Here is a 57,276-nt window from a genome sequence, read left to right as displayed (position 1 = left end):
GCTGACTGGTGATCAACTACCCTCATTCAGACCTCACAAAAATCAGCGCGATTATTCCGACTGCCTGTTAATAGTGATGATAAATCCAGTATTAACAGATTAGTGGACAGTCACAACTATTTTTATCATAGGAATTTGTGATTACCTAGATTAAAAGAATTCTAATGTTGCTTATCATAATAAAACGATCTTGCTGACGAAATTAATGCAATGCCATGATACAGGCGGCCAGTGCGTTATTTTTTCAGTCATGTTCAGGACAGAGGCTTATGACGATGGTTCAGACGATGCCAGTGCAACAGCCCGCCTTATTGTCAGTTCGTCATTTAACGGTTTCATTACCCGCAGGGATGGATCGTGCGCTGGCGGTTGACGACCTCTCTTTCGAGCTGCTGGCCGGTGAGATCCTGTGTATCATTGGCGAATCCGGCTCCGGGAAATCGGTGACGGCGCATGCAGCGATGGGATTACTTCCCCAGGCCCTGACAGTGACCCGTGGCGAGATACTGCTTAATGGCCAGAATTTGCTTGGCGTCACGCCAGAAGCGCTGCGTAGTCTGCAGGGTAAGTCCATCGCCATTATTTTCCAGGATCCGCTGTCCGCGCTGAACCCGATTATGACCATTGGCAAGCAGATTGCGGAAGTGATGGAGGCGCATCAGGCTGGTTCATCTGCAACACGTAAAGAAAAAGTGTTGTCGCTGTTAAAGGAAGTCGGGCTACCTGAACCGGAGAGCGTTCAGCATCAATATCCGTTTAACCTTTCTGGTGGTCAGCGGCAGCGGGTGATGATTGCCATGGCGCTGGCGCTCGATCCGGATGTCCTGATTGCCGACGAGCCGACGACGGCACTGGATGTGACCACCCAGGCGCAAATTCTCCAGTTAATCCGCGTGTTACAGAATCGCAAAAAAATGGGCGTGATGTTTATTACCCATGATTTTGGCGTGGTGGAAGAGATAGCCGATCGGGTGGTGGTGATGCGCGGTGGGCAGATGGTCGAACAGGGGCCCGCCCGGCGGATATTATCCGCGCCGTCACATCCTTATACCCAGCAGTTAATTGCGGCGGTGCCTCATCTGCGGCAGGTAGAAAAGGAGCGGACAGCCCGCCAACCGGTGGTGTTACAAGCTATCGACCTGTGTAAAACGTATCAAAAATCATCCGGTTTTCTTCGGCGGGGACGGCAGGTCAGGGCGCTGAATAACGTCAGCTTCACTCTGCGCAAAGGCGAAACGCTGGGCGTCGTCGGGGAATCGGGGTCGGGAAAATCCTCACTCGGGCGAGTGTTGGTGAAACTGCTGGCGGCAGACTCGGGAAAGATAATGTTTGATGGGCGAGACATTGTTCCCATCCATGAGAATGAATTTCGGCCGCTGCGGCCCCTGATCCAGATGATATTTCAGGATCCGTTCGCTTCACTTAACCCCCGTCATACGATTGGCACCATCCTGTCTGTCGGGCCGCTGACGCATGGCGGCATGACCGCCAGTGAAGTGCGTAAAAAAGCGTTGCGGCTGCTGTCGCTGGTGGGGCTTGAATCCAGTGCTTATGATCGCTATCCCCATGAATTTTCAGGAGGGCAGCGGCAGCGCATCGGCATTGCGCGGGCGTTGATGTTTGATCCACTGCTGCTGGTGGCGGATGAATCGGTGTCCGCGTTGGATGTCTCCGTGCAGGCGCAGGTTCTGGCATTACTGGCCGAGGTACAACAGAAAACGCAAATTGCGATTCTTTTTATTACCCACGACCTGCGTGTCGCCAGCCAGATTTGTGATGAAATTCTTGTCTTGTATAAAGGTGAGGTGGTGGAAACAGGGACGCCGCAGCAGGTATTTACTGCGCCACGGCACCGTTATACGAAAACCCTGGTCAATGCTATTCCTGGGCAAGAATAGTAAAAATCCCCGCAGGCTTACAGGGATTTTTAATGAGAATGTTTTCGTTGGAAAATATCTCTCTACTATTATCTTCGATAATTAGTTTTTTAAAAATGATGTGTGGCAATGCGTCAGTTTTAGAAATTCATACCGGCGCCAATAAATGGTCCATCAATCAGTGTATGGCTTGGGCGACCGTTTTTACCATCAACGCTGGCGTGACGATAGCCGGCTTTTACCGTCAGCGGTGCAACAGGTGACCAGCTCACGCCGCCATCGGCTTCAACATAGTTTTTCACACTGTTATTTAAGCCGCGTGGTGCTGAATAGCCTTCACCATAGATGGCGAAATCTGCAGGCAGCGCAATACGTACGCCACCGCCGATAGGGAATGCCACCCCGTTGTCACCTTTTTTCGGGCCAATATAAGCGGCTTTCATACCCGCGCTGAGCATGACAGGCCCCAGATCCAGATTATAACCGGTACCCACTGATCCAACCTGAACGCCATCGTCGGTGTTTTTAACCCAGTTTCCATCCAGGAATAAACCGCCAGAATCTTTACCCATTTCTGCGTTCAGATTAGTAAAGTTTTTGCCTTGCTCCAGACTGACTCCCATCGCCATGGCGGAGGTGGAAGTAATGACCAGTGCCGAGATTGCCACTAAAGCTAATTTTTTCATTTTTTATTTCCTTACTCTGTTATCAGATGACGATTATTTTATCCCTGTTTATTAAACCATTCGTAAACCATAGGGTAATAAATAATAACTTTCCTTATTTTTATACGTAACAAATTAAATTATTAAGGAGATATTATTTTCCTGATGTCAGGGGGAATAGTGATGGCATAGTCGAATTTTTCTTTTTTAGCTGAAAATCAGGGACTGGAATAATAGTGTTGAAGAGAATGCAAAAGTAAACGGCAGGTTAATGGCCATCAGATATGACCGTTTTGCAAAGCCCACACGGCGGCTTCAACGCGGGATTTCAGTTTCATCTTCTTCAGTAAATGTTTGACGTGAACTTTGACGGTGCTTTCGGTTATTGACAGCTTACGGGCAATGGCTTTATTGGTCATACCCAGGGTGATTAATTTTAGAATATCGCGCTCGCGTCGGGTCAGTTGTTGGATGTCGCGCTCTTCTGCCGGGCGATTTTCCCGCAGGCTGGCGACCAGTATATTGGTCAGCGTTTCACTCAGTACCATCTGACCGGCGGCAGCCTGATGCAGGGATTGCAGCAGTTCCTCCGGTTCCATATCCTTCAGCAAATAACCGTCGGCACCGCGTTTAAGTGCGTTCACCACGTCATTTTCATCATTCGACACGCTGAATACCACGATGCGTCCCGACAGATCGATAGTACGAAGCTGAACCAGCGTATCCAGCCCGTTCATGCCCGGCATATTCAGATCAAGCAGGATTAAATCCGGATCGTGCTGTTCGGCCAGCTCCACACCCTGCCTCCCGTTACTGGCCTCGGCAATGACCTGGAGATCCTCATCCAGTTCAATCAATTGTTTCACCCCGTTACGCAGCATCGGATGATCGTCTATCAGTAATATAGTGGCGGCTTCTTTTTTCACTGCGCGGGTCCTTTTTGATGGGTGATAGCACGATAAGCAGTTAGTTTTGTGTCATTTTACTGATTGCCCGGGGTATAACCCTATACCACCAATGGAGTACCTCTTAATTTCTTGTGGCTGTGGTTCATCAAGTATAGTGGGAGATATTGACGATAAACCCTATGATTAACAAGGTTAAATTTAACTTGGTTTCGATACTCATTTGGGAGCGAGGCACTGACACGAGGAAAAACAACCTCACTTCAGGTTGATTTACGTCAACCTGGTCGTTGGGGTGGGGCAGCAGGATAAGGCGATAATCCTTCTTTAATGAGAAAATTATGTCGCAATCTACTCCAGGATGTTCTAAAAAAAGTGCGTCGGTGATTGAGGACTGGCAACCAGAAGACGCTGATTTTTGGCAACAGTGCGGTAAACGCGTTGCTAACCGCAATTTATGGATTTCAGTATTTGCTCTGTTGCTCGCCTTTTGTGTCTGGCAACTGTTCAGCGCCGTTGCCGTTAACCTGAATAAAGTCGGTTTCAATTTTAGCACTGACCAGCTGTTTCTTCTGACCGCATTACCGGCTGTTTCGGGCGCCTTGCTGCGTGTGCCCTATTCCTTTGTTATTCCTGTTTTTGGTGGTCGCCGCTGGACCGCCTTCAGTACCGGCATTCTGATGATCCCCTGCCTGTGGCTGGGTTTCGCGGTGCAGGATAGCAGTACGTCTTTCTCAACCTTTGTGATAATCGCGTTACTGTGTGGCTTTGCTGGCGCTAACTTCGCGTCCAGCATGGGCAATATCAGCTTCTTTTTTCCGAAAGCCCAACAGGGTGGTGCGTTAGGCATCAACGGCGGGTTGGGTAACCTCGGCGTCAGTGTGATGCAGTTTGTCGCCCCGCTGGCCGTTTCAATCGGTATCTTCAGTTTCTTCGGCGGTGAGGCGCAGGGCAATGGTAATGCTATCTGGCTGGAAAACGCCGCATGGATTTGGTTGCCGTTGCTGGTGATAGCGACTTTTGCCGCCTGGTTTGGCATGAATGACCTGTCAGCGGCGAAATCATCTCTGCGTGAGCAATTACCGGTGCTGAAACGGGCCCATTTATGGATCATGGCCGTGTTGTATCTGGCGACTTTTGGTTCATTTATCGGTTTTTCCGCCGGGTTTGCCATGCTGTCAAAAACGCAGTTTCCTGATGTGGTGATCCTGCATTATGCCTTCTTTGGGCCTTTCCTGGGGGCGCTGGCGCGTTCTGCTGGCGGTATCATTTCCGACCGTTTAGGCGGTGTCCGCGTCACGTTAATCAATTTTATCGCCATGGCGGTGTTCTCCGCATTGCTGTTCCTGACCCTGCCTGGCGAAGGTCAGAGTGGTTCATTTATTGCCTTCTTCTGTGTGTTTATGGGGCTGTTCCTCACTGCAGGTTTGGGGAGCGGTTCAACCTATCAGATGATTGCGGTGATGTTTCGCAAGCTGACCTTTGAGCGCGTCAAGGCAGAGGGCGGTTCGGACGCGCTGGCACAGCACGAGGCGAAAACGGAAACATCGGCCGCGTTGGGTTTCATCTCCGCCATCGGGGCGTTGGGCGGTTTCTTTATTCCGCAAACTTTTGGGATGTCTTTGTCGATGAGCGGCTCGCCAGCCGGAGCCATGAAAGTGTTCCTGGCGCTTTACGTTATGTGCCTCCTGATCACCTGGCTGGTTTACAGCCGTAAAAAAACACAATGAAAACGTTTCATCGGCCCGGATTGAACACGGGTCGCGAGTTCTTTTATCTGCCTCGCGCTCAGGTGCGTCGCAGGATTAGCAATGTCACTTAATACCCAACAGAGCCTTCAGGAGCACTCCGGATGAGCAAATTTCTTGACAGGTTGCGCTACTTCAAACAGCTGGCGGAACCGTTCTCTGGTGATCACGGCCAGACACTCAACACTAATCGCGACTGGGAAGAGGGTTATCGCAGTCGCTGGCAACACGACAAAATCGTGCGTTCGACCCACGGGGTCAATTGTACCGGTTCATGCAGTTGGAAGATTTATGTGAAAAATGGTCTGGTCACCTGGGAGACCCAGCAGACCGACTATCCTCGCACGCGTCCAGACTTGCCAAACCATGAGCCACGCGGTTGTCCGCGCGGCGCCAGTTATTCCTGGTATCTCTACAGCGCGAATCGTCTGAAATATCCGCTGATGCGCAAAACGTTGATCAAGCTGTGGCGTGAGGCGAAAGTACAGCACCACGATCCTGTCGAGGCCTGGGCGTCCATCGTCAGCGATACAGAAAAAGCCAAAAGCTACAAAGTGGCCCGTGGTCGCGGTGGTTTCGTGCGCTCCAGCTGGCAGGAGGTCAATGAACTGATCGCCGCCGCCAACATTTATACCGCCAAAACCTTCGGTCCGGATCGCATTATCGGCTTCTCGCCGATCCCGGCGATGTCGATGGTTTCCTATGCGGCTGGTGCCCGTTACCTGTCGCTGATTGGTGGCGTCTGCCTGAGCTTCTACGACTGGTATTGTGACCTGCCGCCAGCCTCGCCGATGACCTGGGGCGAGCAGACCGATGTGCCGGAATCGGCTGACTGGTATAACGCCTCTTACATTATGGCCTGGGGCTCCAACGTGCCGCAAACCCGGACCCCGGATGCCCATTTCTTTACTGAAGTACGCTACAAAGGCACTAAAACGGTGGCGGTGACGCCGGATTATGCCGAAGTGGCCAAGTTATGCGACCAGTGGCTGAACCCGAAACAAGGCACTGATAGTGCGATGGCGCTGGCAATGGGCCATGTCATGCTAAAAGAGTTCCACCTTGACCGTGAGGTGCCTTACTTCAGCGATTATGTTCGTCGTTATACCGACATGCCGATGCTGGTACTGCTGGAAGAGCGCGACGGCGGCTACTATGCCGCCGGTCGTCAACTGCGGGCCAGTGATTTGGTGGATAATCTCGGCCAGGACAATAACCCGCAATGGAAAACTATCGCCATCGACCAGACCAGCGGCGAGCTGGTGGCGCCGCAGGGATCGATTGGTTATCGCTGGGGGGAAAAGGGGAAATGGAATCTACAGCAGCGTGAAGGCAAGTCGCAGCGGGAAGTGGAGCTGCAACTCAGTCTGCTGGGTAGCCACGACGAGGTGGTCGAGGTGGGATTCCCGTATTTCGGTGGTTTAAGCAGTGATCATGTTAACAGTGTGGCGCTGGACGAGATCCTGTTGCACAAGCTGCCGGTGAAACGCCTGCAACTGGCGGATGGCCGCACAGCGCGGGTCGCCAGTGTGTACGATCTGATGCTGGCAAACTATGGCCTTGATCGTGGTCTGGGCGATACCCACTGTGCGCAGAATTACGACGAGGTGAAAGCCTACAGTCCGGCCTGGGCTGAGCAGATAACGGGCGTCTCACGTCAGAATATCATCCGTATCGCCCGTGAATTTGCGGAGAATGCGGAGAAAACGCGCGGTCGTTCAATGATAATTGTCGGTGCCGGGATGAACCACTGGTACCACATGGACATGAACTATCGCGGCTTGATGAACATGCTGATTTTTTGTGGCTGTGTCGGCCAGAGCGGCGGTGGCTGGGCGCACTATGTCGGCCAGGAAAAATTGCGTCCACAAACCGGCTGGACGCCGTTGGCTTTCGCGCTGGACTGGCAGCGTCCGCCACGCCATATGAACAGTACTTCGTTTTTCTATAATCACTCCAGCCAGTGGCGCTACGAGACGATTTCCCCTCGCGAGTTGCTCTCGCCGCTGGCGGATAAAACCCGCTACAGCGGCAGTCTGATTGACTTTAATGTGCGTTCAGAACGTATGGGGTGGCTGCCATCCGCGCCGCAGTTGGGGACGAACCCGCTGCACATTGCCGCACAGGCCAACGCGGCAGGTCAGTCGCCGGTTGACTTCACGGTTGAGCGGTTGAAAAACGGTTCGCTGCGCTTTGCCTCTGAGCAGCCTGATAACCCGCAGAACTTTCCGCGTAATCTGTTTGTCTGGCGTTCCAATTTGCTCGGTTCCTCCGGTAAAGGTCATGAGTATCTGCTGAAGTACCTGCTGGGAACGGAAAACGGTATCCAGGGCCAGGACCTCGGCGTACAGGGCGGCGTCAAGCCGGAGGAAGTGGAATGGCAGGATCAGGGCGGCGAAGGCAAGCTGGATCTGGTGGTGACGCTGGATTTTCGCATGTCCAGCACCTGTCTGTATTCCGACATTGTATTGCCTACCGCTACCTGGTACGAAAAAGACGATATGAATACCTCGGATATGCATCCGTTTATTCATCCGTTATCTGCTGCCGTGGACCCGGCCTGGGAATCCAAAAGCGACTGGGAAATTTATAAAGGAATCGCCAGGGCCTTTTCCGATTTGTGTCCCGGCCATCTGGGGGTGGAAAGCGATGTGGTGACATTGCCTGTACAGCATGATTCCCCGGCAGAGTTAGCGCAGCCGTTAGAAGTGAAAGACTGGAAAAAAGGCGAATGCGAGCTGATCCCCGGCAAAACCGCACCGCATATTATGGTGGTGGAACGTGACTACCCGGCGACCTGGGAGCGTTTCACTTCGCTTGGGCCGTTGCTCGATAAGCTGGGGAATGGCGGCAAGGGCATCAGTTGGAATACCCAGACTGAAGTCAATTTTCTCAAACAGTTGAACGACACTAAAGCCAGCGGCCCGGCCACCGGACGACCCAAAATCGACAGCGCCATCGATGCGGCTGAGGTGATCCTCTCACTGGCGCCGGAGACTAACGGTCAGGTGGCGGTAAAAGCCTGGCGTGCGCTGGGTGACATCACCGGGCTGGACCATACGCATCTGGCATTGAATAAAGAAGACGAGAAGATCCGCTTTCGTGATATTCAGGCTCAGCCGCGCAAAATTATCTCCAGCCCGACCTGGTCAGGTCTGGAGGATGAACATGTTTCCTATAGCGCCTGTTACACCAATGTGCATGAGCTGATCCCCTGGCGTACCCTCAGCGGTCGTCAGCAGCTTTATCAGGATCATGAATGGATGCGAGCCTTTGGTGAAAGTCTGCTGGTCTATCGTCCGCCGATTGATACCCGCGCAGCCAGCCCCTTGTTGAACCAAAAGCCGAACGGTAATCCGGAGATGGCGTTGAACTTTCTGACGCCGCACCAGAAGTGGGGGATCCACTCAACCTATAGTGACAACCTGCTAATGCTGACGTTGTCACGCGGTGGCCCTATTGTGTGGATCAGTGAGGATGACGCGAAAACGCTGGGCATCGTTGATAACGACTGGATTGAAGTGTTTAACGCCAACGGTGCGTTGACCGCCCGGGCGGTGGTCAGCCAGCGTATTCCAGCCGGGATGACCATGATGTATCACGCCCAGGAGCGCATCGTGAATATTCCGGGATCGGAAATCACCAGCCAGCGCGGCGGTATCCATAACTCGGTGACCCGAACCTGTCCGAAACCGACCCATATGATCGGCGGTTACGCGCAATTGTCTTACGGTTTCAACTATTACGGCACGGTCGGTTCCAATCGCGATGAGTTTGTGGTGGTGCGTAAAATGAACCATATCAATTGGTTAGATGGTGAAGGCAATGATGACTGCCAGGGGTGTCAGCAGGAGAATAAATCATGAAAATTCGTTCACAAGTCGGCATGGTGCTGAACCTGGACAAATGTATTGGCTGCCACACTTGCTCTGTGACGTGTAAAAATGTCTGGACCAGCCGCGAAGGGATGGAATATGCCTGGTTCAATAATGTCGAAAGTAAACCGGGCGTTGGTTATCCCACCGCCTGGGAAGACCAACAGAAGTGGAAGGGCGGTTGGATCCGTAAGATTAACGGCAAACTGGTACCGCGTATGGGCAACCGTGTCGGTGTGTTATCAAAGATCTTCGCTAACCCGAATGTCCCCGCACTGGATGATTATTACGAGCCGTTTGATTACGACTATCAGAACTTGCATACCGCGCCGGCGGGTAAACATCAGCCGATTGCCCGACCTCGTTCACTGATAACCGGTCAGCGGATGAAGAAGATCGAAAATGGGCCAAACTGGGAAGAGATCCTCGGCGGCGAATTTGCCAGGCGTTCGCAGGACAAAAATTTCGATAATATTCAGAAAGAGATCTACGGTCAGTTCGAACACACTTTTATGATGTATCTGCCGCGTTTGTGCGAGCACTGCCTGAACCCTGCCTGTGTGGCGACTTGTCCGAGTGGGGCGATTTACAAACGCGGCGAAGATGGCATTGTGCTGATCGATCAGGATAAATGTCGTGGCTGGCGTATGTGCCTGACTGGCTGCCCATACAAAAAAATCTACTTTAACTGGAAGAGCGGCAAATCGGAAAAATGTATTTTCTGCTATCCACGTATCGAAGGCGGGCAACCCACGGTCTGTTCTGAAACCTGTGTCGGGCGTATTCGTTATCTCGGCGTATTGTTGTATGACGCCGACCGTATTGAGCAGGCGGCGTCGGCAGAGCAAGAAAACGCGCTCTACCACGACCAGATGGCGCTCTTCCTCGACCCACATGATCCCGCGGTGATAGCGCAGGCATTGCAGGACGGTATTCCACAGAGTGTGATTGAAGCGGCACAGCGTTCACCAGTATATAAAATGGCTATGGAGTGGAAGCTGGCGTTGCCACTGCATCCGGAATACCGCACGTTACCGATGGTCTGGTACATACCGCCGTTGTCACCGATACAAAGTGTCGCCGATACGGGGTCTCTGGCGCATAGCGGTGTGTTGCCGGATGTTGAGAGTTTGCGGATCCCCGTGCAATATCTTGCCAATTTGCTGACCGCTGGCGATACGGCACCGGTACTGTTGGCGCTGAAAAGAATGCTGGCGATGCGGCATTACAAACGCGCGGAAACGGTGGATGGCATAGTGGATACCCGCGCGTTGGAGCAGGTCGGACTGAGCGAAGCACAGGCGCAGGAAATGTATCGCTATTTAGCGATTGCTAACTATGAAGACCGTTTTGTGGTGCCTTCCAGCCATCGCGAACTGGCGCGTGAAGCTTTCCCGGAAAGTAAAGGCTGCGGTTTTAGTTTCGGTGACGGCTGTCATGGCAGCGATTCCTCGTTCAACCTGTTCAACAGTCGCCGCATTGACGCCATTGATGTGACGAAAAAAACGACTCACCGGGAGGATGCCTCATGATCTCGGTGCGAGTGATTGGTCGTCTGCTGGATTACCCCGACAGCGAGTTGTTTCAACATCATCACGAGTTGATCACCGTGCTGGAAACCGCCAGCGAGCTGAACCTGCAACACAGTGCGCGGTTGGTACGGTTTATCAGCACGCTCTGCGCCCGACCGTTGTTGGACGTGCAGGCTGAATACGGCGAGCAGTTTGACCGTGGTCGCGCCACCTCATTGTTGCTGTTTGAGCATGTGCATGGCGAGTCTCGTGATCGCGGACAGGCGATGGTGGATTTGCTGGCGCAATACCGGGCCGAGGGTCTGGAGTTGGATGTGAAAGAGCTGCCGGATTTCCTGCCGCTGTACCTGGAATATCTTGCCAGCGGAACGGCAGAGCGCGTCCGTTGCGGCCTGCAAGATATTGTCCCCATTCTGGCGCTGCTGGCAGCCAGACTGCATCAACGCCAGAGCCAGTACGCGGTACTGTTTGATGCGTTGATTTTTCTGTCAGGGGCGCAAGTGGAATGTGATGCGCTGCAACCGCAGGTTGCGCAAGAAGCCCGCGACGATACCCCCGCGGCGCTGGATGCGGTGTGGGAAGAGGAGCAGATCACCTTTCTTGGCGAACAGGGCTGTGCTTCGGCGCAGCAGGCAGTGCACCAGCGCCGTTTTGCCGGCGCGGTTGCGCCGCAGTATCTGGATGTGGCGCAGGCCACTCAGCGTTACAAAGGAGCATAATTATGCATTATCTCACCCGATTTTTTTTCGATATCTATCCCTATCTGGCGGGTACGGTGTTTCTGGTCGGCAGTTGGTTACGTTACGACTACGGTCAGTACACTTGGCGGGCGGGCTCCAGCCAAATGCTGGATAAAAAAGGGATGCGCCTGGCGTCTAATTTGTTTCATATCGGCATTATCGGCATCTTCTTCGGCCATATTGTCGGCCTGCTGACACCGCACTGGGTGTATGAATCTTTCCTGCCGATTGAGGTGAAACAAAAGCTGGCAATGGTTGCCGGTGGTCTGTGTGGACTGATGACGCTGATCGGCGGCGGGCTGTTGTTGAAGCGCCGACTGACTAACCCACGAGTGCGGGCGACCAGCAGTGTCGGCGATATTCTGATCCTGACGCTGCTGGTGGTACAAGCCTGCCTTGGGTTGCTGACTATTCCCTTCTCGGCACAACATATGGACGGCAGCGAGATGATGAAGCTGGTGGCCTGGGCGCAGGCGGTGGTGACGTTTCAGGGGGGAGCATCGCAACATCTGGCTGGGGTGGCGTTCATTTACCGCCTGCACATGGTGTTGGGCATGACCTTGTTCCTGCTGTTTCCATTCTGTCGTCTGGTACATATCTGGAGCGCGCCGGTGGAATATCTCACCCGTCGCTATCAACTGGTGCGCAACCAGCGCTGAGCCGGTACGGTCAACAATGGCGGCACCCATTGCACGGCTATGATTAAACGGTACAACAGCGGCATCACTCCTGGTTAGGGAAGGGGATCCGGATGAAGCGGCCCGTTTCGCGCCATAGACGGGCGAAACGGGCTCCCATGGAGTGCGGATATTCCGCCAACAGGTACGGAGCTTCCCGCCGCTGCCGCCGTATTTTGAACAATACCGCCAGCGAGATTATTCATCCGTCAGTGACTTAAGCGTTGCCACTCCTCCAGTGATCAAAATAAATATGCTCAGCCTGGAAATCAGCGGTGTCGGTGTCACCGGTTAAACGCCACGCGAGTTGGAAGGCGAACTCAAAACTCTTACCCAGCCCCTTGCCGCTGATCAGGTTGCCGTCTTCTACCACGCTATCCGGGCAGTAGACGCCATCCGTCACGCTTTGATACAAATCTCCCGAACAGGTATAGCGTCGACCTTTCAGCAGGTGGTTACCGCCCAACACCCTTGCCGCGGCAGAACAGATAGGCGCTATCCATTTTCCCGCGTCGTCATGACGACGGATAAACGTTGTCACCTGTGGGTTCGCCGCCAGGTTCACCGTACCGTCCGGACCGCCAGGGATGACTACCGCATCAAACATCTGGTGCTGCAAATCACTTAGCAGGACATCGGTAAACACCGGTACGGCGTGATAGCTCGGTACTTCTCGTGCACTGTGGCAGGCAACGGTAGTCACTTTCACCTTTAGCCGGTTCAAGATATCAATAATAATAAAGGCTTCAGCTTCTTCAAAACCCGGTGCTAACAATATTGCGGCCTGTTTACTCATCATTCCTCCTGAATAATAAAATATATAATCAATATTATTGAAATATAGTTTTATTTTATCAATGTCAATCGTCACTGATACGGAATGCGCCGCATGGCAGAAAAAAGTAAACAAATGCCAACAAGAACGCATTTACATAACATCTGCTTTTCTTCGTGCCAGACAATGCTTTACCATGATGGCCTTTCTTGTCGCACTATGGATATGCAATGCGTTATCTGGTCAAACTTTTACCCGCGCTGGTTCTTCTTTCTGCTTGTAGTAGCAGTAAGCCACCACAACAGCAGGTGGCGCCGCATGGTAATCCCTTTAAAGGCAGCAGTAGCAGTAGCTTCCTGCTAGCCCCCTCAAACGATACAGCTATAGCTCCGTTGGGCGGCGATTTTGCCGATAGCCCGGCTGCCGCTGCTTTTATCGATAAAATGGTGCGAGAGCATAATTTTGACCGTCAGCAACTGCATGATGTGCTGGCACAAACCAGGCGACTGGATTGGGTCGTGCGGCTGATGGATCGCCAGGCGCCGTCTTATCAAGCGCCGTCAGGTCCGAATGGTGCGTGGATCCGTTACCGTAACAAATTTATCACGCCAGATAACATCCAGAATGGCGTACAGTTCTGGAACCAGTATCAGGATGCGCTGAATCGCGCCTGGCAGGTGTATGGTGTTCCCCCGGAAATTATCGTCGGTATTATCGGGGTGGAAACTCGCTGGGGCAGAGTGATGGGTAAAACCCGCATTATTGATGCGTTGGCGACGCTGTCCTTTGCCTATCCACGCCGGGCGGAGTACTTCAGCAACGAGCTGGAAACCTTCCTGCTGATGGCCAGAGAAGAGAATGATGATCCGCTTGAGCTGCGCGGGTCGTTCGCCGGGGCGATGGGTTACGGCCAGTTTATGCCTTCTTCCTTTAAAAAATACGCGGTGGACTTTAACGGTGACGGGCACATCAACTTGTGGGATCCGGTTGATGCCATAGGCAGCGTCGCGCACTACTTCAATGCTCACGGCTGGCAAAAAGGGGAAGCCATAGCCATACCCGCCAGTGGCCAGGCGACGATGCTGGCGACGGGGTTTGATACCCGCTACCCGCTCAGTCAGCTCGCGGCTGCCGGGCTGTCACCGCAGGTAGCGATAAACGGGTATCAACAGGTCAGTCTGCTGCGTTTTGATATGGGCAAATATTATCAATACTGGTACGGTCTGCCGAACTTCTACGTGATAACCCGTTACAACCATAGCAATCACTACGCTATGGCGGTGTGGCAATTGGGTGAAGCGGTACGCGACGCCCGTTAAACCGCTGAACGTGTCGCGCGGGTAAGCGCTGCAAAACTCCGCAGCGCTTCTTTCGTGGTGATGGTGGTACGGGCAGTGTGCTTTAATAGTTACGCTGAAAATGGCTGCTGACGAAGGCGCGGCAGCGATCCGAATGGGGATCGGCAAAGACCTGAGCCGGCGGACCCTCTTCTTCAATCATCCCCTGATGCAGAAAAACAGCTTTATTCGATACTTCGCGAGCAAAACCCATTTCGTGCGTAACAATGATCATCGTCCGGCCTTCCTCAGCCAACCCACGGATCACTTTTAATACTTCTCCCACCAGTTCGGGATCCAGCGCTGAAGTGGGTTCATCAAACAGAATCGCCTGCGGATGTTGGGCCAGCGCCCGTGCGATGGCGATGCGTTGCTGTTGTCCACCGGACAGATGAGCAGGCCAGGCATCCTTTTTACTGTACAAGCCAACCTTATCCAGCAGCGCTTCCGCCTCTTCAATGCATTCTTTGCGGTTACGTTTTTGCACGTGGATCGGTGCTTCAATGATGTTTTGCAGCACGGTGCGGTGCGGCCATAGATTAAAACTCTGAAACACAAAGCCCAGTTGTTTGCGGATATTTTTAATGACGGTCTGCTGCGCGTGGTTGAGCGAGCCATTGCTGCCGTTCAGGTCAATTTTTTCATGGCCTAACTGGATCTCTCCGCCCTGGGCCACTTCCAGGAACGGAATACAGCGCAACAGGGTACTTTTGCCTGAACCACTGGCACCAATCAGCGAGATAACATCACCGTCGTTGGCTGTCAGGCTGATATCGTGCAGCACCTCATGCTGACCGAAACTCTTTTTGATATTACGCAGCGCCAGGGTCGGTGTGCTCATGCTCTTGCTCCGGACTTTTCAGGTGAAAGAAACTGTTCAACGCGGGCGAGGAGGTGGGTAACCAGCAGTGAAATGACCAGATAGATAACCGCCGCACTGATAAACACTTCCAGCGCCCGATAAGTAGATGAAACTTCGGCGTTGGCGATACCGGTCACGTCCATCAGGCTGATGGTGCTGACCAGCGACGTCGACTTCGCCATGGAGATCACTTCGTTGCTCCACGCCGGTAATGCCTGACGAATAGCTATAGGCAGGATAATACGGCGCAGAATGGTGAACGCCGACATACCGCAGACACGCGCCGCTTCGATCGAACCTTTGGGGACGGCACGAATGCCGCCGCGCAGGATTTCTGAGGTGTAAGCCGCATCATTGAGGATCAATGCCAGCAATCCGCACCAGTAGGGATCGCGCAGGAAAGGCCACAAAACGCTGTGGCGGATAAAACTGATGTTACCCAGGCCGTAATAGATCATAAAAATCTGGATCAACAGTGGCGTGCCGCGAAACAGAAACACATAGCCTTTGGCCACATAGCTGCCTGGCCCGCTGGCCCGGAGCAGGTTGAGCAACAGAGCCAAAATACCGCCGCCCAGCAATGCCAGCACGGTCAGATTGAGCGTCAGCGGCAATCCGGTCAGCAGTTTTATAAAAGTCTGTTGTATAAATGAAATATCCATACATCGGGTCCTTAAAGCTGATGGTAATGCTGTCCGCGTAAGGACCATTTCTCTGCCAGGCGGATGACCAGTTCAGAAAAAGAGGTGATCACCAGATAGATCACCGCGCCGACGGCAAAGAAAAAAAACGGCATTTGGGTCGAGCCAGAGGCAACCTGCACCTGGTTCATGGTTTCAACCAGTCCGGTGACGGAAACCAGCGCTGACTCTTTGATGGCTGACTGCCACTGGTTGCCGAGGCCAGGGATCGCGGTGGCTAAAGCCTGTGGAACAATGACCCGGCGGAACATTAACCATTTTCCCATGCCTACCACGGTCGCTGCTTCCAACGTACCTTTGGCGATGGTGTTGTAAGCGCCGCGAAACACCTCGGCTTGCCCGGCTGCGGAAATTAGCCCAATCGCCAGCGCGCCCGCGACAAAGCCGCTGATGTCAAAAGGACCACTGAAGCCCAACGCACGGCCGATAAAAGCCAGCACCTGACGTCCGCCAAAATAGAAAATATAAATAACAATCAGGTCTGGCACGCCGCGTAGTACGACGATATAGCCCTCAGCCAGCCTGTTCAGCCAGCGGTTACCGGTGATTTTGGCCCAGGCGACCAGACTGCCGATCGCCGAGCCAAGTAGAAAAGCGCACAGAGACACGGACAGGGTGACGCCGGCTGCTTTTAGCAGCGCGAAGCCCCACCCCTCAGGACCGAAGCTCAGGAGTTGCCAGTCAACAACCATACTGCTCTCCGTTTATGCCTGTGGCGACAAGTCCATTCCGAACCATTTAATGATCAGGGCTTTCATCGTGCCGTCCTTCATCATTGAGTCGATTGCGTTGTTCAGCTTCGCTTGTAGCTCGGTATCATCTTTACGCAGTCCGATAGCGGAACCGGCACCCAACACCCCATTCTGGAAGGTATAGCCAGTCAGCTCGCCGTTCCCGTTTGAGCGTTTGACATAAGCGCTCAGGTTAGGCACTGCCGCCATCACCAGATCAACCCGACCGGCATCCAAATCGAAGAAAGCATCTTTACTGCCAGGGTAGGTGCGAATAGTCGCGATATTGCCAAAGTATTTCTGCAGGAAGTCAGCCTGGATGGTGGCAACCTGCACGCCGATCGTTTTCCCCTTAATGATGCTGGTTATGCTGTCGATGGCAGTTTTGCTACCGGCCTCATCACTGAGCGAAATACGCTTACCGGTACCGGGCAGACCAGACACACTGCTGTCTTTGGTGGTGACAAAACCGGAACCGCCATTGATGTAGGGGTGAGTGAAGTTAATGGTTTCCTGGCGCTTTGGTGTGATGGACACCGCATCAACGATGGCATCGTATTTGCCATCCAGCAGACCTGGGATTAACCCGCCCCAGCTCTGCGCGACCAGCTTGTAGCTGAAACCGGCACGTTTAGCGATCTCTTTCATCATATCCGGCTCAAAGCCGACGATTTCACCACCTGGCGTGGTCATATTGTAAGGCGGGAAGGCGGCTTCAGTGGCGAAGGTCAGCGAGGTGAGGTCTCTTGCCTGTAATGGTGGTAAAACCAGCAGGCCCAGTGTGGCGACTACCGCGCTAAGAAAACGTTTGCGTGTCAGATTCATAGACTACCCCTGTTGTTGTATAAAAAGTTTAAGAAAGAATATCCAGCGTTAAGCGGGTAAGAGCAAGGGTTCCGATACGGATGCAGCTCTCGTCTGGCTGGTAATCCGAATTATGGACATGGTCGTCGCGGCCAGGTTGTCCGGAACCGATAAGGATCTGACAGGCGGGCATCAAATCCGAGAAGTAGGAAAAGTCTTCTGCACCGAAGCTTCGGCCTTGCTGAATCTGAGGCCGTTGGTGGAATTGGCTGGTAATGCTTTTTTCTGCGAGGTTGACCATGTGGTCATCATTCAGTAGCGGCGGCGCACCGCGCTGGTAGTTAATGTCCACCTTAACGTTCATCGCCAACGCCACGCCGGTACAGATACGACGAAATGCGGCTTCTACCGCATCACGGGAGGCTGCAGAGCGTGCCCGAACCGTGCCGCGAAACAGGCAGGAGTCAGGGATGATATTATGGGTGGCGCCACCTGCGATATGACCCACCGTGAGAACAGCAGACTGTGCCGGATCCATCTCTCGGGAGATAACGGTTTGCAACTGGGTTATCAAATAAGCTGTCGCGACAATGGGGTCAACCGTAGCATGAGGACGTGCAGCATGACCTGATACTCCGGTCACCACCACGTCAAATTCATCGCAGGAGGCGGTGCTTGCACCACGTGTGAGCAAAATATTGCCCGCCGGCAGTTCCGGATGATTATGAAAAGTAATCGCCATATCCTGCCCTTCCGCCGCGCCGTCGGCGATCATGGCGGCTGCGCCACTTTCGGTGGTTTCTTCCGCTGGCTGAAACACCAGACGCAAGGCCCCCTTCAGTCGGGGTTGCAACTCTTTCAGCGCGGCGGCTACGCCAAGCAGAGTGGCGGTATGCAGATCGTGACCGCAGGCGTGCATTTTGCCGGGAAAAACGCTGGCGAAGGGCAGGGCGGTTTTCTCTTCAATCGGCAGGGCATCCATATCGGCGCGCAGTAGCAAGTTTGGTCCTGGTTCATCGCCGTGAATATCGAGTACCACACCCGTTTTACCAATGCCTCTCTGCGGTTGATAACCCAGTCTTTCCAGCTCTTTCGCCACTACTTCCGCCGTCCGGTGAGTATCAAACCCCAGCTCAGGATGTGCGTGAATGTCCCGACGCAAGGCAATCAGCCGGGATTCGATGTTTTCCACAATCCCGGCAATTTGTCCCTCTGTACCCTCTGTTTTAGACGATTTCATGCATAACCTCGTAGTGACCAGAATGGGGATCCTGGCAGAAAAATATCATACAAAACAATCAGCTTAAAAAGTCATGGTGTGCTGACAATCGATAATGGCTAAAAGGACGGGAGGAAACAAGTCATTACTCGGTGGGCGACCACACTTTTTTCACATGGTGGGCTGCTATAGTGAAAGATACGTCCAAACATGATTTATGAGGAAAAGATGAAAGACTGGGATCCTGATCTTTATCGTCAGTTTGAGGCTGAGCGTACCCGACCCGCCAAAGAGCTACTTTCCCGCATCCCCTTGCGTGAAGTGGATTCAGCAACTGATCTCGGTTGCGGCCCAGGCAACAGTACTGAGTTATTGCGTGCAGCCTGGCCCAGTGCGCGCATTACCGGGGTGGACAGTTCAAAGGCGATGCTGGAACAGGCGTTTAAACGTTTGCCTGACTGCCGGTTTGTGCAGGCGGATATACGGCACTGGGTGGCAGAGACACCCCAGCAGGTGATTTTTGCCAATGCTTCACTGCAGTGGCTGACTGATCACCAGCAATGGTTGCCGCATCTGGTGGCGCAATTATCCCGGTGTGGCGTACTGGCGGTGCAGATGCCGGATAATTTGGATCAACCCACCCACAGTCTGATGCGTAAAACAGGAGAACTGCCGCGATGGAAAGAGAAGATTAGCTCTGCTGCGAGCAACCGCGCACGTCCGCTCAGTACTGAAGCTTATTATGATGTGCTTTGTTCCGTGGGGTGCTCAGTGGATATCTGGCGAACCACCTACTATCACGTCATGCCTTCACCTCAGGCGATTGTGGACTGGTTGAGGGCAACCGGACTGCGTCCTTTTCTTGCGCCGCTGGAAGAATCTGAGCAGGAGACTTTCCTGGCGCGCTATCTGCAGGAACTGCAAGAGATTTACCGCATTCGTGAGGATGGGTGTGTATTGCTGCCTTTTCCGCGTTTATTTATGGTGGCGCAGAAGCGCTGAACCTCATCTCACCCTGTGACTTTTCATTTCAATTTGGGGTTTGTTTAGCTTTTATTGAAGAATGCCCCGTTTGTTTCTCTTTCCTCTATGTATATTGTAACTGATTGATAGTGAATTATTTTTTACTGATAGTAAAGTGCGTTATTAATTATTTTGAAAAATAATAATAAAAAATTAAGTCATGTGATCAAATGGTCGTATTTAATTTGTAATGGATGTAAATCGTTTTGGTTTTGTTTAGTTGAGGGGGAGTAGTATTTCATTACGAAATTCACCAGACTTTTATTCCTGGTATAAGGAAGTTCAGATAAAACTGGTGTTGGTAGTGTAATTATAATAATTGGTTGTATTTATTTTGTTATGGATGACTCTCTGCAAATGTTATCGAAAGGATAACGTTTATGTTTGTAGTTGACGTTAATAGTAACCTGGCAGCAATGAGTATCTTATATTGTTATTCATAGTTATTAAATGGTTGCTATTTATAGTGTTATTTTCATATGGAGAATGTGATTATGCGTTTTATGCTTAAATCAGTTGCAGTAATGTCAGTTTGTAGTGCATTAGCTATTGTACCTGCTTTGTCTTATGCTGATGATGAAGTTGTTCCAGTGACGGTTGATGGTGGTACCCTGAATTTTGAAGGGAGCGTTGTGACCGCAGCGTGTGCATTATCAAGCAGTTCGGCTGTTCAGAGTATCAATATGGGGCAGGTTCGTGCGGCCTCTCTGGCCACAGCAGGAACAACATTGTCAACAGGGAAAGATTTCACCATCAGTCTGGAAGATTGCGACAACAGTACTTATAAAAATGTTGCCGTAACATTCTCGGGTACTGCTGATGCTAATGATGCGACGGGTTTGGCTACTGGAGTCAATGGTGGTAGTGGTTCGGCACAAAATCTGTCTATCCGTTTTTATGACGAAACGGGTACTCAGATTAACTTAAACGAAACCAGTAGCACTACTGCACTACGTGCTGGCTCTAATACACTGAATTTCACTGCGAAATATCATACCGAGGTCGGTGATGTGACTTCCGGTGATGCAAGTGCAGTCGCGACTTACACCCTGACTTACTCTTAATTAAATTAATTTGGATTCAGAGTGTTAATAACTCTGAATCCTTTTTTCGAGGTAAATTATTATGCGTATTCCTGCGGTCTTGTTGGTAATGTTTTCATTGCTATTGCCAATGTTTGCCAGTGCCAATTCTGGTGGTGTGGGGCTGGGTACCACTCGTCTGATCTATAATGCTGGTGATAAACAGGCTTCACTTGATGTTCGTAATACTCATACTACTTCACCTTTTCTTATTCAAACCTGGCTGGATAACGATAATGGAGTAAAGACTCAAGACTTTACCGTTGTTCCGCCATTAGTTGTATTGCGCCCCAACAGTGAAAATACATTGCGTATTATCTTCACTGGAAAAGGATTGCCAACAGACCGGGAAACACTTTACTGGTTAACAGTAAAAGCCATTCCACAGAGTGTAGAGCAGGGCGCGAATACTTTACAGCTGGCAGCAGCTAGCCGAATTAAAGTTTTTTACCGTCCGGTTGGTCTGAAAGACAAAGCAAATGAAGCTTATAATAAAATAACGGTGTCCCTGAGTGGTGGGAAACTGACACTCCACAATCCAACTCCTTATTATCTGACACTGATTACGTTACGTGTGGATGGCAAAGAAGTAAAACCTTTAATGTTGTCACCCAAAGGCAGCAGTATCGTACCAGGTAATTTTAACGGAGCTAAAAGAGTTAGTTATCAGACTATTAATGATTATGGTGCATGGACACCTCTGGTGAGTAAAAATCTGAATTAAAATTTTTCTCATTATAATATCAATAACCTGTAGACAATAAATATCTATGAATACATACTTGTCTTTCCGGAAAAATGCAGTAACACTGGGATTGTTACTGGTCATTAATTCAGCTATGGCTCAGGATAAATACCAGTTCAACCCTCTTTTTCTGGCGGGTAAGGATGGAAACATAGCTGATTTGTCCTGGCTGGAAAAAGGTCATGAGCTCCCTGCAGGAAAATATCGCACAGCAGTATTTGTGAATAATGAGTTTGTCGCGGATAAAGAAGTTTCATTCGTTGCCAGCGATAATAACGGTACTCCGCAGCTTCTTCCCTGCTTTACTGCTGAAGAAATAGATGCACTGGGCCTGGAACGTAATAAAGCAGCCAAGCTATCATCGCAGAACGGCTGTATTTTGCTAAAAGATCTTTTCAGTGGTTATGACATTAAAAGCGATTTTGATGCCGGTAAATTGACACTGAAATTAACGTTTCCTCAGGTACTGATGCAGAACCGCCCACGTGGGTTCATCAACCCAGCCAGTTGGGAGAATGGCATTAATACTGCTTTTGTTAGCTATAATGTTAATGGTTCACAAAGTGAGTACACTGGAAATAATAATGACTGGCGGCAAACTAACTATTTCCTTGGTCTGAATAGTGGGATCAATTTGGGTGCCTGGCGGTTAAGAGACACCACTAACTGGAACTATACCAACAACCAGGGTGGGCAGTGGTCTCATATCAGTACCACTCTGCAACGGGATGTGGTGCCATTGCAGGCCCAGCTCACAATGGGGGATACCTATACTTCCTCTGCTATTTTTGACAGCGCGGGAGTCAGAGGGGTGCAACTGGCGTCTGATGACAATATGTTGCCAAACAGCTTGCGAGGCTACGCACCTGAAGTCAGGGGGATTGCCCGCAGTAACGCCACTGTGCGCATCCGTCAGAATGGTAATGTGATTTACCAGACTAGCGTTACGCCCGGTGAATTTATTATTAACGATCTCTTCCCTACGGCTTCAGGCGGTGATCTTGATGTATCTATTGAGGAAAGCGATGGTCAGGTCACCCATTATGTGGTGCCTTTCGCCAGTGTGCCGAACCTGGTCCGGCCTGGGCAGTTAAAATACTCTCTGAGTGCGGGCAAATTTCGGGGCGGCGATCAGCAAACGGATCCCGCATTCACCCAGAACGACTTTTTTTATGGCTGGCGTTATGGATTGACATTTTATGGCGGGGTACAGTTTTCAGAACGCTATCGTGCTTATGCTGTTGGTGCCGGTCAGAACCTGGGAGCGTATGGCGCGTTTTCAATTGATGCCATTCATGCCAACAGTACGTTGGTGGATGACAGCAATCACAGCGGTGATTCAATCCGTTTTCGTTACAGCAAGGTGGTGAATACGGTAGGAACGACCCTCAACTTCTATTCCTGGCAATACACGACCAGAGGTTTTTATACCCTGGGTGATACGGCTTACAAGCGGATGAAAGGTGGCGACAATACTATTTCACTGGATGAGCAGGGGCAACCAGTTATTGATACCAGTAACTACTATAATTTGAATTACTCGCGAAAAATGCACAATCAGTTGTTGCTTTCACAGCGCATGGGCGAGTATGGCTCTGTTTCCATGTCGCTGGATCAGCAGCGTTACTGGAATTCCAGCAAAACCAGTAACAGTACTCAGTTGGCATACAATACTAACTGGAAAATGGTTTCCTGGAGTCTGGCATGGCAGCACAGTCAGACTGTCTGGTCAGACAGAAGCGATAACACGGTTTCGTTCTCTGCTTCTGTACCGCTGGATAAATTCATGTCTGGCTCACGGGCCCGTTATACCATGACTAACAGCGGCCGTAATGGTACCAGCCACACGACCGGTATCAGTGGTTATATGCCGGGTAATGATAATTTAAATTATAACCTTAACGCGCGTTATAGCTCCCGAAATAATAATCAAAGTGGGGCAGATATGTCGATGCAGTATCAGGGTAGAACCGGGGTTTATAATGCTGGATACAGTTACACGTCGGACAGTCGTTATTATAATTATGGCGTTAATGGCGGTATTGTTTTGCACGAAGATGGCATTACCTTAAGCCAGCCGCTAGGTAATACTAATATTCTGGTGAAAGCGCCAGGCGCCGCCAATATAAAAGTGGGCAACCAGAAAGGTATTTATACCGATTCCCGCGGTTATGCTGTTATTCCTTATGCTTCTGCTTATCGGGAAAACCGCGTGGATCTGGATGTTAAAACGCTTGGAGATAACGTTGAAATTCCACAATCCATTGTCAGCAAAATTCCCAATGCGGGAGCGATGGCACGTGCCACGCTAGAGACACGTATTGGTTATCGGGCGATGTTTACCGTCAAAAAAGGCGGTTCGTGGTTGCCTTTTGGGACCAGCGTCACCTTAAAAAACAGTGAATATTCAAGCGGGATAGTGGGGGACGCCGGTGCACTCTGGCTTTCAGGTTTACCGGAAAAAGGTGTGCTGATTGCGCAATGGGGGCGGGATGCGAATCAGCGTTGCGTCATCCATTATCAGCTTGACGCCAGTAAATATAATCCTGATACGAATATCTATACACAAAGGCTGGTATGTCAATGAAATCGATAAAACGATGGATACTTTCGTTATTGCTTGCAGGTTGTTGGTCTATGCCTGCGTTGAGTTATGACGTATATATCAACGTAACCGGCGTGCTTTATGGTAATACCTGTACGCTTTCAACCGATTCAGAAAATATTAATATCCTTCTGGGAAGAATATCTAACCGCCAGTTTTTAAGCGTTGGTGCGGTCAGCCAAATAAAAACACCTTTCAGGATCCGGCTTGAAGAATGTGGGCCGACCTTTAAAGGAGCCAAAATAACTTTTAGCGGCGAAGTGGATGACTACGACAGCCGCTATATAAAAACGGATGAAGGGGGAGCGACCGGGGTGGCTGTTTCGCTTCTTGACCATAGTAATACGGTGATTCCGTTGAATACCGCGACCAGCGCCTATGGGCTGACCGGCGATGACAGCGTGGATATGCTTTTTTATGCACGTATCGTCGCTACACAGTTGCCTGTTACGCCGGGTAGCGTTACCGCAACGGCAACTTATACGGTTGAATATCTTTAATTGTGTACCTGCCATTTCCCTGACTCAAGGGGGAGTTTTAGATGAGAAATTTTAACAAGTATTTTATGGTGTTGATTCTGGCGGGTCTGTTTTGCCTGCGTCCGGCTTTGGCGCTGGAATGGAAGTCTGACATCACTCTTTCACCCAGTGACTTAGAGTATTCCGGCCCAGCGGATTCTGTCGCCAGCGGCAGCATCATTGGTGGCGACTGGAGCGCAACGATAACAGTGAACCAGGTTTTTTGGTGTGGCTATATCTATTTGTGTTCTCTGAGTACTATGGAACCCGATAGTAGTCTGGTTGCCTCTGGCCAGACGGTCGTTGTGGATGGCGTGAGTTACGCGGTGTTTGAAACAGGTGTCCCTGGTGTGGGATTTATTCTGGGCCTGAAAGATTCTAACGCTACCGCCTATGTTCCTTTGCAGAACGGTACTACCCAGACTTATCCGGCTGACGGAGCAAGTGGTACCGCAAATGACCTGGGATGGTCTGCCAAAGTAACTTTCGTGAAAACTGGCGAGCCTCTGGCCAGTGGTGTTTATGTCACGCCGACGATTAATGCGGCAGTGCTGACTGCGCATAATAATGAAACGGCAACGGCGAAAGTTATCATCAATCCGACGACGATTACCGTTAATGCCACCGGCTGTACTATCAGCACACCTAGTGTACAGGTTGATATGGGAAGTCTGGATGTGCGGGCGTTCAACGCAGTCAACAGTACGTCAGCGCTGAAGAATTTTACAGTTGGTCTTAACTGTGATGCCAACATCGCATTGTATGGTGTGGTCACGGATCAGACCGATCCGAGCAATACGACTGATACGGTTTCTTTAACCCCTGATTCCACCGCGACGGGGGTGGGAGTACAGTTCTTCTATAACAATAGTGGTCCGTTGTCGCTGGGTCCTGACAGTTCGCTGAATTCGACAATTGGTCAGTTTTTTATTCAAAGTACCTCGCAGGCCGAGACGCTGAGTCTGCCTTTTCAGGCCCGTTATATTCGCACTGGCGACATTACGCCAGGCACCGCTAATGCGGTTGCCAGTATCACTTTTTCTTATCAGTAATATTTCAATGCGTTGACGCTTAGCTGTGCAGCCACAGCTAAGCGTGTTGCCTGCCGTGAAGATTTTTATTGCTGGAAAGCGGCCCGCAAACCCCGCCTTTTCCTCTCTGCAAAAGTCAAAAAAATGCTAATCTTGCCGTTTTCTTCCTGAGGGAAGTGAGGGAATATCATGACGGATAATGAATTAGCTCGGTTGAGTAGCGAAGTGGGGCAACGGTTACTGCAGCGGCAGGCCTCTGTCACTACGGCAGAGTCCTGTACCGGTGGTTGGATTGCGAAAGTGCTCACCGATATTGCCGGTAGTTCCCAGTGGTTTGAACGGGGATTTGTTACTTACAGTAATGAGGCCAAACAGGATATGCTTGGCGTAACGGCGACCTCGCTGGAACGTTTTGGCGCGGTTAGCGAACAGGTCGTGCGGGAAATGGCGGAAGGTGCACGGAAAGTGGCTGGTGCTACTTTTGCCTTATCCGTTAGCGGTATTGCCGGGCCAGGAGGGGGTTCGGCAGAAAAACCGCCAGGTACGGTATGGTTTGGTTTTGCTGCGGAGAGTCGCCAAACGTTGGCACAGTGTAAAATTTTCTCTGGCGACCGGGAGGCTGTCCGGCGCAGGGCTACAGCCTGGGCGCTGCTGACGTTGCGTGATCATTTTCTCAAAAATTAAGCTTGATACTGTATGACTATACAGTATAATCGCTGTTATATTGAATTTATACAAAGCCGCGTAGATGGGGCTTTACCCGCGTGATTAGGAGTTGAAATGGCTATTGACGAAAACAAGCAAAAAGCACTGGCAGCAGCGCTGGGCCAGATTGAAAAGCAATTTGGTAAAGGCTCCATCATGCGCCTGGGTGAAGATCGCACTATGGACGTGGAAACCATCTCTACAGGCTCCCTGTCGCTGGATATTGCCCTGGGCGCGGGCGGTCTGCCAATGGGCCGTATTGTCGAAATTTATGGCCCGGAATCTTCCGGTAAAACCACGCTGACCCTGCAGGTTATCGCCGCGGCGCAGCGCAAAGGGAAAACCTGTGCGTTTATTGATGCGGAACACGCACTGGATCCGATCTATGCGAAAAAACTCGGCGTGGACATTGATAACCTGCTGTGTTCCCAGCCAGACACTGGCGAGCAGGCGCTGGAAATCTGTGATGCACTGGCGCGTTCTGGCGCGGTTGATGTCATCATCGTTGACTCCGTGGCCGCGTTAACACCAAAAGCAGAAATCGAAGGGGAAATCGGTGACTCTCATATGGGGCTCGCGGCTCGTATGATGAGCCAGGCAATGCGTAAGTTAGCCGGTAACCTGAAAAACTCTAACACGCTGTTGATCTTTATCAATCAGATCCGCATGAAAATCGGGGTGATGTTTGGTAACCCGGAAACCACCACCGGCGGGAACGCCTTGAAGTTCTATGCCTCTGTTCGCCTGGATATCCGTCGTATTGGCGCGATTAAAGAGGGTGACGAAGTGGTGGGCAGCGAAACCCGAGTTAAAGTGGTGAAAAACAAAATCGCCGCGCCGTTCAAACAGGCCGAATTCCAGATCATGTATGGTGAAGGGATCAATATCTACGGTGAATTAATTGACCTGGGCGTCAAGCACAAGTTGATTGAAAAAGCCGGTGCCTGGTACAGTTATAACGGTGATAAAATTGGGCAAGGCAAAGCCAATGCGGGTAACTTCCTGAAAGAAAACCCCGCTGTAGCCAACGAAATTGAAGCGAAACTGCGCGCTATGTTGCTGAATAACCCAGATGCCAAAGTTGATTCCGTTGCCGACGAAGCCCGTGTTGATGAGCCCAGTGAAGCAAACGAAAACTTCTGATTTTCAGCTTGAGGGCGATTAAATTTCGTCGGGTTGATGAAGATGAAAAGGAACGATTCAGACCCCGTTCCTTTTCTCTTTCTGTCTGCTATCTTTCCGCTGTATTTTTCCTGCGTTTGTTTCTTCCGCCGTTCCTCGTTACCCTTATCCTGACTATACCTTAAACTCTGCAAGCCTCAGGAAGACAGCAAGTGAAGGGCACCTGATGGGCTTACTCAGGTAAGTGATTTGGGTGATAAACATCGCCAACACATCTGCCGCTTAAAGATGGCGAGTCTCTATTAATTGAGCTGAAAACAGTGGAGTTTAGATGTCGGATGCCACTGCGCATAACCAGTTTTCCCGTTTACTGGACAGGGCGATGCGTATTCTTGCCCTGCGTGATCACAGTGAGGCTGAGTTTCGTCACAAGTTGTCATTGTCGGTAGCGCGCTCGGCCATGTATGCCAAAGAGCAAGCGCAGGTTCCTCCGACGCCAGAACAAATCGACCGTGTGGTCGTCTGGTGCTATGAAAATCACTATCTTGATGATGCCCATTTTGCCGAACGTTTTGTCGCCAGCCGCAGTCGTAAGGGTTATGGCCCGCAGCGTATCCGCATGGAGCTGGAACAAAAGGGGGTGGACAGAACGTTGACGGATGACGCACTGGCCAGTGCTGAGATTGACTGGAGCAGGCAGGCACGTGAAGTGGCAGAGCGTAAGTTTGGCCGACCATTGCCGGCAAACTGGCAAGAAAAAGCCAAAGTGCAGCGTTATCTGATGACGAAAGGCTTCTTTTCTGCGGATATTCGCAGCATTTTTTCAAATTTTGATGATTGAATTAACGATGGGATTTTACTTCCCCCCGAAGAAAATTTATCTTATTCACCACTTTTTGTTCGTGCGTTGCCGGGAGAAGGGAAAACCTGCCGGTGTATCAGACCCACGAAACATTCGTTAGCGTGATTCCAGGACAATTATGAGCAAGAGCACTGCGGAGATTCGCCAGACGTTTCTCGACTTTTTCCATAGCAAGGGGCACCAGGTTGTAGCCAGCAGCTCCCTCGTCCCGACTAATGACCCGACGCTGTTGTTTACCAATGCCGGAATGAACCAGTTTAAGGATGTTTTCCTCGGCCAGGACAAACGTAACTACTCGCGCGCGACTACTTCTCAGCGTTGCGTTCGGGCTGGCGGCAAACACAACGATCTGGAAAATGTTGGTTATACCGCTCGTCACCACACATTCTTCGAGATGCTGGGTAATTTTAGCTTTGGTGACTACTTCAAGCGTGAAGCCATTAGTTATGCCTGGGAACTGCTGACGGGAGCGCAGTGGTTTAATTTGCCGAAAGACAAGCTGTGGGTCACTGTCTATGAGACCGATGACGAGGCTTTCGACATTTGGGCTAATGAAGTTGGTGTACCCCGCGAGCGTATTATCCGTATCGGTGACAACAAAGGCAGCGCCTGGGCTTCTGATAACTTCTGGCAGATGGGTGATACCGGTCCATGCGGCCCATGTACGGAGATCTTCTTCGATCATGGCGAGCATATCTGGGGGGGACCGCCAGGCAGTCCGGAAGAAGATGGTGACCGTTATATTGAAATCTGGAACATTGTTTTCATGCAGTTCAACCGTCAGTCTGACGGTACCATGCTACCGCTGCCAAAACCTTCCGTGGATACCGGTATGGGGCTGGAACGCATTGCGGCAGTGCTGCAGCACGTTAATTCCAACTACGAAATCGATCTGTTCCAGAAACTGATCAAATCTGTGGCTTCCGTTACTGGCGCGACTGACCTGAGCAGTAAATCACTGCGTGTTATCGCGGACCACATTCGTTCATGTTCCTTCCTTGTGGCGGATGGCGTTATTCCATCGAATGAAAATCGTGGCTACGTGTTGCGTCGTATCATTCGTCGTGCAATTCGTCACGGTCATATGCTGGGGGTGCAGGGAACGTTCTTCTGGAAGTTGGTTGCACCATTGATTGACGTGATGGGGGCCGCCGGTGACGAGTTGAAAAGCCAGCGATCCCAGGTTGAGCAGGTGTTGAAAACCGAAGAAGAGCAGTTCGCCAAAACGCTGGAGCGCGGTCTGGCGTTACTGGATGATGAGCTGTCGAAACTGCAGGGGGACACCCTGGATGGTGAGACGGTCTTTCGCTTGTATGACACCTTTGGTTTCCCGGCAGACCTGACCGCTGATGTTTGCCGTGAGCGTAATCTGAAAATTGATCAAGACGGTTTTGAGCGTGCAATGGAACAGCAGCGTCAGCGAGCGCGTGAGGCCAGCGGTTTCGGTACCGATTACAATAACGTTATCCGTATTGATACGGTTTCACACTTCCAGGGCTATGACCAGTTGAAGCTGACTGCGACGGTGAAGGCGATTTTTGTTGATGGCCAACCCACTGATGAAATCGCGGCGGGTCAGCAAGGGGTGATCGTTCTTGATGAAACGCCTTTCTATGGTGAATCGGGTGGGCAAGTGGGTGACACCGGTGAGTTGCAGGGCAGTAATGCCTTGTTCAATGTAACCGACACGCAGAAATACGGTCAGGCAATTGGCCATATCGGCACGCTGGTTTCTGGCTATCTTCGTGTCGGTGACCGTTTGGCTGCCCATGTGGATGAGGCGCGTCGGGCCCGTATTCGCCTGAATCATTCAGCAACTCACTTACTGCATGCCGCGTTACGGCAGGTTCTCGGCCAGCACGTTGCGCAGAAAGGCTCTCTGGTTAACGATAAATACCTGCGTTTCGACTTCTCGCATTTTGAGGCGATGAAACCACAGGAAATTCGCCAGGTGGAAGAGATAGTTAATGCGCAGATCCGCCGTAACCTGGCTATCGATACTAACATCATGGAACTCGAATCGGCAAAAGCGCTGGGCGCTATGGCACTGTTCGGAGAGAAATACGATTCCCATGTCCGTGTACTGACCATGGGGGATTTCTCCACCGAGCTGTGCGGTGGGACCCACGCCAGTCGTACTGGTGATATTGGCCTGTTCCGGATCACTTCTGAGTCCGGTACAGCGGCTGGCATTCGTCGTATTGAAGCGGTGACTGGAGAAGGGGCGCTGAAGCAAATGTATGTGCAGAGTGAACAACTGCACGAGATTGCTCAATTGGTGAAAGCGAACAGCAGCAACCTGAATGAAAAAGTGCGCGCGATGATCGACAATATTCGCGGACTGGAAAAAGAGCTACAGCAGTTGAAAGATCAACAGGCAGCGAAGGAAAGCGCCTCTCTGAGCAGCAAAGCGGTGGAGGTAAAAGGTGTGAAGCTGTTGGTCAGGGAGCTGACCGGTGTTGAGCCCAAAATGTTACGAACCATGGTGGATGACCTGAAGAATCAGCTCAAGTCGGCGATTATTGTGCTGGCGACAGTGGATGAAGGTAAGGTGTCGCTGATTGCTGGCGTCACCAAAGATGTGACTGATCGCGTGAAGGCTGGTGAGCTGGTAGGGCAATTAGCCCAGCAGGTCGGCGGCAAGGGTGGTGGTCGTCCGGATATGGCTCAGGCCGGCGGCAGCAATGCTCAGGCGTTGCCTGGCGCATTGTCTGGCGTTGAAGCCTGGGTTATGACAAAACTGTAACACATTAAAAAGGTACCTCAGAGGACGCTGTGGCGAGGGTTCCACAGTGTTTTTGGTCAGGTGCGTTCTCAATAAAACACAAAGTCAGGTTGATGGTGTGTATTTCGGCTAAACTAAGTATCAGCAGAATGTATTGGTATGATGGTGCACTTGTGGTGTATTTGTCATAGTCTACATTTAGCGTTATATGATGGATAATGCCGGGAGACAGTTAGCCCGACTCTTTTAATCTTTCAAGGAGCAAAGAATGCTTATTCTAACTCGTCGAGTTGGTGAAACCCTCATGATAGGTGATGAGGTGACTGTAACGGTGCTGGGAGTAAAAGGGAATCAGGTTCGTATCGGTGTGAACGCCCCTAAAGAAGTTTCGGTTCATCGCGAAGAGATCTATCAGCGCATCCAGGCCGAAAAAACGCAGCAAACGAGTTACTAACGGATCCAGCGCCTCGCTAACATCATAGCGAGGCGCTACCGGTTTTCCCCTCTCCCCATTTTTCCCCATTTCCTCTGTTTCATCTTCTTATTGCTCACTTTGCCATGTTGTTGCTTATTGTCTTTCGTTACCCGAATTATTGTTGATAATCCACTCTTTTTGCCGCCAAAATACCCGTATTGGGCGGGAATTGCGCAATCAAACATTTGGTGGGAAAAATTGTTTGACTTATAAGTGCGGGAAAGTAATATGTGCGCCACGCAGTGCCGATGAGCGGAAACAATGTTCTGAAGCACAACTCGAAAGAGGGCGTGTGGTGAGGTGGCCGAGAGGCTGAAGGCGCTCCCCTGCTAAGGGAGTATGCGGTCAAAAGCTGCATCCGGGGTTCGAATCCCCGCCTCACCGCCATTTGCATCCGTAGCTCAGCTGGATAGAGTACTCGGCTACGAACCGAGCGGTCGGAGGTTCGAATCCTCCCGGATGCACCATTCTCTTTAGAGAAAAAGAAGTACCGATGCAGTGTCCCTGTATCAAGATGAATTTTAGCATTACTGTGTAGCATTGTTTTATTATGCATCCGTAGCTCAGCTGGATAGAGTACTCGGCTACGAACCGAGCGGTCGGAGGTTCGAATCCTCCCGGATGCACCATATCTTGTAGAGCGGTTGGCAGCATGTTTCTGTCTCTCTCTGAGATATATCAGTATGTGCAGAGTGTGATGGCGGTGTTTTGTAATAGATCGCAAGATTGAGGCAACGTTGAATCTCCCTGATACATCGCTGATTACTATGTCAACGAATAATCCCATTTCTTCTCTGTGTCATCCTCTGCGTATTTTCTGACATCAAATTCCGATAATAAAAAAACGTTAATTAATTCAAAGTATTTTCCCATTGCTCCCCCTCGCGACAATTCAATTGCTTTGCGCTAAAGTATTCATTTGCGGGTGCAAGGGGAGATGAGTGTATGTACGAGGGGTATGACGGTCTGATATTCGATATGGATGGCACTATCCTTGATACCGAGCCGACGCACCGTAAAGCCTGGGATGTTGTACTGACCCGCTATGGTTTGAGTTTTGATGAACGCACAGTGACAGGACTGAATGGTTCTCCGACCTGGCGTATTGCTGAAGTGATTATCGCCAGCCAACAGAGCAATCTTGACCCCATGGTGCTGGCAGCCGAGAAAACGGCTGTTTTAAGAGAGATATTGTTCGATACCGTACAGCCTTTAGCGTTGGTTGAGGTGGTAAAGGCCTATAAAGGGCGCCGCCCGATGGCGGTCGGCACCGGCAGTGAACATGCGATGGCGGAGGCATTATTGCAGCATTTAGGGCTGCGTGACTATTTCGATGCCATCGTGGGCGCTGATGACGTTACGCGTCACAAACCTGAACCTGATACCTTTTTGCGTTGTGCTGAGCTTATCAAGGTAGCGCCGACACGCTGTGTGGTGTTTGAGGATGCTGATTTTGGCATTCAGGCCGCGCAGGCGGCAGGAATGGATTTTGTTGATGTTCGCCTGCTGTGAACGAATGGTTTACCAGGGAGGTACTGTTTGCCTGGCTTTTCCTCCAGGCCATGTGGCTACGGAGTGGCTGAGTTGTGCGGTCTGCTGTCCGGTATGCTTGCCTGCTGTTCCAGGTATTGTTTTAGCGCCGCACGAGCGAACACGTTGAGCAGCCTGATAACTATTATCATTGCTTGCTGGTCTTCGTAACACTACAGGGCATGGAAAGGTAGCGTGGATTAGCGATTCATCCGCGCTGCGGTTAACATTATGCTGAACAATAATAAATTTTCCCCAAGCGGGAGGTCAATTTGATCCCGGACGTATCACAGGCGCTTTCCTGGCTGGAAGCCCACCCTGACGCATTGCAAGGTATTGGTCGTGGTATTGAGCGTGAAACGTTGCGTGTCAAACCTGATGGTCACCTGGCCGCTACCGGACACCCGTCATCGTTTGGCTCAGCCCTGACGCACAAGTGGATCACCACTGATTTTGCGGAAACGCTGCTCGAGTTTATTACGCCGGTTGATCACGACATCGATCATCTGCTGGCTTTTCTGCGCGATATTCATCGTCATGTTTCCCACAATCTTGGTGAAGAGCGGATGTGGCCGATGAGCATGCCTTGCCTGATCGAAGACAGCCAGCAGATTGAGCTGGCGCAGTATGGTTTTTCGAACATCGGTAAGTTGAAAACGCTGTATCGTGAAGGATTAAAGAATCGCTATGGCGCGTTGATGCAGGTGATTTCCGGGGTGCATTATAACTTCTCATTGCCGCAGAGCTTCTGGCGGGCGTGGGCCAATGTGGACGATGCTGAGAGTGGGAAAGACGCCATTTCTGCTGGTTATCTACGCTTAATCCGTAATTACTACCGCTTTGGCTGGATTATTCCTTATCTGTTCGGCGCTTCACCCGCGATTTGTTCCTCTTTCCTGCAAGGGAAAGAGACGGCGTTGCCGTTTGAGCGCACCGATAAAGGTATGCTTTATCTACCTTATGCCACCTCTTTGCGCCTGAGCGATTTAGGTTATACCAATAAGTCACAAAGCGGTCTTGGTATTACCTTCAACAATTTGCCAGACTATGTGAAGGCGCTGAAAGCGGCGATCAAAACGCCTTCGCAAGAGTATGCGAAGCTGGGGGTGAAGGATGAGCAGGGTAACTGGTTGCAGCTTAACACCAACGTGTTACAGATCGAAAACGAGTTGTATGCCCCGATTCGCCCCAAACGCGTAACACGTTCAGATGAGAACCCTTCAGATGCTTTACTGCGTGGCGGCATTGAGTATATTGAAGTGCGTTCGCTGGACATTAATCCGTTCTCGTCTATTGGCGTGGATGAAAATCAGGTGCGTTTCCTCGATCTGTTTCTGATTTGGTGTACGCTGGCTGATGCGCCGGAGATGAGCAGTGCAGAGCTGCAATGTACGCGAACTAACTGGAATCGGGTCATCCTTGAAGGGCGTAAACCGGGACTGATGTTGGGTGTCGGCTGCGGTGAAGCGCAGCATCCGTTGCAGGATGTGGGTAAAACGCTGTTCAGGGATTTACGGCGCGTGGCGGAAACGCTGGACCGTCAACAGGGTGATCATCAGTACCAGGTCGTCTGTGATCGCCTGGTTGCTTCGTTTGACGATCCCGGACTGACTTATTCCGCCCGCTTCCTGGAGGCGTTAAAAGAGAACGGCATTGTGGGAACAGGTCTGGCGCTGTCGGAGCAGTATCATCATCAGTTAGCGGAAGAAAGGCTGGAGATCCTCACTGAATCGCAGTTTGAGCAGGAGGCTATTCGCTCAAAGGATCATCAGCAGGAAATTGAAGAAAGTGATACGCTGAGCTTTGAAGATTTTCTGCAGAGTAGACGCTAACACAAAAGAAAATGGCCACACGATGGTGGCCAAACATAACATCTCTGTTGTCAGGGATGATGATAACAAAATGCGCGTCTTTCATATATTCAGACCCGGGACCACAGAGAAAGTTTCATCGTTGCAAAAATAAATTCATTTTAGTTGAGGTAACAATATGCCATTGCTGGATAGCTTTACCGTCGATCACACTATCATGGCGGCACCTGCGGTACGCGTAGCCAAGACCATGAACACTCCTCATGGCGATACCATTACCGTCTTCGACTTGCGTTTTTGCAAGCCAAACAAAGAAGTCATGCCTGAGCGTGGTATCCACACGTTGGAGCACTTGTTTGCTGGTTTTATGCGTAATCATTTAAATGGTGACGGTGTGGAGATCATCGACATCTCCCCAATGGGGTGTCGCACGGGTTTCTATATGAGCCTGATTGGTACGCCGGACGAGCAGCGCGTGGCCAAAGCCTGGAAAGAAGCGATGCAGGATGTGCTGAAAGTCACTGACCAGCGCACCATTCCTGAGTTGAATGAGTATCAGTGTGGCACCTGGCAAATGCACTCTTTAGCTGAAGCACAGGATATCGCCCGTCATATCGTCGACCACGATATTGGTATTAACCATAACGATGCGCTGGCCCTGCCGAAAGAAAAACTGCAAGAATTACATATTTAGTGCAATGCCGTTTTACCGTCTCGATCGCCGGGGCGGCAACGCTTTCCCCTGCAGTACTGAATACTATCAGCTGCAGGGGATGGATTTCTCTTGCTGGTTTTATTCCCTTAGCGATTTTTGCGGCGTGATGCGAACCTGTTTAATCATGTTTTCCTGTACGTCGAGAATATCCACCGCATACTGGCCGATATGTACCGTGGTGTTTGGTAAGGGGATGTCCTCAATAGCTTCCAGAATCATCCCATTAACCGTGCGAGCCTCATCTTCCGGCAGGTTCCAGTTAAACGCTTTGTTCAGTTCACGGATGTTGGCGCTGCCTTCAATCAGTACTGAGCCATCATTTTGCGGTACCACTTCTTCCGCCAGCGTTGGTGACATGGACGTGGTGAAGTCGCCGACAATCTCTTCGAGAATATCTTCAATCGTCACCAGGCCTTTGATATCACCATATTCATCGACAACCAGCCCGACCTTTTTCTTGTTACGTTGAAATTTCACCAGTTGTACGTTCAGCGGCGTACCTTCCGGCACATAATAAATCTCGTCAGCCGAGCGCAGCATCACCTCTTTGGTGAACTCTTTCTTTTCAGTCATCAGACGATAGGCTTCTCGCACGCGCAGCATGCTGATGGTGTCATCAAGGGAGTCACGGTAAAGTACGATGCGGCCATGCGGTGTATGGGTTAGTTGGCGGACAATCGACTTCCAGTCATCGTTGATGTTGATCCCGACAATTTCATTGCGTGGCACCATGATGTCATCAACACTCACTTTCTCCAGATCCAGCACTGACAGCAGCATGTCCTGGTTACGGCGGGACATCAGTGAGCGGGATTCATAGACGATGGTGCGCAGTTCTTCCTTGCTCAGCGCAGAGTTAACAGCCCCTTCGGTTTTCATGCCGACCAGGCGCATCAAAATACGGGTAATGGTATTCAGCAGCCAGACTACGGGCATCATCACCATTTGCAGCGGCCCCAGTAACAGACTGCTCGGGAAAGCGACTTTCTCAGGGTAGAGTGCGGCGATGGTTTTTGGCAGAACTTCGGCAAACACCAGCACACAGAAGGTCAGGATGCCAGTGGCAATTGCCACGCCCTCATCGCCATGAATACGCATCCCGACGATGGTCGCTAACGCTGACGCCAGAATGTTAACCAGGTTGTTGCCAATCAGCACCAGGCTGAGTAAACGGTCGGGACGGCGCAGCAGCTTCTCTACGCGGCGGGCGGCACGGCTGCCATTTTTGGCTTGATGGCGTAACTTATAACGGTTTAGCGTCATCATGCCGGTTTCAGAACCGGCAAACCACGCTGACACCAAAACCATCAGCACCAGAATCATGATCAGACTGGTCGTTGAAACGTGTTCCAACAGAGGAATTCCTTGTTGTTGTTAATCAGGAAGTCAGGAAATGCTGTAGCATACGGCTACCGAAATAAGCCATCGTCAGTAGAAACGCTCCACCAAAGTTGAACCAGGCAACGCGACGACCTCGCCAGCCTTCATGATAGTGGCCCCAAAGCAGAACGATATAAACGAACCAGGCAAGGATCGACAGCACCGCTTTATCGATATTTTCGCGACTGAAGAGATCATGCATATAGAACAGGCCAGTACACAACACCAACGTCAGCAGTACAACCCCTACCTGAGTAATATGGAACATTTTGCGTTCGATGGACATCAATGGCGGAATGTCGTTACTGAACGCCAGCTTTTTGTTTTTTAACAGATAGTCAATCCATGCCAATTGTAAGGCATAAAGCGCAGCAATGATCAGCGTGGCGTAGGCAAACAGTGCCAGGCCGATATGCACCATCATCCCCGGCGTAGTTTCCAGGTGAGTAATAAAGGCATTCGGCACAAAGGTGGCAAACGCCAGATTGATCAGCGCAAAGCTATAAACAATTGGCAACAGTATCCAGCCACGATTACGTGAAGCCACGATAGTCATGATGGTGCAAATTATCAGGCTGACCAGCGAACCGATGTTTAGCAGGCTGAGGTTTTGACCGTTGCCCATGGCAAAAATATGTTGTTGTAGCGCCACGGCATGGCAGATCAGCGCAATAAAGGCCGACATTACCGCCAGTCGCCGCCAGGCACTTTGTCTGCGCAATAGGCTGGGGATGATCAGAGCAAGGCTGAAGGAGTAGGCGAACAACGCCAGAATCGCAAATACAGACATAAAGGTTGTCAGGTACCGGGAAGACTAAGGAAAAAAGCAGTATAGCGCCAGCGGCTGCTGGCTCCAAACGATCTCAACGTAGATGGCTGAGATCGCTGTGTCTTCATGCTATAATTCGCGCCATTGTGTCGCCTGGCGACCTCTCAAATTACGTGAGCGAGAGACGATGTTTGATAATTTAACCGACAGATTGTCGCAAACCCTGCGCAATATCAGTGGCCGAGGACGGCTGACAGAAGACAACATTAAGGACACGCTGCGTGAAGTTCGTATGGCGCTGCTTGAGGCGGATGTTGCGCTGCCGGTCGTGCGAGACTTCATCTCCCGCGTCAAAGAACGCGCGGTTGGCCAGGATGTCAACAAGAGTCTGACGCCGGGGCAGGAGTTCGTAAAAATCGTGCAGAATGAGTTGGTTGCCGCGATGGGGGCGGAAAACAACACGCTGAATCTGGCCGCTCAGCCGCCTGCCGTAGTACTGATGGCCGGTCTGCAAGGGGCAGGTAAAACTACCAGCGTCGGCAAGCTGGGCAAATTCTTGCGTGAGAAGCACAAGAAAAAAGTATTGGTGGTGTCTGCTGACGTTTATCGTCCGGCGGCAATCAAACAGTTGGAAACGTTGGCTGAACAGGTCGGAGTGGATTTTTGTCCATCAGACTTGAGCCAAAAGCCAGTCGATATCGTTAAAGATGCGCTGCAGCAGGCTAAACTTAAGTTTTATGATGTGCTGCTGGTCGATACCGCGGGTCGTTTGCACGTTGATGAAGCGATGATGGATGAGATCAAACAGGTACACGCCGCGATTAACCCGGTTGAAACCCTGTTTGTGGTCGATGCGATGACCGGTCAGGACGCCGCTAACACGGCGAAAGCATTTAACGAAGCACTGCCGCTGACCGGTGTGGTATTGACCAAGGTGGATGGCGATGCCCGTGGCGGTGCGGCGCTGTCAATCCGTCATATCACCGGTAAGCCGATTAAATTTATGGGGGTCGGTGAAAAAACCGACGCTCTGGAGCCGTTCTACCCGGATCGTATTGCCTCACGTATCCTTGGCATGGGCGATGTGTTGTCGCTGATCGAAGATATTGAGAGCAAGGTTGATCGGGCGCAGGCAGAGAAACTGGCCAGCAAACTGAAAAAAGGTGATGGTTTTGACCTGAACGATTTTCTGGATCAGTTGAAGCAGATGCGCAACATGGGCGGTATGGCCAACCTGATGGGTAAACTGCCAGGCATGGGGCAACTGCCGGATAACGTTAAATCGCAGATGGATGACAAAGTACTGGTCCGGATGGAAGCGATGATCAATTCCATGACCCGTAAAGAACGTGAGAAACCAGAGATAATCAAAGGTTCCCGCAAGCGTCGTATCGCCACGGGGTCTGGTATGCAGGTACAGGATGTCAACCGCTTGCTGAAGCAGTTTGACGACATGCAGCGCATGATGAAGAAGATGAAGAAGGGCGGTATGGCGAAGATGCTGCGCGGCATGAAAGGTATGATGCCGCCAGGCTTCCCGGGTCGCTAAGTGAGCCGGAAAATCACTCAGGTGAATTAGATTGCTTTTTGCGCCAAAATGAGTAAAATTTTCGGGCTTTTTATATTGCATCCGGGCCCCGTTCCCTCAATGGGGCCCGGTTGTTTTATTAACTAAAGAGGATGTTATGGTAACAATTCGTTTGGCACGTCACGGCGCTAAAAAGCGTCCGTTTTATCAGGTAGTCGTTACTGACAGCCGTAATGCTCGCAATGGCCGCTTCATTGAGCGCGTTGGTTTCTTCAACCCGATCGCATCAGGTCAGGCTGAAGCACTGCGTCTGGATTTGGATCGCATTGAGCACTGGGTTGGCCAGGGCGCAACACTCTCTGATCGCGTTGGTGCGCTGATCAAAGAAGCTAAGAAAGCAGCTTAATCTGTCACGGTGGTCAACATGAGCAAGCAACACACCGCGTCGTCGCCCGAGAACCCATTAATTTTGGGAAAAATGGGTGCGGCTTACGGTATTCGTGGTTGGCTCAAAGTGTTTTCCTCCACTGAAGATGCCGAAAGTATTTTTGACTATCAACCGTGGTTTATCCAGCGGGCGGGTCAATGGCAGCCTATCGAGCTGGAAGGCTGGAAGCGCCACAATCAGGACATGATCATCAAAGTTAAAGGTTTTGACGATCGTGATACTGCCGGTCTGTTGACGAATTGCGACATTGTCGTGAGTGCTGAGCAGTTGCCTGAACTGGATAACGGCGACTACTACTGGAAAGACCTTATTGGTTGCCAGGTCGTTACCACCCAGGGCTATGCACTTGGTAAAGTCGCAGAGCTGATGGAGACTGGTTCAAACGACGTGCTCGTCGTGAAGGCAAACCTGAAAGATGCATTCGGTGCGAAGGAGCGGCTGATTCCGTTCCTTGATGGACAGGTTATCAAGAATGTCGATCTCACTACCGGCACGATTGAAGTCGATTGGGATCCTGGTTTTTGAGCTCCGAACCACACGGTAAAACGTCGGCGCAGTCGATGTGGATAGGGATAATCAGCCTGTTCCCTGAGATGTTTCGCGCGATTACCGACTACGGAGTGACTGGCCGGGCAGTAAAAAATGGCCTGCTCAGCATTCAGAGCTGGAGTCCTCGTGACTTCACTCATGACCGGCACCGTACCGTGGATGATCGTCCTTACGGCGGCGGACCGGGAATGCTAATGATGGTTCAGCCCTTGCGGGATGCCATCCATGCAGCAAAAGCGGCGGCAGGAGAAGGCGTTAAGGTGATTTATCTTTCACCTCAGGGACGCAAACTCGATCAACAGGGAGTTTGTGAACTGGCGACCCAGCAGAAGTTGATTCTGGTATGTGGTCGTTATGAAGGGATTGATGAGCGTGTAATCAAAACTGAAATCGATGAAGAATGGTCGATCGGTGATTACGTACTCAGTGGCGGGGAACTGCCAGCGATGACGCTGATTGACTCGGTCGCCCGGTTTATCCCCGGCGTATTGGGTAAGCAGGCGTCAGCCGAGGAAGACTCGTTTTCCGAGGGATTGCTGGATTGTCCACACTACACCCGACCTGAAGTGTTAGAAGGGATGGAGGTTCCGCCAGTTTTGCTGTCGGGCAACCATGCTGAAATTCGCCGCTGGCGTCTGAAACAGTCGCTGGGCCGTACCTGGCTTAGAAGACCTGAACTTCTGGAAAACCTGGCTCTGACTGAAGAGCAAGCAAAGTTGCTGAGCGAGTTCCGTGAGGAGTTCAACCAGCAATATAACGATGATGGGCAATCCCGGCAGTAGCCGTGGAGCCTGAATATCAGTTTACCCAGGATAAGAGAGATTATTATGAGCAACATTATCAAGCAAATCGAACAAGAGCAGATGAAACAGGACGTACCTTCATTCCGTCCGGGTGATTCCGTGGAAGTGAAAGTATGGGTCGTTGAAGGTTCAAAGAAACGTCTGCAGGCATTCGAGGGCGTGGTTATCGCTATTCGTAACCGCGGTCTGCATTCTGCATTCACTGTTCGCAAAATTTCTAACGGCGAAGGTGTTGAGCGTGTCTTCCAGACTCACTCACCTGTTATCGACAGCATTACTGTTAAACGCCGTGGTGCCGTACGTAAGGCCAAACTGTACTACCTGCGTGAGCGTACTGGTAAGTCTGCACGTATCAAAGAACGTCTGGGCGCGAAAGCAGCATCCTAAGTTAATAGTGAACAAGGGCTGACCGAAAGGTTGGCCCTTTTTTTATGCCTGTAATTTATCGCTGGGTCGCGTTAATCAACTCAACCACCAGTGGTGACAGCGCATTACGTAGCGCGGCTCGCTCAGACTGGAACAGTGTAGCGACGAAGTATTTATGCTCCGGCAGCTCAATGCCGCGTACGTCACCTTCACGGTCCCATGCGGTAATCCGCAGGGGGAAATCCGCCAACTCTTTTACGAACGCCGGGTTAACGCCGAAATTGCAGTGATAGCCTTCGCAGGCTTCCAGCTTACCGTAGGCGCTGGCGATAAGAGAGCCTGGTTTGAATACAATATCGCCTGTTTTCTCCACCAGTGAACAGGTGAGCGGAGCGATGACCATCCGTCCTTTGGTATCCGTCTCAGCGTGTGTGGCATCGGTCCAGCCTATGACATTGCGGGCATCTTCCACCACGGCATACTGGAAACCAGCGCACGAACCAAGAAACGGTACGTTATGTTCACGGGCATAAGTGATAGACAAAAACGCGCCCTGGGAATTTTGGTAGGGGCTACCAGGCGCCAGCCATATGGCGGCGAAATTTTCTAATATAGCGGGACTGGTGACAGCTCCCGTTGGCAACCATTCAGCGCTCACCGGGATATTGAGTGAGACCGCAGCAAGTTCGATCGCGAGGGGAATGGCCTGATGGGCAATGGTGGTGGGACGATAATCACCAACAAGTGCAATACGGACAGGTGAGTGCATTTTATTTTCCTGTGCAGGTAAAAGAGGATGCTATAGCAACCTTAATAAATTGACAATATTGCATTTTGTTAACGGGGTTCCGCGTATTGCTGCTGCCGTTGAGTCTTGTCAGGCGATAACATCTCTCGTAGGACAGTATTGCTCTCTTGAACCTCTGGATGCGGTTAAGCATTGCAACGATCTTTATACTGCCTGTGCTTCTGCGCCTGATGGGCGTGACTGGACTTATTTGACCGAGGAGAGACCGGCTACGCTTGAGGCTTTCCGTACCTGGTTGACTAAGCGTGCAGAAGAAGCTCACTGGGTCATCTTCACTATTTTCTGTGCCCGTCGTAACCGCCCAGTGGGGCTGGCATCACATATGCGCATCGATACCGTTAACGGCTCGCTGGCGCTGGGAGGACTGACCTGGTCTCCGCTGATGAAACGGACAATAGTGGGAACTGAGGCGCTGTATTTGCTACTGAAGAACGCCTTTGTGCTGGGTTATCGCCGGCTGGAGTGGAAATGCGACGCGCTGAATAGCGCTTCCCGTAAGGCGGCAGAACGGATTGGCTTCCGTTATGAAGGAACTTTTCGGCAGATGATGGTGCGCAAGGGGCGCTCACGTGATACGCAGTGGTTTTCGATTCTGGATGGCGAATGGCCAGTCATTGATGAGGCTATATCACATTGGCTGGCGAAAGATAATTTCGACGAACAGGGACAGCAGAACCAGCGCCTGTCAACGCTACTGAGGCCGACGAAAATGGTAGATGGCGGTGTTGACCGGGCCGCTGTCTAACATGATTAAGCCGTACTGAATACCGATAAAATCAGCGCCGCATTTGGTTGCTACCCTGCGGCTGGCGGCATTTTCTTCCGCCGCGAGGATTTCCACAATATCTCTTTCCGGGCTTTGCCACGCCAGGTCGACCAAATAACGTACAGCCTGGCTGGCGATGCCCCGGCCCTGTTCGCTACTACGCACCCAATAGCCAATCGAGCAGTGGTGAGTCTGTTCGCTGGAATAACGTAGTCCGGCACCGCCTAACAAGCGACCGTCTTCGGCAAACAGACCCAGCTCGTTCGCTGCGCCTGTTTGCCTCAGGGTATGAGTAGTAGCAAACCATTGACGGGCTTCTGCTTCGGTGAAATCTTCATGCGCCCATACCAGCCAGGGTCTCAGTGTATCCAGCGAGGCAATGACTGCGCTGGCAAAATCTTTGGCATCCGTATTGGTATAGGGGCGGAAAACGAGGTTCATGGTATTGCTCTCCTTATAAGCGCTAATGGGCAGACAGGGCGGAACGATATGACCCCCCTGCCTGCGTCTCATTGTCTTTGGCTATCCAGCCATAACGGACATCAGCATGACCGCATCGTACCCGCAGGAAAGTAACTCCGTGCCGGAAGAAGCGAGAGGGGAGTGGCGGCATCCAGCAAGTTCCGGTACACCGGCCAGGGTCAGTCGTTTCATGGCTGACCTCCTGATTTGTCCTTATATATCGACATAGTAAGTACGGATGTGAAAATTTACGAACTGATTTATGCTGCTGCCAGGGATTTTCTCCCGCCGGAAATTTGATAAAAGTAAAACGATCGGTTTACTTTTAAGGGTGTGGATAAAAAACTCGACATCATCCAGGCCGCAGAGCGGTTGTTCTGTCTCAACGGGTTCCATGCGACCAGCACGGATCCGCAGTGAAGCGGGCGTCTCAACAAGAACGCTGTATCGCTATTTTCCTTCGCGGGGGATGCTGACGGAGGCGGTTCTGGCTGAAAGACAACATCGCTTTTTCGCCGCACTGCTTCCGCCCGAAGATCCGCAATCAATCAGCCGCCTTTTTGTGGTTCAGAGCGAGTGGATGCAGGAAAATGGCCCGTCAGGATGCTTTTTCCTGAAAGCCTGGGGTGAATATGCGAAAGAAGATCAGCGGCTGTCGGCGTTAGCGCTTGATTACCGCTACAGACAGCGTGAATACATTGCGGCCTGCCTGCGAAATTCACCGGGTGCAGCGCTTTCCGATGCGGTATGGATGCTGTTCGAAGGCGCCATTCTTCTGCTCTGGTCATTGCTCCCCAGGCGGCGATTTATGCAGGCGAGGCGGCGGCAAGACTCCTGGCAGCCAGCGGTAAAAAGCCATGAAAGCTTCTCAGTGACTGGGTATCACCGGTTTTTCACTTACGGGATGGCGAGATCCTCCTGGGGATTGATGCTGCCAGCAGTCGTGAAAGACATTCCTTTCGGTTCTGTCGCATTAACGGAGCGGAGTCAGTAAACGTTGTGCTGCCGATATTTTAGGCAGCTAACAGATAAAATTGTTCTGCCGAGGATAAATGTGCTCCGGCGGAATGCTGAAGTTGTCCTTTGCGTATCATGTGTACTAACTCAATGCCCGCCAATATCGTCTGCGACCGCCGAGATGATTTGAACCCCAGCATCGCCCGTATTCGGCGTTTGATACTCCGGTGATCCTGCTCAACCTGATTGTTCAGGTACTTGCTCTGCCTGATGGTCATCCTTTCTTCTTCTGGTTTGTTGGCGTTGAGTGTGGTCAGGGCCGCCGTGTTGGCGCCACTTTTATCGATAGTGACCACCTCGGGTTCGTCATGATAACGAATGGCCTTGCGAAAGAAGCGCAACGCGGCTGGGGCGTCTCATTTGGCGGTCAGCAGGAAGTCGACGGTTTGTCCTGCTGTATCTACCGCGCGGTACAGGTATTTCCATTGGCCTTTGATCTTGATGTCGGTTTCGTTCATTCGCCACCGCCGACCCACAGTGCGCTTATTTCGACGAAACGCCTTATCTGGTAGCGGCACCAGGCGGATAACCCGGCAGTGAAGGGGGGAATGGTCAACGATAACGCCGCGCTCTGCCATCATTTCTTCAAGATTGCGCAGGCTGAGGGCATCAGCCAGATACCAGCGAACACATTGAGCAATAACATCGAGGGGATAGTGCAGGCGTTTGAACGCTTTTCGTATCAGAGGTATGAGATTGAAACATAATAAAAAAACAACACGTTATCCGACAACGCCTTAATGCGACAGAACCGGTCAGGTCGTGGGGGCCGACCTGTTTGGCCAGCTTTATGCTCTGGCTGGAGCCGCTCCAGCTTTGCTGGCATTCTGCGTTCTTGCATTGATGATTGCACTGTTACCTCCGGGCAACAGGCATGGTGCCACAAATCTTTGCCTGAACAGGAAAAAGCGAAGGATTTACTACACTGCAAAATTTAAGTGTAAAGTTAATTGTACATATGGGTAGTAGTTTTTTGATGACTTTTTAATTAACTTGCTATTTTTTATATATTTTTTAAATTCAAAAAGACCGAAATTGAAATGTGGTAATAAAAGTGTACATTCATGGATTGAGTTTTGTACCGGTTCTGATACATTGTTCACCACCTCATTGAGGGATGACCGACGCATAACGAGAGAAACAGGATGACTACCATGCAAAAAGACGCGCTGAATAATGTTCATATCGCTGAAGAACAGATTTTGATCACGCCGGAAGAGCTGAAAAAAAAATTTCCACTTAATGATGCGCTGGCCGCGCAGATCACCGCTTCCCGCCAGACCATCTCCAACATCATCAGCGGTAAAGATCACCGTCTGTTGGTGGTCTGCGGTCCCTGTTCAATTCACGATACTGAAGTCGCACTGGATTACGCGCGCCACCTGAAATCTCTCTCTGATCAGTTGAAGGATCAGCTGTATATCGTTATGCGAGTTTATTTTGAAAAGCCCCGTACGACAGTTGGCTGGAAAGGGTTGATCAACGATCCGTACATGGATAATTCATTCGATATGGAAGCAGGTCTGCATATTGCGCGTCGCCTGCTGGTGGATTTGGTGACCATGGGCCTGCCGTTGGCTACGGAAGCGTTAGATCCTAACAGCCCGCAGTATTTGGGTGATCTGTTCAGCTGGGCCGCTATCGGTGCTCGTACCACAGAATCCCAGACACACCGTGAAATGGCCTCTGGCCTGTCGATGCCGGTAGGTTTCAAAAATGGTACTGACGGTAGCCTGTGCACGGCGATCAATGCCATGCGTGCGGCGGCGATGCCACATCGTTTCGTCGGTATTAATCAGGGGGGGCAGGTTTGCCTGCTACAAACTAAAGGGAATCCGGATGGTCATGTGATTTTACGGGGGGGAAAGCATCCGAACTACGGCCCGGAAGAGGTAGCCCAGTGTGAAAAAGAGATGCTTCAGGCGGGACTCCGTCCGTCCTTGATGATAGATTGCAGCCATGGTAATTCTAACAAAGATTTCCGCCGCCAGCCTGGCGTGGCTGAGTCTGCCGTTGCGCAGATCAAAGATGGCAACCGTTCGATTATGGGCCTGATGCTGGAAAGCCATCTCCATGAAGGTAACCAGTCTTCCGAGCAACCGCGCAGCGAAATGCGCTATGGTGTTTCTGTTACTGATGCCTGTATCAACTGGGAAACAACCGAAACGTTGCTGCGTGAGATTCATCAGGCTTTGAACGGGGTGTTGGCGGCACGTCTGTCGTAAGAGGGGTAATTATGGTGGCTGAACTGACCGCGCTACGCGATCAAATTGATGAAGTTGATAAAGCGTTGCTCGATCTGCTGGCCAAAAGGCTGGAACTGGTGGCTGAAGTAGGCGAGGTTAAGAGTCGCTACGGATTACCGATTTATGTCCCTGAACGGGAAGCTTCGTTGCTGGCTTCTCGCCGTAAAGAGGCTGAATCGCTGGGCGTTCCTCCGGAGCTGATTGACGATGTCTTGCGCCGAGTGATGCGGGAATCCTATGCCAGCGAAAATGATAAAGGTTTTAAAACGCTTTGTCCGGCGCTGCGTCCGGTGGTTATTGTGGGTGGTAAAGGACAGATGGGGCGTCTGTTTGAGAAGATGCTGACCCTGTCTGGCTATCAGGTGAGGATCCTTGATAAAGATGACTGGGAACAAGCTGAAAGCATGCTGGCGGATGCCGGTATGGTGATGATCAGTGTCCCCATACATCTGACCGAGAGCGTGATTGCCAGCCTGCCGCCGCTACCGGATGATTGCATTTTGGTTGACCTGGCCTCGGTAAAAAACAGGCCGCTGCAGGCGATGCTCGCCGCGCATCGTGGACCGGTTCTCGGGTTGCATCCGATGTTCGGTCCGGACACTGGCAGCCTGGCGAAGCAGGTGGTGATATGGTGTGATGGCCGCCAACCTGAAGCCTACCAGTGGTTCCTGGAGCAGATACAGGTCTGGGGGGCGAGGTTGCATCGCATCAGTGCCGTCGAGCACGATCAAAATATGGCGTTTATTCAGGCTCTACGCCACTTTGCCACTTTTGCGTATGGTTTACATCTGGCTGAAGAGAACGTCCAGCTTGAGCAATTGCTGGCCTTGTCTTCCCCTATCTACCGTCTGGAACTGGCGATGGTGGGACGGTTGTTCGCACAAGATCCGCAGCTGTATGCTGATATTATTATGTCTTCGGAAAGTAATCTGGCGCTGATCAAACGTTACTATCAGCGTTTTGGCGAAGCGATAAAATTGCTTGAGCAGGGTGATAAACAGGCGTTTATCGACAGTTTCCGCAAAGTGGAGCACTGGTTCGGCGATTACGCCCAGCGTTTTATGCTGGAGAGTCGTACTCTTCTTCGTCAGGCTAATGACAGCCGTCAGTAATCCTTGAAAAGGCCGGAAACGGCCTTTTTTGTCACCCTGAAGCTATCGGCATGACGGGATGGGATCCCCGGTGAATAGCGTGATGGTTTAACGGTTGAACCCTGTTTTCTGTAAAATTTCCTGAGCCTGGGGTGATAACAGAAAATCAGCCAACGGTTGTGCTTTGCTGTGGCAGACCGCCAGAGCGTAATCCGCTCTGATCTGGTAAGGCTCAGGAATATCCAGGGTGACGATCCCCATCTCCTTACTTATCAGTGGCGCGTAGCTTTTATAGCCAATAAAAATATCCGCCTGATTGCTGTTGAGTATCCAACTGGCCGCCAGCATGCCTGGCGGAATTGTCGAGCTGTCTGGCCCGCCAACTAACTGCAGCGCCCGCTGTTTCAGCGAATATCCTGTTCCCTTATGGTGCTGTTCTATGCGATCAAACAGTTCCCACGTATAGTCGCCTGAAGGATCGCTGAGTGGCGTTGAGGTTGCTATGCGTAAAGCGGGATCACTGAGCAAATCCAGCCAGTCCCGGCGCGTGGCGGCCAGTTCTGCGGTGGTGCTCAGACACAGCTGATTATGGGCAAAGATAGCGGTATTGATAGCGTTGCCTGCGCTCATCAGGCTTTGTGGATGCGCCACATTCGCTGAGGCGAAGAGATCGCAAACTTCCCCCTGCGCAATACGTTGTCTCAGCAGCCCGGCAGGACCAAACGTGCTGATTACGGAGGTCTCATTCTGCTGATTAAACGCGGCGATCAGCCTGGGCCAGACAACCCGCAGGCTACCAGCCGCCAGTATCCGAAGCTCGCTCATCAGTGACTGCCCACATAGTGAGTGCGATAGAAACGCAGGTACCAACTGTCGGCTTTTTTCTGCATATCGATATCGCTGAATTTTTCCGGGTAGAGTTTCTTTGCCATCCACAGCTCGCCCAGCGCCAGCGCTTCCGGCATTGGGTAGCCCCAGGCCTTGGCATATTCCGGCATCAGATAAACGCGGTGGTTTTTAACCGCATCAACGGCCTGCCAGGCGGGCTGCTGATTGATTTCGTCAATGACTCGCGGATAACGATCCTGCACAAAAATCACCTGTGGATCCCACGCGAGGATCTGCTCCATGGAGACCTGTTTATAGCCTTTGACTGTGGCCGCTGCGACGTTCATTGCGCCTGCATGCGCCATCATCAGACCTGTGTATTTACCAGAGCCGTAGGTGGTCAGATCAGGATTCGCCATATAAACACGAATTTTCTGGGCTGCCGGGATACTTTTTAGATGATCGCTGGTTTGCTGGCGCTGGCTGAAGGCGGCAGTGATCAGATCTTCCGCCTGCATCTGGTGGTTAACTACGGTGCCAATCAGTCGGATGCCGTCCTTCAGTCCCTGGTTATAGGCCTGTTCTTCATCCTGAAGCTGAGGATTAAGACGATTTTCCTGCTTCTCATCGCCAGCGCGCAGCGAGATCGCAATCACCGCAATACCGAGATGCTGGATCTGATCGATCATTTCCTGCGGGGCATAGTTAGTGACAAACACAACCTGAGGATGCAGGGCAACCAGTTTTTCCAGATCGACATGAGTCAGAGATCCGAGTGTCGGCAGATTGGCCAGCTCGGGCACCAGACGCTGGTAGCCATCGCCCAACTGTTGTTTCCAGTTGCTCAGAATACCGACCAGTGTTTGGGTAGCGTCCAACTGAACTAAAATATTGAGTGTCTGATGCTGTAATACCACTACCCGGTCAACATGATCCGGAAGAGTAACCTGGCGGCCAAGTTGATCTGTGACCTGGCGATCAGCCCAGGCGGAAAACGGTAGTATGCTGATGAAGAAGAGTAAATAAGCGGTACGTAGAGTGCGGTACATGGTGTTTTCCCGATAGTCGTTATAAACACTATGATATAGCGATTGGCAGACTGGGGAAATCACTCTCTGAGAATAGCCCTTTCCAGCCGCAGGGGAACGGCTGGAAAGGGGACTTATGCGGGTTCGACAGGTACCACGTTCTCGCTCGGGTAGCAGCCAAGAACCTTCAGCGAACGGGTAATCAGAGCCAGCTCACGCAGGGCTTGCTGTACCTCATCTGAGCGTAGATTGCCCTGGAAATCGATATAAAACATCTCTTCCCACGGGTTGCCATTGATGGGGCGGGATTCCAGTTTACTCATGACCAGGTCGTGTTGGCGTAAAACCAACAGTGCTTCTACCAATGCGCCCGCCTGTTGCCCGGTAGCCATAATCAGCGTTGTTTTTGCTGGAACCTGCAGAGTCACCTCGATGGGCTTGCGGGCAAGGATAATAAAGCGGGTGATATTCTGCTGTTGGTTAGCCAGATTGCGTTCCAGCACTTGCAGCTCATACAGTTCACCGCCAGCTTCACTGCCCAATGCTGCCACTTTTGGTGAATTGAGCGCGGCCACTTTTTCCATCGCAGCGGCAGTACTCTCGGTATATTCAATTCTCCAGTGCGGGAAGCGGTGAATAAACTGGCTGCATTGCTGGAAAGGCTGAGGATGGCTGTAAACCGTCTCGATTTGTTGCAGGTCAGTGGTGCCGGACACCAGGACACAATGGTCAATCGGAATGGTCATTTCGCCCACGATAGACAGGCTGGTTTGCTGCAGCAGATCATAAACATCGTTGATTGATCCCGAGCTGGTATTCTCAATCGGTAGTACGGCATAGTCGGCCTGACCGGTTTCAACCTGGCTGAAAATGTCGCTAAATTTCAGGCAGCCGCTTTCAATGAAATTATCAAAATGGCGGGCGGCATAATGGCGTGCAGCCAGATGAGAATAGGACCCTTTCGGGCCAAGAAAGGCGATGCGGGCAGATTGTGCATTGGTTTTATTGAGGTGTTTTTGCAGCAGAGCCTGTTGGGTGAGAACCGAGTCCTCAATAATTAACTGAAACAAGCGGGTAATATAGTGGGCATCCAACTGGTGAGCTTTGCCCAGCGTGATGAGGTGTTCGAGCAGGTCGCGCTCGCGGTCGATATCGCGGATCGGACGATGAGTGGTCATTTTGGTGGTCGCCACCTCAATCGCCAGCGTCCGGCGACGGGCCAGTAATCTCAGCAGTTCTTCATCCAGCGCGCTGATTTTTTCGCGCAGGTCCAGTAGGGGATTTTCAGCGGTCATAATGCTACCTGTCAGATGTTCATAAAAAAAAAGCCTCCCGTTTGGGAGGCTTTGTTGTTCGTCTTCGCTTTCTTTCTTACACGACGAATTGCCTCCCAGTCAGGGGAAGGTAAAAAAGAAAGCGAAGAAGAACAAGGGTTGTTTCATCATGGTATCCAGTATTGATCAGCCTCTAAAGTAACCGCTGTAATTTCTCTCTGTCAATAAAAAACGCGCCACCGGCGCGTTTTTCCTTTTTACTGTTATTCCTGATCAATGACGCTAAGGTCTTTAACACTGGCCGTCGCACGGCGCGCTTCGCCTTTATGCTGAACCTTATTCAACTGGCGTTCCAGTTTATTAATTAGATCGTTAATCGCCGTATACATATCTTCATGTTTTGCACTGGCAACCAGAGGGCCATTCGGCGTGTTGATGGTCGCATCAGCAACAAATTCTTTCGGCTCCTTCGAAAGAACGATATGGGGATTAATCAGGTGAGTTTGCCATTTTTCAAGTTTGGCCAGACGGTCTTCGACATGTTGGCGGATAGCTGGGGTGATGTCCATTTGCTTGCTGGTAATGTTCAGAACCATAGTACTTACCTCTCTGTCATTTCCGTCGAATGTGAGTTTAGCATACCCGGAAAAAAGGGCTTATGTGTGATTTATATCACGTTTTTTTGTCACTTATTGTCAAGAATGCAAAATATGCGAGCTGTACTGATGATTGCCTCACAAAGACTTGTGAGGTGAGATAGTTGGGGGCAATATTGCTAAGTTGACCCAAAGGAAAAATCGGGATATTGGTGTTTTTCTGAACAAAGATATATGTAACGAATGCGCCACGCTATGGCCGTGATATTCCCCCCTGGGAACACGAAAGGAGAGGTCGCCATGTATCCGTGGCGACCTCTTGCAAAAAGCCCGCTGTCAGGGCTGTATTACGCTGGCAACGGGTATGTTTTGTTGCAGATCTTAGGCTTTATTCAGCGCAATTATCTTCGCAACTTTGTCCGCTTCGGCATTCAGTTGCAACTGGCGGTAAGCATTTTCCATCAGCGGAAGAGCCTGGCGGGTTGCCTGAGTATCCGGGTAATCTTTCATCATTTGTTCTACACGGTTAACTACAGCGACATAAGCTTCGCGCTTAGTGTAGAATTGGACGACGGATAACTCATACTTCGCCAGACGATCTTTCAGATATACCAGACGTTTTCTTGCATCGGCGGCGTACTGACTGTTCGGATACCCGCGCAGTAGCTGAGAGAAGTCATGGAAGGCATCACGCGCATGTGTTGGATCCCGGTCAGAACGATCGATGCCGAAAAAGCCTTGCAGCGCGCTGTCGTCAAGCGCCATGTCCGTCAGACCACGCATATAAATCACGTAATCAATGTTCGGATGAGTGGGATTTAAACGCATAAACCGGTCAATCGCCGCCTGCGCCAGTGGCAAATCGGCATTTTTGTAGTAAGCGTAGATCAGGTCTAGCTGGACTTGCTGGGAGTATGGCCCAAATGGATAGCGATTATCGAGCGCTTCCAGTTGCGTTATCGCTCCTTTAAAGTTACCGTCCTGCAGTTTTTGCTGGGCTGCGGCATAGAGCTCAGAAGGTGGATTATCGGGCACCGTATCCTTCGAGCCGGAACAACCTGCTAATGCCAGGCTCAACGTGGCTGCAGCCACCAGATATTTCATACGCGTCATGACGATTTGATTATCCTCAGAGTGTTATTCAGGCAGCTGTCCATGTAGCTCCCGATAGTGACCAGGTACAATAGCACATTATATTAAACGGCATCGCCGTGAAAACCCAACGTTAACGAAGAAGCTGTTTATGGCACAACAAGTAAAACTCAACGCAACGGTCTCCGAATCGCAACTCGGACAACGCTTAGATCAGGCTTTGGCCGAATTGTTCCCTGATTATTCAAGATCTCGTATAAAAGAGTGGATTCTCGACCATCGCGTCAGTGTCAATGGCGTAATCATCGATAAACCAAAGGAAAAAGTGCTCGGTGGCGAACAAATTGCTATTGGTGCCGAGATTGAGGAAGAAGTGCGCTGGGAAGCACAAGATATTCCGCTGAACATTGTTTATGAAGACGACGACATTTTGGTTATCAACAAACCCCGCGATCTGGTGGTCCACCCGGGGGCTGGCAATCCTGATGGAACGGTACTGAACGCGTTGCTTCATCATTATCCGGCGATCGCTGACGTGCCGCGTGCTGGAATTGTGCACCGCCTGGATAAGGATACGACGGGACTGATGGTTGTGGCGAAAACGGTACCGGCTCAAACTTATCTGGTGGAATCACTGCAGTTGCGTGAATTCACTCGTGAGTATGAAGCGGTAGCCATTGGCCGAATGACTGCGGGCGGAACGGTGAGCGAGCCGATCAGTCGTCACGCGACCAAACGCACCCATATGGCTGTGCATCCGATGGGTAAACCCGCGACCACGCACTATCGCATCATGGAGCATTTTCGGGCACATACTCGTATGCGGTTGCGGCTGGAAACCGGGCGTACTCACCAGATTCGTGTACACATGGCCCACATCAATCATCCGTTGGTGGGAGACCCGCTTTATGGTGGCCGTCCTCGTCCGCCGAAAGGGGCATCTGAGGCATTCATCACCGCCCTGAGAAAGTTTGATCGCCAGGCGCTACACGCCACCATGTTGCGTTTGTATCATCCGATTAGTGGTATCGAGATGGAATGGCACGCGCCGTTACCACAGGACATGGTCGATCTGATTGCGGCGCTGAAAGCCGATACGGAAGAGTTTAAAGATCAACTGGACTGGTAATGAGCCTGATTATTCCCCAATGGTATGCGCCTGCCAATGTGCGGGCCTGTTCGACAACCCGGCAGGGAGGTGTCAGCCAGGCGCCGTGGGATTCGTTGAATCTCGGTGGCCATGTCGGCGATAACGCGCAGGACGTGCAGACTAATCGTGAGCGTCTGGCGCTGATGGCGGAAATTCCGACAATGCCTGTCTGGCTGGAACAAGTACATGGGACTCGGGTGCTCCATCTGACGGCGAAAACGCCGGAGTCACTTCAGGCTGATGCTGCCTACACGCGTGAACGTGGAGTCGCTTGTGCGGTGATGACGGCTGACTGTCTTCCGGTATTGTTCAGTTCCCTGGATGGTAAAGAAGTGGCGGCGGCGCATGCGGGGTGGCGAGGGTTATGTGCGGGGGTGCTGGAAGCAACGCTTGATGCTTTTAGCGCACCCGCCGAAGAGATTATCGCCTGGCTGGGACCGGCCATAGGACCGGCTGCTTTTGAAGTCGGTCCTGAGGTGCGTGACGCTTTTTTAGCACAAAATTCAACCACTGATGTGGCATTTCGCCCTGTTGGGGAAAAATATTATGCCGATATCTGGCAACTCGCCCGGATACGCCTGGCACTCCGGGGAGTGAGCCATATCATGGGTGGCGGCTGTTGTACCGTTTCAGATCGGGAACAATTTTTCTCTTTCCGGCGTAATGGTATCACTGGTCGTATGGCAAGTTTGATCTGGCTGATATAACCTAGCGCCATAAGACGGTCCAGGATGATGTTTTTTTCACCGATATATTTGGGTCATTAAACTTGAAAAGTTGAGGGATGACCTCATTTAATCTCCAGTAGCAATTTGACCTGAATGGGGGAATTATGCGTCTGGATCGTCTTACTAATAAATTCCAGCTTGCTCTCGCCGATGCCCAGTCCTTAGCTCTCGGGCGTGACAACCAATTTATCGAACCTCTCCATCTGATGAGCGCTTTGCTCAATCAGGAAGGTGGCTCTGTGCGTCCTTTACTCACCACTGCTGGCGTTGATGTGGCGGCTCTGCTGCGTGGCGTGGAGCAGGCAATCGCTCGCTTACCGCAGGTTGAGGGAACGGATGGCGATGTGCAACCTTCTGCGGATCTGGTTCGTGTCCTGAATCTTTGTGACAAGCTGGCGCAAAAGCGTGCGGATAACTTTATCTCATCCGAATTATTTGTTTTGGCCGCTCTCGACTCGCGTGGCTCTCTGGCGGATTTGCTGAAATCCGCAGGGGCAACCAGCGAAAAGCTGACTCAGGCTATAGACCAGATACGTGGAGGCGAAACTGTGAATGATCAGGGGGCTGAAGATCAGCGACAGGCATTGAAAAAATACACCATCGATCTGACCGAACGGGCGGAGATGGGCAAACTGGACCCCGTGATTGGACGTGACGAAGAGATCCGCCGTACCATCCAGGTTTTGCAACGTCGTACCAAAAACAATCCGGTGCTGATCGGTGAGCCAGGGGTAGGTAAAACGGCCATTGTAGAAGGGCTTGCTCAGCGTATTGTCAATGGCGAAGTGCCGGAAGGCCTGAAAGGTCGCCGCGTGCTGGCGCTGGATATGGGGGCGCTGGTCGCGGGAGCAAAATACCGTGGTGAATTTGAAGAACGTCTGAAAGGCGTGTTGAACGATCTGTCTAAACAGGAAGGTAACGTTATCCTGTTTATTGATGAGCTGCACACGATGGTTGGCGCGGGTAAAGCCGATGGCGCGATGGATGCCGGTAACATGCTCAAACCAGCTCTGGCAAGGGGAGAACTGCATTGCGTCGGCGCCACTACGCTGGATGAGTATCGTCAGTATATTGAAAAAGACGCGGCGCTGGAGCGCCGTTTCCAGAAAGTGTTTGTGGCGGAGCCCAGTGTTGAAGATACCATCGCTATCCTGCGTGGGCTGAAAGAACGTTATGAGTTGCACCACCACGTGCAGATCACTGACCCGGCAATCGTTGCTGCGGCTACGCTATCGCACCGTTATATTGCTGATCGTCAGTTGCCGGATAAAGCTATCGACCTGATTGATGAAGCGGCTTCCAGTATTCGTATGCAGATTGACTCGAAACCCGAGTCACTGGACCGTCTGGAACGGCGCATTATTCAACTGAAGCTTGAGCAGCAGGCGCTGAAAAAAGAGTCCGATGATGCCAGCATCAAGCGTCTTGAAATTCTGGAAGACGAGCTGAATCAGAAAGAGCGTGATTACTCTGAACTGGAAGAAGAATGGAAAGCGGAGAAGGCCTCGCTGTCCGGTACTCAGACCATCAAAGCTGAACTGGAGCAGGCAAAACTGTCTCTGGAACAGGCCCGCCGTTCAGGCAACCTGGCGCTGATGTCTGAGTTGCAATATGGGAAAATTCCAGAATTGGAGAAACAGCTGGCTTCCGCCACCCAGTCAGAAGGGAAGACCATGCGCCTGTTACGTAACCGCGTAACTGACGTTGAGATTGCTGATGTGTTGTCGCGTTGGACTGGTATTCCTGTCGACCGAATGATGGAAGGGGAGCGAGATAAACTGCTGCGAATGGAAAAGGAACTGCATCAGCGGGTCATTGGGCAGGATGAAGCAGTTGAAGCAGTTTCAAATGCTATACGGCGTAGTCGTGCCGGATTGGCCGATCCCAACCGTCCAATTGGTTCATTCTTGTTCCTCGGCCCGACCGGGGTCGGTAAAACCGAACTCTGTAAAGCGTTGGCTAATTTCATGTTCGACAGTGACGATGCGATGGTGCGCCTTGATATGTCGGAATTCATGGAAAAACATGCGGTTTCGCGATTGGTAGGGGCGCCTCCGGGATATGTCGGTTATGAAGAAGGCGGCTATCTGACGGAAGCAGTTCGCCGTCGTCCTTATTCAGTTATTCTGCTGGATGAGGTGGAAAAAGCGCATCCGGATGTGTTCAACATTTTGTTGCAGGTACTGGATGATGGACGCTTGACTGATGGACAGGGCAGAACAGTGGACTTCCGTAATACGGTGGTGATTATGACCTCCAACCTCGGATCAGATCTGATTCAGGAGCGTTTTGGTTCACTGAGCTATCCGGAAATGAAAGAGGTTGTCATGGGAGTTGTGACCCATCATTTCCGTCCGGAGTTCATTAACCGTATTGATGAGCTGGTGGTGTTCCATCCATTGGGTGAGACACACATTGCGTCAATCGCCAAAATTCAGTTGCAGCGGTTATATGATCGTCTGGCGGAGCGCGGTTATGAACTGCATATCTCAGATGCGGCACTGCAACTGCTGGGTGAAAATGGCTATGATCCGGTTTACGGTGCAAGGCCGCTGAAACGTGCGATTCAGCAGCAGATTGAAAACCCACTGGCTCAGCAGATCCTTGCTGGTAGCCTGGTGCCGGGGAAAATGATCGAAATGGATGTACAGGATGGGGCAATAGTCGCTCATCAGTAATCGTTGTTAAAGCGTAAAACTGGGCCTTTGTGGCCCGGTTTTGTCTAAGAAAACAGCAAGGCTGGTCGTTTTCGGTGTTTTGGGTTGAATTTTGAGCGCCTGAAAAGGATTTGGGATGCGTTTTTGCTGTAAACAGGTTCTTGAATCGGTGCTTTTTTCCTCTTCTGATGAAAAAAGAAGCTGTCGGCAATTTATTTTTAAGAAACACTTGTCAGTTGTCAGGAACCCCCTATAATGCGCCTCCACTGACACGGAATAACGGTTTAGCGACC

54 protein-coding genes, 3 tRNA genes, 1 pseudogene and 1 other annotated feature (1 of these 59 only partly in view) are annotated in these 57,276 nt (G+C 51.2%); of the genes and pseudogenes, 36 read left to right on the top strand and 22 right to left on the bottom strand.

The genetic code is table 11. The annotated features are described in order from the left end of the window. Window positions 1-26, bottom strand: the start of a protein-coding gene (locus EH228_RS20335; protein ID WP_204902665.1) for a hypothetical protein. Its footprint begins 328 nt before the window's first position; 26 of the gene's 354 nt are visible here — the first part of the coding sequence; the start codon lies at window positions 24-26; its stop codon lies beyond the left edge, outside the window. A gap of 243 nt (window positions 27-269) precedes the next feature. Here EH228_RS20335 and EH228_RS13830 point away from each other — a divergent pair, with 243 nt between their 5' ends. Continuing rightward, window positions 270-1,898 carry an ABC transporter ATP-binding protein gene (locus EH228_RS13830; RefSeq protein WP_152322221.1) on the top strand — a complete coding sequence of 543 codons (1,629 nt, stop codon included), beginning with the start codon at window positions 270-272 and terminating at the stop codon, window positions 1,896-1,898. Between the two features lie 119 nt (window positions 1,899-2,017). Here EH228_RS13830 and EH228_RS13825 read toward each other — a convergent pair whose 3' ends face one another. Continuing rightward, a complete protein-coding gene (locus EH228_RS13825; RefSeq protein ID WP_152322220.1) occupies window positions 2,018-2,563 on the bottom strand; it encodes a YfaZ family outer membrane protein in 546 nt (181 codons plus the stop codon). A gap of 257 nt (window positions 2,564-2,820) precedes the next feature. Then, window positions 2,821-3,468: a two-component system response regulator NarL gene (gene narL, locus EH228_RS13820; RefSeq protein ID WP_152322219.1), complete on the bottom strand. Its 648-nt coding sequence runs from the start codon at window positions 3,466-3,468 to the stop codon at window positions 2,821-2,823. A gap of 320 nt (window positions 3,469-3,788) precedes the next feature. On the opposite strand from narL, the gene EH228_RS13815 reads away from it, so the two are divergent. The 5 genes from EH228_RS13815 to narI all read left to right on the top strand — a co-directional run bounded on the left by EH228_RS13815 (window position 3,789) and on the right by narI (window position 12,001). Next, the gene (locus EH228_RS13815) at window positions 3,789-5,177 is read left to right on the top strand and encodes a NarK family nitrate/nitrite MFS transporter (RefSeq protein WP_152322218.1); all 1,389 of its coding nucleotides are present in this window, start codon (window positions 3,789-3,791) and stop codon (window positions 5,175-5,177) included. Between the two features lie 122 nt (window positions 5,178-5,299). Then, entirely contained in the window at window positions 5,300-9,061 is a 3,762-nt protein-coding gene (locus tag EH228_RS13810) for a nitrate reductase subunit alpha (protein WP_152322217.1), read from the top strand. Beyond that, window positions 9,058-10,602 (top strand): nitrate reductase subunit beta, encoded by a 1,545-nt coding sequence (gene narH / locus EH228_RS13805; protein ID WP_152322216.1) that lies wholly within the window; start codon window positions 9,058-9,060, stop codon window positions 10,600-10,602. Before EH228_RS13810 ends, narH begins: the two co-directional genes overlap by 4 nt. Further along, window positions 10,599-11,321 (top strand): nitrate reductase molybdenum cofactor assembly chaperone, encoded by a 723-nt coding sequence (gene narJ / locus EH228_RS13800; RefSeq protein WP_152322215.1) that lies wholly within the window; start codon window positions 10,599-10,601, stop codon window positions 11,319-11,321. Before narH ends, narJ begins: the two co-directional genes overlap by 4 nt. Before the next feature lie 2 nt (window positions 11,322-11,323). Further along, window positions 11,324-12,001, top strand: a complete 678-nt coding sequence (narI, locus tag EH228_RS13795) for a respiratory nitrate reductase subunit gamma (RefSeq protein ID WP_152322214.1) — start codon at window positions 11,324-11,326, stop codon at window positions 11,999-12,001. Between the two features lie 235 nt (window positions 12,002-12,236). Here narI and EH228_RS13790 read toward each other — a convergent pair whose 3' ends face one another. Continuing rightward, window positions 12,237-12,815 (bottom strand): DJ-1/PfpI family protein, encoded by a 579-nt coding sequence (locus EH228_RS13790; RefSeq protein WP_152322213.1) that lies wholly within the window; start codon window positions 12,813-12,815, stop codon window positions 12,237-12,239. A 209-nt stretch (window positions 12,816-13,024) separates the two neighbouring features. Between EH228_RS13790 and mltB the strand changes: the two genes are divergently transcribed. Then, the gene (mltB, locus tag EH228_RS13785; RefSeq protein ID WP_152322212.1) at window positions 13,025-14,113 is read left to right on the top strand and encodes a lytic murein transglycosylase B; all 1,089 of its coding nucleotides are present in this window, start codon (window positions 13,025-13,027) and stop codon (window positions 14,111-14,113) included. 82 nt (window positions 14,114-14,195) lie between these two features. Here mltB and EH228_RS13780 read toward each other — a convergent pair whose 3' ends face one another. Genes EH228_RS13780 through EH228_RS13760 form a run of 5 tightly spaced genes read right to left on the bottom strand, consistent with a single transcriptional unit; the run spans window position 14,196 to window position 18,469 of the window. Next, window positions 14,196-14,972 carry an ABC transporter ATP-binding protein gene (locus EH228_RS13780; RefSeq protein WP_152322211.1) on the bottom strand — a complete coding sequence of 259 codons (777 nt, stop codon included), beginning with the start codon at window positions 14,970-14,972 and terminating at the stop codon, window positions 14,196-14,198. Further along, window positions 14,969-15,655, bottom strand: coding sequence for an ABC transporter permease (locus EH228_RS13775; RefSeq protein ID WP_152322210.1), 687 nt, complete (start codon window positions 15,653-15,655; stop codon window positions 14,969-14,971). The genes EH228_RS13780 and EH228_RS13775 overlap by 4 nt, the downstream gene beginning before the upstream one ends. A gap of 11 nt (window positions 15,656-15,666) precedes the next feature. Beyond that, the gene (locus EH228_RS13770; protein ID WP_152322209.1) at window positions 15,667-16,386 is read right to left on the bottom strand and encodes an ABC transporter permease; all 720 of its coding nucleotides are present in this window, start codon (window positions 16,384-16,386) and stop codon (window positions 15,667-15,669) included. 12 nt (window positions 16,387-16,398) lie between these two features. After that, the gene (locus tag EH228_RS13765) at window positions 16,399-17,250 is read right to left on the bottom strand and encodes a transporter substrate-binding domain-containing protein (RefSeq protein ID WP_152322208.1); all 852 of its coding nucleotides are present in this window, start codon (window positions 17,248-17,250) and stop codon (window positions 16,399-16,401) included. Between the two features lie 28 nt (window positions 17,251-17,278). Further along, window positions 17,279-18,469, bottom strand: a complete 1,191-nt coding sequence (locus EH228_RS13760; RefSeq protein WP_152322207.1) for a M20 metallopeptidase family protein — start codon at window positions 18,467-18,469, stop codon at window positions 17,279-17,281. A gap of 207 nt (window positions 18,470-18,676) precedes the next feature. On the opposite strand from EH228_RS13760, the gene tam reads away from it, so the two are divergent. The 17 genes from tam (at window position 18,677) to luxS (ending at window position 35,376) form a co-directional block, all read left to right on the top strand. After that, a complete protein-coding gene (tam, locus tag EH228_RS13755; RefSeq protein ID WP_152322206.1) occupies window positions 18,677-19,450 on the top strand; it encodes a trans-aconitate 2-methyltransferase in 774 nt (257 codons plus the stop codon). A 515-nt stretch (window positions 19,451-19,965) separates the two neighbouring features. Beyond that, a complete protein-coding gene (locus EH228_RS13750) occupies window positions 19,966-20,535 on the top strand; it encodes a fimbrial protein (protein WP_240116298.1) in 570 nt (189 codons plus the stop codon). A 61-nt stretch (window positions 20,536-20,596) separates the two neighbouring features. Then, window positions 20,597-21,277 (top strand): fimbrial biogenesis chaperone, encoded by a 681-nt coding sequence (locus EH228_RS13745; RefSeq protein ID WP_152322205.1) that lies wholly within the window; start codon window positions 20,597-20,599, stop codon window positions 21,275-21,277. Window positions 21,278-21,323: 46 nt separating this feature from the next. Next, complete coding sequence (locus tag EH228_RS13740) at window positions 21,324-23,885, top strand: fimbria/pilus outer membrane usher protein (protein ID WP_152322204.1); 2,562 nt, start codon at window positions 21,324-21,326, stop codon at window positions 23,883-23,885. Further along, complete coding sequence (locus EH228_RS13735; RefSeq protein ID WP_338030664.1) at window positions 23,882-24,403, top strand: fimbrial protein; 522 nt, start codon at window positions 23,882-23,884, stop codon at window positions 24,401-24,403. Before EH228_RS13740 ends, EH228_RS13735 begins: the two co-directional genes overlap by 4 nt. A gap of 41 nt (window positions 24,404-24,444) precedes the next feature. Continuing rightward, window positions 24,445-25,473 carry a fimbrial protein gene (locus EH228_RS13730; protein ID WP_420841466.1) on the top strand — a complete coding sequence of 343 codons (1,029 nt, stop codon included), beginning with the start codon at window positions 24,445-24,447 and terminating at the stop codon, window positions 25,471-25,473. Window positions 25,474-25,641: 168 nt separating this feature from the next. Continuing rightward, a complete protein-coding gene (gene pncC, locus EH228_RS13725) occupies window positions 25,642-26,136 on the top strand; it encodes a nicotinamide-nucleotide amidase (RefSeq protein WP_152322202.1) in 495 nt (164 codons plus the stop codon). A gap of 96 nt (window positions 26,137-26,232) precedes the next feature. Next, window positions 26,233-27,300, top strand: a complete 1,068-nt coding sequence (recA, locus tag EH228_RS13720) for a recombinase RecA (RefSeq protein ID WP_152322201.1) — start codon at window positions 26,233-26,235, stop codon at window positions 27,298-27,300. A gap of 310 nt (window positions 27,301-27,610) precedes the next feature. Beyond that, window positions 27,611-28,120, top strand: a complete 510-nt coding sequence (locus EH228_RS13715) for a regulatory protein RecX (RefSeq protein ID WP_152322200.1) — start codon at window positions 27,611-27,613, stop codon at window positions 28,118-28,120. A 139-nt stretch (window positions 28,121-28,259) separates the two neighbouring features. Continuing rightward, window positions 28,260-30,887 (top strand): alanine--tRNA ligase, encoded by a 2,628-nt coding sequence (alaS, locus tag EH228_RS13710; RefSeq protein WP_152322199.1) that lies wholly within the window; start codon window positions 28,260-28,262, stop codon window positions 30,885-30,887. A 247-nt stretch (window positions 30,888-31,134) separates the two neighbouring features. Next, on the top strand, window positions 31,135-31,320 hold the full coding sequence (csrA, locus tag EH228_RS13705; RefSeq protein ID WP_004155916.1) for a carbon storage regulator CsrA: 186 nt from the start codon (window positions 31,135-31,137) through the stop codon (window positions 31,318-31,320). 315 nt (window positions 31,321-31,635) lie between these two features. Further along, window positions 31,636-31,728, top strand: a tRNA-Ser gene (locus EH228_RS13700). Between the two features lie 3 nt (window positions 31,729-31,731). Then, window positions 31,732-31,808: transfer RNA gene (locus EH228_RS13695), tRNA-Arg, on the top strand. An 85-nt stretch (window positions 31,809-31,893) separates the two neighbouring features. Beyond that, window positions 31,894-31,970: transfer RNA gene (locus EH228_RS13690), tRNA-Arg, on the top strand. A 316-nt stretch (window positions 31,971-32,286) separates the two neighbouring features. Beyond that, complete coding sequence (yqaB, locus tag EH228_RS13685) at window positions 32,287-32,853, top strand: fructose-1-phosphate/6-phosphogluconate phosphatase (protein ID WP_152322198.1); 567 nt, start codon at window positions 32,287-32,289, stop codon at window positions 32,851-32,853. A 290-nt stretch (window positions 32,854-33,143) separates the two neighbouring features. Further along, window positions 33,144-34,703, top strand: a complete 1,560-nt coding sequence (gene gshA / locus EH228_RS13680) for a glutamate--cysteine ligase (protein WP_152322197.1) — start codon at window positions 33,144-33,146, stop codon at window positions 34,701-34,703. 157 nt (window positions 34,704-34,860) lie between these two features. Further along, the gene (gene luxS / locus EH228_RS13675) at window positions 34,861-35,376 is read left to right on the top strand and encodes an S-ribosylhomocysteine lyase (protein WP_152322196.1); all 516 of its coding nucleotides are present in this window, start codon (window positions 34,861-34,863) and stop codon (window positions 35,374-35,376) included. A 99-nt stretch (window positions 35,377-35,475) separates the two neighbouring features. On the opposite strand, the gene EH228_RS13670 is transcribed toward luxS, so the two are convergent. Continuing rightward, window positions 35,476-36,750, bottom strand: coding sequence for an HlyC/CorC family transporter (locus EH228_RS13670; protein ID WP_152322195.1), 1,275 nt, complete (start codon window positions 36,748-36,750; stop codon window positions 35,476-35,478). A gap of 25 nt (window positions 36,751-36,775) precedes the next feature. Continuing rightward, complete coding sequence (locus EH228_RS13665; protein ID WP_152322194.1) at window positions 36,776-37,567, bottom strand: cytochrome C assembly family protein; 792 nt, start codon at window positions 37,565-37,567, stop codon at window positions 36,776-36,778. Between the two features lie 166 nt (window positions 37,568-37,733). On the opposite strand from EH228_RS13665, the gene ffh reads away from it, so the two are divergent. From ffh to rplS, 5 genes are all read left to right on the top strand, one after another. After that, window positions 37,734-39,095, top strand: coding sequence for a signal recognition particle protein (gene ffh, locus EH228_RS13660; protein ID WP_152322193.1), 1,362 nt, complete (start codon window positions 37,734-37,736; stop codon window positions 39,093-39,095). Between the two features lie 136 nt (window positions 39,096-39,231). Continuing rightward, entirely contained in the window at window positions 39,232-39,480 is a 249-nt protein-coding gene (gene rpsP / locus EH228_RS13655) for a 30S ribosomal protein S16 (protein ID WP_124234201.1), read from the top strand. Between the two features lie 18 nt (window positions 39,481-39,498). Beyond that, window positions 39,499-40,047, top strand: a complete 549-nt coding sequence (rimM, locus tag EH228_RS13650) for a ribosome maturation factor RimM (RefSeq protein ID WP_152322192.1) — start codon at window positions 39,499-39,501, stop codon at window positions 40,045-40,047. A gap of 35 nt (window positions 40,048-40,082) precedes the next feature. Further along, the gene (gene trmD, locus EH228_RS13645) at window positions 40,083-40,853 is read left to right on the top strand and encodes a tRNA (guanosine(37)-N1)-methyltransferase TrmD (protein ID WP_152322231.1); all 771 of its coding nucleotides are present in this window, start codon (window positions 40,083-40,085) and stop codon (window positions 40,851-40,853) included. Between the two features lie 45 nt (window positions 40,854-40,898). Continuing rightward, the gene (rplS, locus tag EH228_RS13640; RefSeq protein WP_124234203.1) at window positions 40,899-41,261 is read left to right on the top strand and encodes a 50S ribosomal protein L19; all 363 of its coding nucleotides are present in this window, start codon (window positions 40,899-40,901) and stop codon (window positions 41,259-41,261) included. 55 nt (window positions 41,262-41,316) lie between these two features. On the opposite strand, the gene EH228_RS13635 is transcribed toward rplS, so the two are convergent. Continuing rightward, window positions 41,317-42,009 carry a CTP synthase C-terminal region-related (seleno)protein gene (locus EH228_RS13635; RefSeq protein WP_152322191.1) on the bottom strand — a complete coding sequence of 231 codons (693 nt, stop codon included), beginning with the start codon at window positions 42,007-42,009 and terminating at the stop codon, window positions 41,317-41,319. A gap of 49 nt (window positions 42,010-42,058) precedes the next feature. On the opposite strand from EH228_RS13635, the gene EH228_RS13630 reads away from it, so the two are divergent. Then, the gene (locus EH228_RS13630; protein WP_152322190.1) at window positions 42,059-42,793 is read left to right on the top strand and encodes a GNAT family N-acetyltransferase; all 735 of its coding nucleotides are present in this window, start codon (window positions 42,059-42,061) and stop codon (window positions 42,791-42,793) included. On the opposite strand, the gene EH228_RS13625 is transcribed toward EH228_RS13630, so the two are convergent. After that, on the bottom strand, window positions 42,740-43,255 hold the full coding sequence (locus EH228_RS13625) for a GNAT family N-acetyltransferase (RefSeq protein ID WP_152322189.1): 516 nt from the start codon (window positions 43,253-43,255) through the stop codon (window positions 42,740-42,742). The genes EH228_RS13630 and EH228_RS13625 overlap by 54 nt on opposite strands. 81 nt (window positions 43,256-43,336) lie before the next feature. Next, the gene (locus EH228_RS20665) at window positions 43,337-43,468 is read right to left on the bottom strand and encodes a hypothetical protein (protein ID WP_275065363.1); all 132 of its coding nucleotides are present in this window, start codon (window positions 43,466-43,468) and stop codon (window positions 43,337-43,339) included. A gap of 202 nt (window positions 43,469-43,670) precedes the next feature. On the opposite strand from EH228_RS20665, the gene EH228_RS13620 reads away from it, so the two are divergent. Beyond that, a complete protein-coding gene (locus EH228_RS13620; protein ID WP_338030663.1) occupies window positions 43,671-44,270 on the top strand; it encodes a TetR/AcrR family transcriptional regulator in 600 nt (199 codons plus the stop codon). A gap of 19 nt (window positions 44,271-44,289) precedes the next feature. Here the strand turns inward: EH228_RS13620 and EH228_RS13615 are convergent. Beyond that, window positions 44,290-44,985, bottom strand: a pseudogene (locus EH228_RS13615) (IS6 family transposase). 462 nt (window positions 44,986-45,447) lie between these two features. Here EH228_RS13615 and EH228_RS13610 point away from each other — a divergent pair. Together EH228_RS13610 and tyrA are read left to right on the top strand one after the other, a co-directional pair. Further along, complete coding sequence (locus EH228_RS13610) at window positions 45,448-46,518, top strand: 3-deoxy-7-phosphoheptulonate synthase (protein WP_152322188.1); 1,071 nt, start codon at window positions 45,448-45,450, stop codon at window positions 46,516-46,518. A gap of 11 nt (window positions 46,519-46,529) precedes the next feature. Further along, entirely contained in the window at window positions 46,530-47,651 is a 1,122-nt protein-coding gene (gene tyrA / locus EH228_RS13605) for a bifunctional chorismate mutase/prephenate dehydrogenase (protein WP_152322187.1), read from the top strand. An 87-nt stretch (window positions 47,652-47,738) separates the two neighbouring features. On the opposite strand, the gene EH228_RS13600 is transcribed toward tyrA, so the two are convergent. From EH228_RS13600 to bamD, 6 genes are all read right to left on the bottom strand, one after another. Continuing rightward, window positions 47,739-48,455, bottom strand: coding sequence for a molybdate ABC transporter substrate-binding protein (locus tag EH228_RS13600; RefSeq protein WP_152322186.1), 717 nt, complete (start codon window positions 48,453-48,455; stop codon window positions 47,739-47,741). Beyond that, window positions 48,455-49,507: an ABC transporter substrate-binding protein gene (locus EH228_RS13595; RefSeq protein WP_152322185.1), complete on the bottom strand. Its 1,053-nt coding sequence runs from the start codon at window positions 49,505-49,507 to the stop codon at window positions 48,455-48,457. The genes EH228_RS13600 and EH228_RS13595 overlap by 1 nt, the downstream gene beginning before the upstream one ends. A gap of 113 nt (window positions 49,508-49,620) precedes the next feature. After that, on the bottom strand, window positions 49,621-50,781 hold the full coding sequence (gene pheA, locus EH228_RS13590) for a bifunctional chorismate mutase/prephenate dehydratase (protein ID WP_152322184.1): 1,161 nt from the start codon (window positions 50,779-50,781) through the stop codon (window positions 49,621-49,623). A gap of 23 nt (window positions 50,782-50,804) precedes the next feature. Beyond that, window positions 50,805-50,929: a sequence feature (Phe leader region), on the bottom strand. After that, on the bottom strand, window positions 50,881-50,928 hold the full coding sequence (locus EH228_RS20240) for a hypothetical protein (protein ID WP_193323348.1): 48 nt from the start codon (window positions 50,926-50,928) through the stop codon (window positions 50,881-50,883). Its footprint overlaps the feature before it by 48 nt. 94 nt (window positions 50,930-51,023) lie before the next feature. Continuing rightward, a complete protein-coding gene (gene raiA, locus EH228_RS13585) occupies window positions 51,024-51,356 on the bottom strand; it encodes a ribosome-associated translation inhibitor RaiA (protein ID WP_152322183.1) in 333 nt (110 codons plus the stop codon). A gap of 381 nt (window positions 51,357-51,737) precedes the next feature. After that, window positions 51,738-52,469 carry an outer membrane protein assembly factor BamD gene (gene bamD / locus EH228_RS13580; RefSeq protein ID WP_152322182.1) on the bottom strand — a complete coding sequence of 244 codons (732 nt, stop codon included), beginning with the start codon at window positions 52,467-52,469 and terminating at the stop codon, window positions 51,738-51,740. 130 nt (window positions 52,470-52,599) lie between these two features. On the opposite strand from bamD, the gene rluD reads away from it, so the two are divergent. From rluD to clpB, 3 genes are all read left to right on the top strand, one after another. Next, a complete protein-coding gene (gene rluD, locus EH228_RS13575; RefSeq protein WP_152322181.1) occupies window positions 52,600-53,577 on the top strand; it encodes a 23S rRNA pseudouridine(1911/1915/1917) synthase RluD in 978 nt (325 codons plus the stop codon). Further along, window positions 53,577-54,305, top strand: a complete 729-nt coding sequence (gene yfiH, locus EH228_RS13570) for a purine nucleoside phosphorylase YfiH (protein WP_152322180.1) — start codon at window positions 53,577-53,579, stop codon at window positions 54,303-54,305. Before rluD ends, yfiH begins: the two co-directional genes overlap by 1 nt. 125 nt (window positions 54,306-54,430) lie before the next feature. Beyond that, window positions 54,431-57,004 (top strand): ATP-dependent chaperone ClpB, encoded by a 2,574-nt coding sequence (gene clpB / locus EH228_RS13565; RefSeq protein ID WP_152322179.1) that lies wholly within the window; start codon window positions 54,431-54,433, stop codon window positions 57,002-57,004. A gap of 6 nt (window positions 57,005-57,010) precedes the next feature. Here the strand turns inward: clpB and EH228_RS20330 are convergent. Continuing rightward, the coding region (locus EH228_RS20330) for a hypothetical protein (RefSeq protein WP_204902664.1) at window positions 57,011-57,276 on the bottom strand (266 nt) is incomplete at its 5' end.

This window comes from Erwinia endophytica (genome assembly GCF_009295515.1).
Lineage (GTDB): Bacteria > Pseudomonadota > Gammaproteobacteria > Enterobacterales > Enterobacteriaceae > Erwinia > Erwinia endophytica.
The sequence above is the reverse complement of the archived record's forward strand: the minus strand, read 5'-3'. Positions and strand labels throughout refer to the sequence as shown.

What these genes read in the sequence shown, in the direction of transcription:
- narJ (WP_152322215.1), top strand. Translation starts at nt 10,599, where the DNA reads ATGATCTCGGTGCGAGTGATTGGTCGTCTGCTGGATTACCCCGACAGC.
- csrA (WP_004155916.1), top strand. Translation starts at nt 31,135, where the DNA reads ATGCTTATTCTAACTCGTCGAGTTGGTGAAACCCTCATGATAGGTGAT.
- alaS (WP_152322199.1), top strand. Translation starts at nt 28,260, where the DNA reads ATGAGCAAGAGCACTGCGGAGATTCGCCAGACGTTTCTCGACTTTTTC.
- EH228_RS13600 (WP_152322186.1), bottom strand. Translation starts at nt 48,455, where the DNA reads ATGAGCGAGCTTCGGATACTGGCGGCTGGTAGCCTGCGGGTTGTCTGG.
- luxS (WP_152322196.1), top strand. Translation starts at nt 34,861, where the DNA reads ATGCCATTGCTGGATAGCTTTACCGTCGATCACACTATCATGGCGGCA.
- EH228_RS13715 (WP_152322200.1), top strand. Translation starts at nt 27,611, where the DNA reads ATGTCGGATGCCACTGCGCATAACCAGTTTTCCCGTTTACTGGACAGG.
- EH228_RS13730 (WP_420841466.1), top strand. Translation starts at nt 24,445, where the DNA reads ATGAGAAATTTTAACAAGTATTTTATGGTGTTGATTCTGGCGGGTCTG.
- EH228_RS13770 (WP_152322209.1), bottom strand. Translation starts at nt 16,386, where the DNA reads ATGGTTGTTGACTGGCAACTCCTGAGCTTCGGTCCTGAGGGGTGGGGC.
- EH228_RS13735 (WP_338030664.1), top strand. Translation starts at nt 23,882, where the DNA reads ATGAAATCGATAAAACGATGGATACTTTCGTTATTGCTTGCAGGTTGT.
- EH228_RS13750 (WP_240116298.1), top strand. Translation starts at nt 19,966, where the DNA reads ATGCGTTTTATGCTTAAATCAGTTGCAGTAATGTCAGTTTGTAGTGCA.
- EH228_RS20665 (WP_275065363.1), bottom strand. Translation starts at nt 43,468, where the DNA reads ATGAAACGACTGACCCTGGCCGGTGTACCGGAACTTGCTGGATGCCGC.
- EH228_RS13620 (WP_338030663.1), top strand. Translation starts at nt 43,671, where the DNA reads ATGCGACCAGCACGGATCCGCAGTGAAGCGGGCGTCTCAACAAGAACG.
- raiA (WP_152322183.1), bottom strand. Translation starts at nt 51,356, where the DNA reads ATGGTTCTGAACATTACCAGCAAGCAAATGGACATCACCCCAGCTATC.
- tyrA (WP_152322187.1), top strand. Translation starts at nt 46,530, where the DNA reads ATGGTGGCTGAACTGACCGCGCTACGCGATCAAATTGATGAAGTTGAT.
- EH228_RS13745 (WP_152322205.1), top strand. Translation starts at nt 20,597, where the DNA reads ATGCGTATTCCTGCGGTCTTGTTGGTAATGTTTTCATTGCTATTGCCA.
- EH228_RS13760 (WP_152322207.1), bottom strand. Translation starts at nt 18,469, where the DNA reads ATGAAATCGTCTAAAACAGAGGGTACAGAGGGACAAATTGCCGGGATT.
- EH228_RS13765 (WP_152322208.1), bottom strand. Translation starts at nt 17,250, where the DNA reads ATGAATCTGACACGCAAACGTTTTCTTAGCGCGGTAGTCGCCACACTG.
- EH228_RS13595 (WP_152322185.1), bottom strand. Translation starts at nt 49,507, where the DNA reads ATGTACCGCACTCTACGTACCGCTTATTTACTCTTCTTCATCAGCATA.
- EH228_RS13740 (WP_152322204.1), top strand. Translation starts at nt 21,324, where the DNA reads ATGAATACATACTTGTCTTTCCGGAAAAATGCAGTAACACTGGGATTG.
- EH228_RS13790 (WP_152322213.1), bottom strand. Translation starts at nt 12,815, where the DNA reads ATGAGTAAACAGGCCGCAATATTGTTAGCACCGGGTTTTGAAGAAGCT.
- EH228_RS13810 (WP_152322217.1), top strand. Translation starts at nt 5,300, where the DNA reads ATGAGCAAATTTCTTGACAGGTTGCGCTACTTCAAACAGCTGGCGGAA.
- rpsP (WP_124234201.1), top strand. Translation starts at nt 39,232, where the DNA reads ATGGTAACAATTCGTTTGGCACGTCACGGCGCTAAAAAGCGTCCGTTT.
- EH228_RS13830 (WP_152322221.1), top strand. Translation starts at nt 270, where the DNA reads ATGACGATGGTTCAGACGATGCCAGTGCAACAGCCCGCCTTATTGTCA.
- narI (WP_152322214.1), top strand. Translation starts at nt 11,324, where the DNA reads ATGCATTATCTCACCCGATTTTTTTTCGATATCTATCCCTATCTGGCG.
- EH228_RS13825 (WP_152322220.1), bottom strand. Translation starts at nt 2,563, where the DNA reads ATGAAAAAATTAGCTTTAGTGGCAATCTCGGCACTGGTCATTACTTCC.
- pheA (WP_152322184.1), bottom strand. Translation starts at nt 50,781, where the DNA reads ATGACCGCTGAAAATCCCCTACTGGACCTGCGCGAAAAAATCAGCGCG.
- bamD (WP_152322182.1), bottom strand. Translation starts at nt 52,469, where the DNA reads ATGACGCGTATGAAATATCTGGTGGCTGCAGCCACGTTGAGCCTGGCA.
- EH228_RS13635 (WP_152322191.1), bottom strand. Translation starts at nt 42,009, where the DNA reads ATGCACTCACCTGTCCGTATTGCACTTGTTGGTGATTATCGTCCCACC.
- pncC (WP_152322202.1), top strand. Translation starts at nt 25,642, where the DNA reads ATGACGGATAATGAATTAGCTCGGTTGAGTAGCGAAGTGGGGCAACGG.
- recA (WP_152322201.1), top strand. Translation starts at nt 26,233, where the DNA reads ATGGCTATTGACGAAAACAAGCAAAAAGCACTGGCAGCAGCGCTGGGC.
- rluD (WP_152322181.1), top strand. Translation starts at nt 52,600, where the DNA reads ATGGCACAACAAGTAAAACTCAACGCAACGGTCTCCGAATCGCAACTC.
- narH (WP_152322216.1), top strand. Translation starts at nt 9,058, where the DNA reads ATGAAAATTCGTTCACAAGTCGGCATGGTGCTGAACCTGGACAAATGT.
- EH228_RS13780 (WP_152322211.1), bottom strand. Translation starts at nt 14,972, where the DNA reads ATGAGCACACCGACCCTGGCGCTGCGTAATATCAAAAAGAGTTTCGGT.
- EH228_RS13665 (WP_152322194.1), bottom strand. Translation starts at nt 37,567, where the DNA reads ATGTCTGTATTTGCGATTCTGGCGTTGTTCGCCTACTCCTTCAGCCTT.
- rimM (WP_152322192.1), top strand. Translation starts at nt 39,499, where the DNA reads ATGAGCAAGCAACACACCGCGTCGTCGCCCGAGAACCCATTAATTTTG.
- tam (WP_152322206.1), top strand. Translation starts at nt 18,677, where the DNA reads ATGAAAGACTGGGATCCTGATCTTTATCGTCAGTTTGAGGCTGAGCGT.
- EH228_RS13815 (WP_152322218.1), top strand. Translation starts at nt 3,789, where the DNA reads ATGTCGCAATCTACTCCAGGATGTTCTAAAAAAAGTGCGTCGGTGATT.
- EH228_RS13775 (WP_152322210.1), bottom strand. Translation starts at nt 15,655, where the DNA reads ATGGATATTTCATTTATACAACAGACTTTTATAAAACTGCTGACCGGA.
- mltB (WP_152322212.1), top strand. Translation starts at nt 13,025, where the DNA reads ATGCGTTATCTGGTCAAACTTTTACCCGCGCTGGTTCTTCTTTCTGCT.
- rplS (WP_124234203.1), top strand. Translation starts at nt 40,899, where the DNA reads ATGAGCAACATTATCAAGCAAATCGAACAAGAGCAGATGAAACAGGAC.
- clpB (WP_152322179.1), top strand. Translation starts at nt 54,431, where the DNA reads ATGCGTCTGGATCGTCTTACTAATAAATTCCAGCTTGCTCTCGCCGAT.
- yfiH (WP_152322180.1), top strand. Translation starts at nt 53,577, where the DNA reads ATGAGCCTGATTATTCCCCAATGGTATGCGCCTGCCAATGTGCGGGCC.
- EH228_RS13610 (WP_152322188.1), top strand. Translation starts at nt 45,448, where the DNA reads ATGCAAAAAGACGCGCTGAATAATGTTCATATCGCTGAAGAACAGATT.
- yqaB (WP_152322198.1), top strand. Translation starts at nt 32,287, where the DNA reads ATGTACGAGGGGTATGACGGTCTGATATTCGATATGGATGGCACTATC.
- trmD (WP_152322231.1), top strand. Translation starts at nt 40,083, where the DNA reads ATGTGGATAGGGATAATCAGCCTGTTCCCTGAGATGTTTCGCGCGATT.
- ffh (WP_152322193.1), top strand. Translation starts at nt 37,734, where the DNA reads ATGTTTGATAATTTAACCGACAGATTGTCGCAAACCCTGCGCAATATC.
- EH228_RS13625 (WP_152322189.1), bottom strand. Translation starts at nt 43,255, where the DNA reads ATGAACCTCGTTTTCCGCCCCTATACCAATACGGATGCCAAAGATTTT.